Here is a 57333-nt window from a genome sequence, read left to right as displayed (position 1 = left end):
CGAGCTGGAACCGGCTCGCCGCGGCAGCTGGACGCGACCCCGGCGGACTGCGGCAGATCCTGGAGACGATCCAGTGCGAGGAATGCGGCGTCCCGATGCGGCCGATGGCGAGCTTCGGAGTCAAGCCCCTCACCTGCTCGAGATCCTGCCGACAGAAGCGATACCGCCGACGCATCCCACCGGCAGAGTTGACGAAAGTCCCCTGCCGGGTCTGCGGACGAGCGATGAGGTTCCGGCTCGGACAGCGCCGCTACATGTGCTCATCGCACTGCCGTCGAGTCGCCTTCCAGTTCCGCCAGCGAGGCGAACCACTGCCTAGGCCGCCGAACTTGCAAACTGTCGGCAAGCCCGTCCACGAGGATCCACTCGCCACCATCTGCCCGGTCTGCGAAGGACCGATGGGCAGTGCCACCAAGCGGAAAGCGTGCTCAAGAAGCTGCGGCGGCAGGATGGCTCACTGGACGCGCAATCCGCTGCCGCCGGGCCTGTCCGCCGCGTGAGTTGGCAGGGGGGTTGGTGACCGCCTCGTAACGCTCCTGCTCATCGGGGATGCTGGCCAGGATCTTGTGGATCGTGTGGGAGACGTCTGCCCGCCGGCGCTCCTTCGGCCAGCGCGATGACACCCACCGGTAACTGCGGACCGTCGTGTAAGCCAGTCCCACGTCTTCGGCGAACATCCGGATGGCCTCGCTGACCGTGAACAAGTCGTCCTTCGCGGACGGATTCGCACCCCCATACGAACGCATCTGGTGCCCTGCGCCTGGACGGTCCGCGTGTCTGCCAAGGTGACCCCTGGAATGCCCAGGAGCGTCGAGGCGACGGAAGCCGACTGCCAGCGGACTGTGAGGACGGACAGGTCCGCAGGGACTTCTGACGCCTTCGGCACTGCGGAGAGGCTGGCAGCGACCGCTTTCTCGATTTCCGCACGTGCTTCGTCCGCTGGCCGTAGATCTGCCGCGAACCGGTCCCGCGCGTACTTCACGGCCACGGTCGTCACCGAGGCGTCCCATTCCGTCATCTCTGTGCATGCGCAGTCGTCACCGGTGAGGACCGCCACCGGAACGCCGATGACGCCTGCGGTGGCGTGGGCCAGGCCGATCTCGCCCACGGGCCGGCCGTCCAGCCACATGTCTTCGATCTCGTGCCCCATGAAGCTGTGACTCAGTACGCCGAGCGCGCCGGCCCGCGAGTGGTAGCCGACGCAGATCACGGCATCGTGCTCGGGGGTGAGGCCTTCGAGCATCAGCATCTGCTTGGGCTTGCCGCGGATGAGGCGGGCCGCCGGGTGCAACGACTCGGGCAGGATGTTGCGCATCGGGCCATGCGCGTCGTTGACGGTGATCTCTGTGGCACCGGCTGCGACGGCACCGCGCACGGCGGCGTTGACGTCCTCCGCCATCATCAGCCGTCCACGCTCGTAGTCCCGGCAGCCGGGCTGGACATCCTCCGAGTCTACGAGCCCGGTGATGCCTTCCATATCCACACTGATGTAGATCCGCACTGTGCAGTCTCCTCAAGCTTGATCGCTTAGGAGATGCCCGCCGCTCATCCTCTGGCTCCTGCACCAGCTTGCGACCAACTACTTTCGGCCTGGACGATACGGCTCTTCAAGCTCCCGACCTGCACTGAAGTGCTACTCGATGTGTCATGCAAGGCTCAGATACAGCTTCTGAAGCCCTCAACCATAGCCGCCGCTCTGACCGCGGCCCGCACGGAAGGTCTTGGGTGGGCCGGGTGGCCGGAGCTCGACAGCTTCCGGCCGCCCCGGGCCTGCGGGTGTCTAGTCCACGATCACATGCATCCCTCCGGCTACTGCGAGGAAGGTCCCGATTGCTGCCGGGAGGCCCCCCGCGGTCGCGACGGCGACGGCCGCCACCGCTGCGACCGCGATGATCACTGCCCATCGAAGCGGCAGCCGCTCTGGCTGCTGCTCGGGCTCGTGCGAATTGCGAGAGTTGCGTACGCTCGGCAAAGGTGGATCTCCTTCTTGCTTGCCTGCTGAGGGGTGAGGCACCGGATGAGTGGCCCCCGGCTGATCCCCGGGGGCCATCCGCATTCCTGCGGCCAACCGCGCCTGCGTTTCTTACTGAGGCCGAGCATGCCTTCGGGTAGCCAGGGGGCGCGAGTACACTGGGAACGCGTCTTGATCCGCCAGTGACGGCTTCGACTAATTACATTGATCACTGGCGGATCAAGACGTTCAGGCCAAGAAGGGGAAGATTGTTCCATGATCTTTTTCTCCGACCTTCAGCCCCTCTCCGCGAGCGAGCGCAAGCGCTACGAAGCCCGTCGCGTGAAGCTTGAGAAGAGCGAGGCCGAGGTCGACAAGGCGTGCGCGAAGTTCGCCGAGGTCGAGACCGGAAGACAGCTGCGAGTCCGGTCCGAGTTCATGTTCCGCGCCGAGCCAGCCGAGCTCCCCGGAGATCCCTCGGACAGGCGCCTTCCAGCGCCGCAGGACCGGCCGCCAGCGACGCGCCTGCCTTCCCCTCGCGGGATCGCCCTCAGGGTCTACCTCACTGCCCTGTTCGTGGCCCAGTCACGAAATCCCGGCACCTACCCGAGCAACTCCCTGCCCGTGAACGACATCGATACCGTGAGTTGGGTCGACCTGTTCGCCACTCCGTCAGAGCTGAGCCGGAAGGGCGACAGGAACTACGTCACCGTTCGCGATAAGAAGGTGCGGCAGCTACATAGCGCCATGGACCGCCTGTCCGGAGACGCGTTCCAACTCGTTCACTTGCCCAACGGAAACAAGAGCCGGGGTAAGTACGAAGGGTTCCAGCTCCTCCATGAGCATGGCGCCCCATACGGAGGCGGCAGCAATCCCGACCGCTACATGGTGCCGGCGGAGGAGCGGACCCCGTCGCTGCCAGCAGGACTGTTCCACAACGGATGGATCCACCTGCTAGAGGACACCGAGATCAACTTCTTGCTGATGCTGGCGTGGCTCCACTTCCGGTTCGGTGCCCAGCCTGTGTTTGTCGCCAGCGACATCCGGCTCCGACAGTTTGGCCTCGGCAAGGACGCATACGAGGCACACCGGATGCTAAACCGGTTCGGCCTTGTGGATGTGGAAGAGGACCCTAACCGGGACTTCGATGGCTACCTTGTCACCGGGTACAACGAGGGGACCATGCCGAAACTCCATCGCTTCGTGCTTCGTCGCGAGGGCTTCAATGAGCAGGCCGTGCCCAAGATCCGCTCAGCAATCGACCGACGCTTGCGATGAGGGGGTCTAGCCCAGATACGGGTCAATGGGGCAAGAAGAGGCCGGGGCTACGCACTCCGCGCCTTATCCGCGTGCTGCACCCCGACACCCCGCTGAACGGCGGTCTCCTCGCCGCGAAGCTGTAGACCTCTTCCTGTAGCCGGGCGCCGCGGAGATGCCGCGCCCGGCAGGCCCAAACGCGGCATCTCCCTAATGCTCAGGTCAGCACGAGGAGAGGGACATGTGGACCAGGTGGAGGAGCTCGCGGACCAGCCCGCCGGCCAACGTGGCGGAAGCGGCGTAGAACGCTGCTTGCCCAAAACCCTGGACAAGACGGTGTCGGGCGCGTCGCCGCTTCGGGGCGGGGCGGTGCGTACGGTGGGACATGACGGTCTCCGTTCAGGGGATGAGTCGGCTGCCCCCGCACCGCCCGTTCCTGGCAGGGATACGGTGCGGGGCGCAGTTTCTGCTGGCCCCAAGCCTTATGGCTGACGTGCGCTGAATGCAGCTTCCGGGGCTCGAATCTCGATGTAAGTTCCGCGCCATGAACGGGAATCGGGCCACCACGTGGGTCGAGGGAACTTCGGCCGATCTGGTAGCCGACGCGCTCGCGCTGGGCGCCAAAGCCAGCCCCCGGATGGTGACCTCCTGGGTCGAGGACGGCATGCTCGCCAACCCCGAGCCGCGCAAGACCAGCGCGTACGGCAGCGATCCGCGGATCTTCCCGCCCGAGCAACGCGAATTGTTCACCAGACTTCTCGAGGCTCGAGAGCGCTCCCCGCTGGGGCGCATCCCGCAACGCTCCCTGATCCGCATCGTGCTGTGCCTGTGGCTGATCGACGACACGATCGTGCTCACCCCGCAGGCGCGACGAGCCTGGCGTACCCATGCGCGCGCCACCGGCCAGACGACCGCCGTCCGCCGAAGCCAGAACGTCCGCGCCATCGTTGAGCAACTTGCCCACCCCTCAGCCACCCTCAAGCAACGGCGCGCCGCCCATCTCGTCCTCGAGGAGGGCGAGCGGACCGGGCGGATCGACATCGACAGACTGACCGCGGTTCTTACGGAGTTGTACTCGCCCTGGCCAGTCCAGCCGGGCATGCCTAGGATCGAGCGAGCCCTTCCCGGCCCGTTCGGGCCGGTCTCCGTCCAGCACCACATCGCCATGTGGAAGGCGCGCCAGCAAACAATCCGCCGCCTCCGGCACGAGGAGATCGACGAAACCGAGCTCGACCGAGTGCGCGCCGTCTACAGACCGATGTGGGCCAACTATCAGGCCCGTCGGCCCGCCATGGCGACCATCGGCGACGGAGAGTTCGCGGCGTACTTCGCAGAGCCCGACACCATGGAGGGCCGCGCGATCGAGGCGGTCGATGCCTTCGTGGGAACACTCGCCGGCGAACTTGGGCTGATCGAAGCCGCGTCCTATGCCGCAGAGACGGCACGCCTCAGACTGGCGCGCTGACGGTCCCCGAGGCTGATCCACCGCATCCTCTCCGAGGAAGCCGACGGCATCGAGTGAGGCGGGATGTCCGTCGGGCTTCGAGATCAACTCATTGCCCTTTTGATCCGTATCTGGGTCACACGCCTCACGGGTTCATCCGATCGCGTCGGGAGTAGCGATCAGCCTCCGGGCCAGATGCGTCCTCGCCATCGGGGAGCGGGAGGGGGTCTTGCCCTGTCGGCTGCCGGGGAGGCGGTACGGCAGCCGGACCGCAGTTCAGAACCTCAATGCGCTGTCCCGGGCATGCGCGCGCGGCGATGCGCCGCCGCTCCTTCTCGGAGGCAACGAACACCACCAGTGCCGCGAGGCGGTTCCGGATGGCAGCGACCCGACTGGCGACGGGGCAGATGACGCCGTACAGGGTCATCCCCACGTACACCGGCACGCCCATGGCGAACTCGGCAGCGCCACCGTCTTCTACGAAGGGGTGGACGCCGGTTTCCCGACGGATGAACTCAAAGGCCGGCTTCTCCAGGCGGGCTTGCCGTTCGCGCAGCGCGTGGATGGCCGCCGCATGATCGCCTTGCGCCGCAGCCCTCTCGCTGGCCTCCCGACGCCGGTGCTCCTGGAGGAACTCCCACCGGACCCGCTCCTCGTCCAGGAGACGGCGCTTCTCCTCCTGTTCCAGACGCTTCCGGCGTTCCTCCTTCTCCAGATGGGCGGCCTCTTGCTGGGCGTATTGCGGGGGCGTCCAGACCGAAAGCCGAGCCGCAAGGGGGCTGCGTACGGGGCCCCGCCGCCGGTGCGGTACCACCCGGCCGGTGAACACCCACCGCAGGAACTCTGCGAGCGGCACTTGAGGGCCCTCTTCCCACTGCCCACCGGAGAACTTAGCCAGGCCCTCCACCACGACCAGACCGCCACCGTCGACGGCCTTCACCCGCACCGAGGGCACCTGTCCGAACCACGGCGGCCGGTACCGGTCGCTGAACCACACCGAGGACACGCCACCAGCCTGCATCCGCTCCGTACGGGTCCCGATGTCGTCCGCCGTGATGGGCGAGAGCTGTGCTTCCAGAGCCATCCGCCAGACTCCGGCTGGATCGCTCGCCAGCACATCGGCCCGCCACGCGCCCTCCGGACCACGGACCTCTAACTCCGCATGCGCTCCGGCTTCTCGGGCGGCGGCTGCCAGCTCTAGCTTCAGCAGGTGGTGCGCCAACGTCTCCCCGGCGAGCGCGCATTCCGGGGCCCCCGGGGCGTGGGCGAAGAACCGCAGGCCGCTGGGGGACCGCTTGGCGTGCATCGGGTGCCGGCACTCGTCGCACGTGATCGGCGCGGGCGGCCGGACTCTCCACACTGCCTCCCACGACCGCCCGCACCCGAGATCGGGTAAGTGCGCGAAGACCGTCCCCTACTGCGCGTGCACGGCCCGGAACGCCATCGGCCCCCCTGCTACATCGTTGAGAAGGCCAGTGTGGCGGGCGCCACTGACAATGCATCAGAGCGCGATCCAGTTGTACGGGATCACCAGCGCAGCCGGGCGCGGTGTTCGACATCTCCTCCAGTCACTCAAGCCGCGGTCGCGTGTCGGCGACGTCAACATGCGGGCTGCCGTTACCTGCCTTCCCCCGAAGCCCGGGAAGATCCTTCCTCCTTGCAAACTACGAGAGGTCAGCCGAGCCTGTCTGAGAACGCCACAGGGGCCCCGCACGGCGCGTGCGGGGCCCCTGTGTGAAGCGGAGTCGGGTGCTACTTGATCGGGTGCTCGTCGAGCCAGGCGGCCAGATCGTGAGCGGAGCCGAAGACCGCCGGCCGGTTGGACGTCATCTCGTTCACGCCCAGGTCTTCGCCGGGCTCGAGGCCTTTCTCCATCTTGTCGATCAGAGCGTAGGCGTCGGTCCAGAACTCGGGGCCCACGCTCTTCTCGCCGTTCATGGCCTTACGCAGGACCCGGGCCGAGGCCACGATGTGCTTCATCTTGTCCCAGCACGTCCCAGCCTCCTCCGTGCACTCGTCGTCCAGGTACGCGTTCGCGGCCTCGTCCTGGAAAGCCGCAGCCGCCTTACTGAAGCTGGGCGCCACGGCGGCAGGCTTGCTGTCGGCGGTCGAGGCTTTCGTGTCGCCGCCGCAGCCGCTCGTTGCCGCCATGGTCACCGTCAGGAGCGCTCCGACGGTTGCTGTCCCCCACCTGTATCTCCCCATGACGGGGGATCACCGCACGAACGCCTGACAGCATGTCGCCGGGCTTGAACCGAACTGGGCAGCCACGTCTGCCGCATCGGGCGGAAGTCACGCATTGCCGGGAGCTGATCATCAACGTCGGGGATCTCTTTCCCAACGCCGGGTACAGTCACTCGACCGCTCTGCCCCATGCCTCATTCCCACCCCCGCCAGTGGGCGAGGTTGTGCCGGGTAAGCAGGGCAGTTCGCCGTGGAGGCGGTGCGCTTCCAGGTTGCCGCTCTGGAAGCTACGCACTGGACCGTGGAGCCGACCACGATCTACGCAGACGAGCTGCGCGAGCGCCACCAGGGAGAGAACCGGTGCCAGTCGATGTACGCCGTCCCCTCCGAGGGGTGTCAGTACTGCACGCGGTGACACGGCCACTCCGACGAGCACCAGGACGACCGGACACTGTTTGTGTCCAAGGTCGGCACCGTCCTTCACTCGACTTTAGCTGGGTCTCAGTCCTTCCTGCCCGCAGCACATGGATCGATGCCATGCAGGCGTCGGCGTGCCGTCCGGGTCCAGGCCGTACGGCCACAGTTTGCTGAAGATCCCCCGATGTACGGGCAGACGGTGCTGGGTCCCGGTGCCGTGGTCGGCGGCCTTCTGGGCCAAGGCCACGGCAGCCTGGTGGTCTCCCGCTGCGTCCCGCTTTTCGGCCAGGTCGATCAGGGCCTGGATGTTGCCGTGCTGAGCGGCCTGCCGGGCCAGTTCCTCGGCGGGTTTCCGGTGTCCCGCCGCCTCCCGGATCATGGCCAGGCGGGCCAGAGCGTGGGCGTTGCCGGCGGCCTGCCGGGCCAGGGCATCGGCACCTGCCCGGTTCCCGGTCCTCTCCCGCATTCCGGCCAGGCGGACCAGGGCGTCGGAGTCGCCGTGGTCCGCCGCCTGCTGGAGAAGATCGTCGGTGCCCTTAGCGTCCCCTGTCGCCTCTCGCAGGTCAGCCAGGCGGGTCAGGGCCATGGTGTTGCCGTGCCTGGCCGCCCGCTGGAGAAGGGCTTCGGCGGACTCCGGCTCCCCGGCCTTCTCCCTCATGCTGGCCAGGCTGACCAGAGCGACGGCGGCGCCGTGCTCGGCGGCCCGTCCAGCCAGGGCTTCGGCTGCTTTCCGGTCCCCCGCCGCCTCTCGCATCATGGCCAGCTTGATCAGGGCCATGGCGCTGCCCTGGTCGGCGGCCTGTCCGGCCAGGGCTTCGGCTGTCTTCCGGTCCTTCGCCGCCTCCCGCATCATGGCCAAGCGGGTCATGGCCATGGTGCTGCCGTGCTCGGCCGCTTGCTGGTGAAGGGCCTCGGCGGCTTCGCGTTCGCCGGCTTTCTCCCGCTCCACGGCCAGGCTGACCAGCGCGTCGGTGCTGCCGTGCTCGGCAGCCTCCCGGGCCAGTTCCTCGGCGGCTTTCCGGTGTCCCGCCGCTTCCTGCATCATGGCCAGGCGTCTCAGGGCGGTGATGCTGCCGTGCTGGGCCGCCCGCTGGTAAAGGGCCTCGGCCCTCTCTCGGTCCCCGGCCTCGTCCAGCAGCCCGGCCAGGTGCTCCAGGGCGTCCGTGTCCCGGCGGTCGGCGGCCTGCTCGGACAGGGTGTCGACGGCTTCCTGGTCCCCGGCCTCCTGCCGCATCCCGGCCAGGCGGGCCAGGGCTTCGGTGCTGCCGCGATCGGCGGCGTGTTGGAGGAGTGCCGCGGCGCCCTCCCGGTCCCCGGTGCTCTTTCGCAGCAGGGCCAGTCGGACCAGGGCAGCGCTGCTGCCGTGGTCGGCGGCGCGGTGGTCGAGGTGGTGGGCGATTTGCAGGCGGTTCCGGGCTTCGGCTGCCGTGGCCAGGTTGTACAGGTCATCGGGGTGGGTGAGGAAGCTTTGCGCGGCGTGCCAGAAGGAGGCGGGCGGGCAGCAGTGGTTGCGTGTGGTGCGGCCGTGCTGTTCCAGGTAGTCGGCGAGCCGGAACACCGGTGCCGCCAGAGGCTGTTTCGATGCGGGCATGGTGCTGGAGAGGGTGGGCGGGCGGAGCAGGGGCCGGGGGATGGTGCAGCGCAGCGGGGCTTGTTTGCCGTGGACGGGTTCGGCGAGCTCGGCGTAGGCCCGTTCCGCCCAGTCGTCGGTGAGGTCGTTGTAGTCCGCCTGGCTGAGGTACTCGGGGGTGGCGGAGGTGAGGAAGGCCTGGGGAAGGTGGAGACCGACGCCGAGGCGGCGTGCGTCCATCGCCGCCTGAAGTAGTGCTCTGGCGGCCGGGCTGGCGTGCTCGTAGCGGCGCAGGAGTTCGGGGGCGCCGGCCAGGTCCTGGGTGACGCGCCCATCGGCGCGGGTACGTCTCAGTGCGTCGCCCAGCAGCGCATCGCCGCCCCTGGCAAGGGCGGCCCCGCTGGCCAGCGCCTCGGCATCGAACTCGTCAGGGACCTTCACGGTGCAGCCAGAGAGCAGTTCCCGGACCCGGCTGTGCAGGTCTACCTCACCCGGCACGGGCAGGGCCGTGTACTGCTTGAGGTAGTCGGGCCAAAGCGTGCCCAGCACGAGAACGGGCCCACGTTCCGGGCTGACCAGCAGATCGTGCACGTCCGCCGCGATCCGCTCACCAACTGTTTGGTCGCCGAGGTAGTGCTGGGCCTCGTTCAGCCACACAACTGTGCGCGGCCCGACCCGGGCCAGCTTCTCCAGCGCGGCCTCGGCCCGGGTCGGGGCGAAGGGATGCCACAACCGCCACCCCTCGGCCGCCAGCGGCTGGACGGCTTCCCAGCACGCCCGTGTCTTCCCCGTCGACGAGGTGCCCACCAGCACCACGATCCGGCTGAAGCCGCCCGCGGCAACACGCACCGCATCGGCCAGCACCTCGTCATGCGGCCGGGGCACGTATCCGGGCAGCACCCGCCGCCCGGGCGACCCGGAGCCGGGCCCGGCCGGGTGGACCTCCAGGGCATGGGGCTCCCACTCACCGATCGGCCTGCCCGGGGCCGACCTGCCCGCTGCGGCCGCGTCCAACTTCCCGGCCGCGACCCGCTGCAACGCCAGCAGCTCCTGCACCGGCAGCTTCAGTTCGCGGGCCAGCGCCACCACCGTCTCCGGCGACGGCCCAGGCATTCGGAGCGAGAACGCATTCGACACGGAGGTACGCCCCAGCCCGGTGCGCTGGACGAGCTGTGTCTTGTTCAGCCTGCCCTGGGCCAAGCCGTCAGCCAGTCTCCTGCGTAGTTCCCGCAGAGCCGAGTCCGGAGTGTGACCGCTCTGTTCGTCGTGCACGTGCTCGCCCCCGGGGCCGTGGTGTGTTCGCCGGTGTTCATCTTCGTCCGGGCGAACCACGGCGCACACCGTTTCCGCGACCTTCGAGCACGTCAACACCCCACCATGTACAGGGAGTCCGTCGTGTCCGTCGTTCTGCTGACCACCGCACTCGTCATCGTCGTCGCGTTGCTCGCCGCGGCCGGCGCGGGCAAGCTCGCCCGCATGGACGGTGCCACCTACCCCGCCGCCTTCACTCGCGCCGCCATCACCTTCGCCGCGGTCCTCACCCTCGCCGCCTCCGTGACCGCAGCACTCGCCGCCCTGCTCACGTAATTACCGGTACTCGCGTCTGGCCTGAATAGTGCAGGAGCCCCTCAATGCGGCACCGTCCCCGAAGGAGGCTCGGGACGGTCAAGAATCCAAGGTTCGTCCCCTAAGGACTTTCCCGTAAATGATCTACGACAGCCAATCGGGTACGGAGCAATGACTCACCTAGCCAGGACAGGGTTGTTGAGGCGGGCGATGCCGAGCACGGCGTGGTGAACGCCCTTTTAGAGACCTTCTTCGAACGGGTGCCCGGCCGTATACGCGCGGATCACATACGCGTCACGCGGGAGCTATCGACCGGCTCGTAAGAGCGGATTTCTCCTTCGGAGACTTCGATGATGAGCGAACTGGTCACGCGTACATCGTCTACGGGGTGCCAGCCCATCTCGACGCCGCCATCCACTGTGAGTTCATAGGTAGAGACGTTTAGGTCGGCACGGAACGCAACGGTCGCCTCCAGCGTGGCGTTTCGAGGGTCATCGCCGGCTTCCTCGCCCGTCCTCGCGTACTCCATGCGGATGTCCGACACATCGAGCACCTCATACACCTGGCGCAGGGTGACGTCATTCAGTTCGGGCTGGTGTTGGTGGCTGCCGGCCAGCAGGAGCGCCTCATCGGCCTCGAAGCCGCCGAGATCCATCTCCGGTTCGGCCCAGTCGTGATGAGTCCCGTTTGAGTCGCCCACCAGCGAGGAGAAGTAGTGGGTGATCCTGCGCTCCAGTACCTGCGGGCTCTGCACCAGCCTGAACAGCGCCTGGTTGAAGTCCTTCCAGTTCATCATCTGGGGAGGAGCCACTCGGAGAGCCTTGCAGGCGACCTGTACATCGCCGTCCTGGCTGAGCAGGGCGACTTCGTCGAACGAGCCACCAGCCTTTACTAGGACGTCCCGCAGCCAGGCGGAGTCGGAACCCCCGGTCTTGACTCCCTGCTTTTTCCGGCCGGGCCCAGTCTGCATGATCTGGTCCCTCAGCCCAGCGCGTGCCGCGTCTCCGCTTAGCTCCACGATCGTGACGCCCGGCACGGCTTTCAGCTCCCTGAGAAAGTCCTCGGCGACACCCTGACCGTCCGAAGGGAGTACTGGGGGCTGCACCTTGATGCCTGCCGCAGACATCAACTTCACTGCGGACTTCGCTGCGACGCGGAATGTTTCGACCTCGCGGACGAGGTGCTCCGCCCACTCCAGGGCCACGAGCTCCGGAACCCATGTCTCGACTCCTGCGTCTCCTGCCAGGGCCGCGATCCGCCGCACCTTCCCTAGATGAGGGAGTCCTTTGCCGAGCGCGTTAGCGTCGAAGATGATCGCGCGGAGAGGATCCGGCAGAGCGGGTGAAGTGTCCATGCGCACATCCTGACAAGGCGACGGCTTGCGCAGCAGGGGTTTTGAGAATCGCCCCGAGCGGCACCTACCAAAGAGCCGTCCCGTAACCCCATGAGGCTGAGGGGCATGCTCCGTCAGGGTCGGCGCCGATGGCACCGGCCGAGCGAAGCGAACGCCCGAAGTCTCCGGACATCGCTGGACCTACGTGCCTAACGTGCCAGAAGCCTGATCCACGCTCTGACATGGGAGATTAGGTTGACAACCCTAGATAACGACGACGGAGGGTTGTCATTACATGCGGCGCGGGCACACGTTCGCAGGACGACCGGCCCAACACCGTCCCATCGATGCCCAACCCTCGCTACACTCCCCGCCGCCAGGCCGTTGACCAGGAAAAATACAGAAGTCCGGCTGGAGTATTAAAGGAGCTCTTACAGGTCGATGCCGTACAGCGGGTTCGTCTCGTCCCACATCCCGGCCTGCTCGAAGTACCCGGCCAGGGACTTCGAGCCGTCGCCCCAGCCGCCGTGGCGTCCGGTCTCGATGAGGTCTTTGCCGGCCTGTTTGGCGGCGGTGCCGAAGCCGCGGCGCAGGCTGTGTCCGCTCCAGCGGGGTGGGAGGTCGGGCAGCAGTTCGGTGGAGGCGGTCAGGCCCGCGCGGGCGGCGGCCCGGCGGAGGCCCTTTGAGCAGACTGAGGACGGTGGTGTGCGCGCACCCGATGGCACGGCCCAGTTTCGGCGATCCCGGCTTGCCTGCTTCCTCGTAGAGCTTGTGCAGTCACGTCAGGTAGTCGAGCACTGGTCCAGCCGGCCAGTGGCTCGGGATGTCGATCGCCAACCTGTCCTCAAAATCGTCTTGTAGCGCGCTGTGCAACCTTGGGGCACAGCGTAGGGACTTGGAAGTCTGGTCCCTCGCTACTGGGATGCTCAACTGAGCTTCAAAGCACAGGAGGTGAGGAGCATGAAGCTGGGGGAACGAGTGGTGGCGGACCGTCCGGTACGCCATCAAGGAGGAGCGCCGGACGGCCCGACCAATCAGCATCCTTGTGGTAGTGGGCGCCATCGCGTTGGCACTGGTCATGATCGGCAGCGGTGTCGGTGTCACCGGGACGATCGGTTGAGGCAGAGCACGGTGGGGCGGGCACGATCTCAGTATCCAGTAGCAGGACAGCACATCGCGGGCCCCGGTCGAGACGGCCGGGGCCTTTGCAATGCCTGGGGCCGCCGGCACTCTGCTACTGCCGCGAGTTTCCGATTCTTTAGCCTCAATCTTGCGCCGGGCTACCAGCCTCCGGGAATGTCCCTTGCTCGACATCGAAGACGGCCAGTAGACGAGAAGGTTGGACGTGCAGGCCGCCAGCAAGGTTGATCAAGGTTGGATTGCGCTGGCCGTGCTCGATATAGACCACTCCGCGGAAGCTCAGGCCGCTATGGGCTGCCAGCTCCTCCAAGGTCATGCCGCGATCCTCGCGAATGCGCCGGAGGTGCATTCCGAACGCGTGGAGCACAGGGTCGGGCAGAGACGGAGACACGCCACCGACTTGATCACTCGCGCCTCTTTGGCCACCATGAACAGTTGTGCATAATTCTTCCAGTAACGCGTGGAGACAGCTCAGTAGGCTGCAGTCCGTGGCAGTAGTCCGGCCGTGCCGAACGGCTTGGAGGTAACGACGTGCCCGCTCAGCGCAGGTATCCGCCCGAGGTCATGGAACGTGCGGTGCGCATGGTGCTCGACATCCGCGTACAGGACCCGGACCGTGTTGGCGTGGTCGGTACTGTCGGCGACCTCATGAAGATTCACCCTGAGGTACTGCGGCATTGGGTCAAGAAGGCCGAGGCGAGTCGTCGCGAGCCCACGGCCGAGGTTCCAGGGGACGATCGGCTGCGCGAGATGGAGCGTGAAATCCGGGACCTGCGCCGTGCCAATGCAGTTCTTAGGGCTGCCACGCTGATGTTCGCCTCAGAGCTTGAGCTTGCCCAGACCCGCTGATGATTCCAGGCTTCCCCGGTCGGGTCGGGCTGTCCTACCGCCGGGCCGAAGGGATCTTCGGGGATAAAGCGCCTCGACCACGGTGGTGCGTATCCCGCGCCCGCTTGCCGTTTCCGTGGCGGTGTTCACCGACCCGGGTCACAGAGCGCCCGAACGGCGGCGTCGAGCGGGTTTTCAGGCCTGCTGTCGGCGTACGCCCGAACTTGCCCAGGCATGTACACGGTTACGTACCTAGCCTCGGCGGGTGACGCGCGGGCTGCGGCCGAGCCTGGCTCACGTTCCGGCCACGCGGGGCTACGGCTTCTACTTCGCTGCGGCCCGTCAAGGACCCGTTACGGCTGGACCGGCTACCTCGGCACCCACCCCGGCCCGCTCTACAGAACCCGTGACCAGGTGCCGGCGGACCTGGCGGCGCGCTGAGTCGGCCGGTCACCGCCGCACCTTGGCGCACCGTCACGGGCGACTCCTGACCGCCGTCAACGGCCGGGGGACTACCTGGGCACCTTGTAGGCGACGTGGTCCATGCACGCAGGTTTCTGCTGTTCAAGATCATGGGAAACCGCTCCGCTTCCCGAGCCGTCGCTGTCCGGCTTCGTTCACCGTCTCCCAGGATCTGGGGGAGTCCTCAGGCTCGTGGAAGGATGCACAGGGAGCAGTAGGTGATCCAGGGGCGGAGAGTTGGCGCGGGTGGGTGTCGAAGAGCGCGACGAGGCGGACGTGTTTACGTACGGTGCTGCGGTGCCGGCCGTAGGACAGCTGGTTACCGTACGCAACCGTCATTGGGTGGCCACGGCGGTGGAGCGCTCCTCGATTGCAGTCGAGCAGCCAGGCAGTCCACTACTTGCCGAAGCCCAGCACCTGGTCTCTCTGGTGTCCGTGGACGGTGACGCTGGCGACGAGGAGCTTCGCGTCCTGTGGGAGCTGGAGCCCGGTGCCACAGCTCGTGAGCAGCATGCCCTGCCCTCTCCGGCTGCAGGGTTCGACGATCCGGCGAAGTTGGACGCCTTTCTGGACGCGGTGCGCTGGGGTGCGGTGGCGACGGCGGATAAGACGCTGCTGCAGGCGCCCTTCCGTTCTGGGGTCAAGCCGGAGGACTACCAGCTCGACCCAGTGGTGCGGGCACTGCAGATGCCGCGTACGAACCTGCTGATCGCGGACGACGTCGGCCTCGGCAAGACCATCGAAGCCGGTCTGGTGATGCAAGAGCTGAAGCTGCGGCACCGGGCCCGGACGATGCTGATCGTGTGCCCTGCGTCACTGACGCTGCAATGGCGCGATGAGATGCGGGATAAGTTCGGTCTCACCTTCAAGATCGTGGACGCGGAGCTGCTGAAGGAGCTGCGACGGTCACGCGGCCTGTACGCGAACCCGTGGAAGCACTATCCGCGCTTGATCGTCTCGATCGACTGGCTCAAGCGCGAGCGGCCGCTGGCGCTTCTGCGCTCGATCCTGCCGCCTGTGCCTCAGTACCCGCGGACCTTCGATCTGCTTGTGGTCGACGAGGTGCACACCTGCGCGCCCTCGGGCTCGGGGAGGTACGTGGTCGACTCTCAGCGCACAAACGCGATCAAGACTCTGGCCCCGCACACCGAGCACCGGCTGTTCCTCTCGGCCACCCCGCACAACGGCTACCTGTCCTCCTTCACCGCACTGCTGGCACTGCTCGACAGCCACCGCTTTGCTCGTACGCTCGAGCCCTCGGAGGAGGCCAAGGCTCAGGTGATGGTGCGCAGGCTGAAGCGGGACCTGCCGCCGAACTGGGACGGCAGCCCGCGTTTCCCGGAGCGCGACCTCGACCATCCCCTGGAGGTCGCCTACGACGCCGGCACCCGCGATGCCTACGCGAAGCTCGATCAGTACGCGCAGTCCCGTCGAGAGGCGATCAACGGGCAGCTGACGCTGGCAGGCAAAGCTCCGAGCCGCGCCGCGGACTTCGTCGTCACGCTCCTCAAGCGCCGCTTCCTGTCCAGCCCGAAGGCCTTCGCCAACACGGTGGAGGCCCATCTGCAGACAATGCTGGCTCGGGAGCGGCAGGACCAGCCCGAGCGGGATGGTAACTCCGGCGCGCATACGACGTTGGAGAAGATCCTGGTCAAGATGATCGAGCAGCTGGACGAGACGGCGGAGGACGACACCGCCTTCGAGGAGGCCGCGCGGGAGGCCCTCACCACCGCCCGCCGGTTCGTCCCGCCGCTGTCCCCTGCCGAGAAGACTCTCTTGGGGGAGCTGCGCGACTGGGGGCTGCGCAACTCGGACAAAGCCGACGGCAAGTTCACCGCGTTCCTCGGCTGGCTACGCAAGAACGTGCAGCGGAAGGAGACGGGTGCCGACGGTGTGAACGGCCGCTGGGACGGCGAGCGGGTCATCGTGTTCACCGAGTACCGCGACACGCAGCGCTGGCTGTACGAACGGCTGATCAGCGCCGGGATCCCCCGAGAGGCCATAGCTCAGCTCTACGGCGGTCAGGACCTTGACGAACGCGAGCGCGTCAAGAACGTCTTCCAGGACGACCTGGATGTCGACCCGGTGCGCATCCTGCTCGCTACCGACTCTGCGAGCGAGGGCATCAACCTGCAAAACCACTGCCATCGCGTACTGCACTGGGAAATCCCGTGGAACCCCAACCGCCTCGAGCAGCGCAACGGCCGAGTGGACCGGCACGGACAGACCGCCGCACAGGTCGAGATCGTGCACTTCGTCCCCCAGGGTTGGGATCGGCAGCGCGAGGAGGACACTGGATTCGCCGAAGGCACCCTGGAGGACGCGATGGCGTTCCTTGGCGTCGCGGTCCGCAAGGTCGAACAGATCCGCATCGACCTCGGCAGCGCCGGAGACGTGATCGCCAGCCAGGTCGAGCAGAAGATGCTCGGCAGGCGCTCCAGCTGGCAGACCACCGACCGGGAGATCCAGCGCCGAGTCGGCAAGGCCGTACTGAAGATTGAACGGAATTTGGCGCACGACCTGCAGCAGGCCCAGGACCAGCTCACCCGGACCCGCACCGAGCTGAACTTGGGCCCGCAGACGATCGAGCGGGTGGTGCGCACCGCGCTGCGGCTGGCCCACAACAAGGACTTGATCGACATTCCGTCGCCAAAGAAGGTTGCTGCGCGCTGCTTCAGGCTTCCGGAACTCAAGGGAGATTGGGCGCAAGCCCGCAACAACGGCCTGCGGCACCCGGTCAGCGGCAAGGAGCGCCCGGTAACCTTCGACCAGGACTACGCTGGCCGCGCCGACGTGGTGCTGCTGCACCTGAACCATCCCCTGGTCGATCTCTGTCTGCGCCTACTGCGCGCCGAACTGTGGTCCCAGGGCGAGCACGGTGACCACCTGACCCGGGTCACCGCCCGCGTCGTCCCCAGTGACCTGCTGCGCAGCCCGGCGGTGATCGCACACGGCCGTGTCGTGATCACCGGAAACCGCGGCGTGCGCCTGCACGAGCAGATCGCTCTGGCCGGTGGACTGATCGAGCATGGCAAGCTGGCTGTGGAGAAGGACTCCGACGTCCTGGAGCGCTGGCTCGCCGCCGCGTCGCAGGACGCACCGCCGCCCGAGCTCCGCGACCGGATCGCCGAACTGTGGGGCGCGCTGGAGGCACCGCTCGGCAAGGCACTGGCGGTCGAGTCCAACAAGATCGTACGCAAGCAGCGCAAGGTGCTGGCCAAGCGCTGCGAGGAGGACGTCAAGGCGATGCAGACGGTGCTGACCGAACTGGAACGCAACATCCGCGAATCCCTGGACTCCAGCCCGCAGTGGAAGCAGATCTCTCTACTTACCGCCGATCCGGAGCGCGAGCAACTCGAGAAGGACCATACGGAGCTGGAGGCACGCCTCGCAGCCATCCCCGCACAGCGCGACTCGGAGGCCGCTGCCTTGCGCCACCGCTACGCCGACCCGGTCGCCCGCCGCTTCCCCGCCGCGGTCACCTTCCTTGTCCCTGCCTCCTTGACCGTAAGTGCTACCGCACACCAGGCAGGCCGCTGATGCCAGCACGCACCCGCACCCCGAAACCCAAGCAGCAGTCCCCGATCGAGCAGCACGGCGAGTGGCTCAATCTACTGCGCGCGGACGGCCCCTTCATCAGCGCGAAGACCCTCGCCGAGGCGTTCCCGCAGGGCCTCGGCGTCGTCGAAACTGCGCTCCGGGCCCGCCTCCGGCAGGCGTGGGCCGAGCTCCAGGCCGCGCCGGAAACCCTGTGCTCCGCCTGGCAGAACCTCGTCCTGGAGGAACTTCTCGACTACCGCGGGCAAGCTCTGCGCCAGGGCTCGATGCTGCCACGCGAACTCACTGAAGGCTCCGGCACCGCCCCTGACGCACTGCTGATGGGCCCAGCCGACCCGACCAGCGCCCTGCCCGGCGCAGCCGAACGCGCCCTGATCTACCGCCGTCCCTGGGGCGAATCCCTCACCCGCGCCCGAAAGAGCCTGCCGTCACTGGTTGAGCAGGCTGCCGAACTGTGCCGACGGCGCGCCGTCCCCCTTGCGCTGCTCACCAACGGGCGCCTATGGGCCCTGGTCCATGCACGACCCTCGACGCCGACGTCCTTCGCCGTCTTCGACGCCGACCTCTGGTCCGAAGAGCCATTGCTGCTTCGCGCCTTCGTCTCGCTGATGGGAGCCCGCTGCGCCGCGATTGCTCCGAAGGACCGCGACGGCAAGGACACAGACTCCCTGGGCGCCCTGTTCACTCGCACCGCCCAGGACACCACCGCCGTCACGAAGACTCTCGGCCAGCAGGTCCGTGCGGCCGTGGAACTCCTCGTCGCCGAGCTCTCCCGCCGCGACCGCGAGGCCGGCGGCGGGGTGCTGGCGGACGTCGCCCCCGGCACCGTCTACCGTGCCGCCCTGACAGTCATGATGCGCGTCGTCTTCCTCCTCTACGCAGAGGAGCAGGCGCTGCTGCCCGCCGACGACGAGCTGTACGCGGAGTCCTACTCGGTCACCAAGCTCTACGAGCGCCTCAACCAGGACGACGCCACCATCGCGGACCGCGAATGGGCAGCCTGGCCCACCCTGCTCGCCACCTTCCGGGCCATCCACGGCGGCGCCCGCCACCCGGACATGTGGATCCCTGCGTACGGCGGATCACTGTTCGACCCGAGCAGGTTCCCTTGGCTGGAGCGACTGAAGGTCAGCGACCGCGTCGTCTTCGCCATTCTCGAAGCGCTGATCATGCTCAAGCGCGCCACCATGACCGGCAAGAGCGCGCCACCGGAACGCCTCTCCTACAAAGGTCTCGACGTCGAACAGATCGGCCACGTCTACGAAGGCCTCCTCGAACACTCTGCCGTCCGCCTCGACGAGACGCACCTCGGCCTCAAGGGCAGGTCCGGCAGCACCGCCAAGCTCGCCGACCTCGAAACCTGGCACGCCACCGGACGCCTCCAAGCCGAGGTAACCAAGCTCGCCGGGCTGACAGACAAGCAGTTCACCACCGCACTGGCCACCGAGCCAACCGGGGAAGAGATCGGCCAGCTCGACGCGGCCTGCGACAACGACCCCGAACTCGCCACCCGCGTCCGGCCGTTCTTCGGCCTGCTGCGCCTCGACCTGCGCCACGAGCCGGTCGTTCACCCCATCGGTACGGTCATCGTCACCCAGGTCGGCGACCGACGCGACTCCGGCACGCACTACACACCGCGCGCTCTCGCCGAAGAGATCGTGCTCCACACCCTCGACCCGCTCTGCTTCGCACCCGGCTCCCCGGATGGCATCCCGCGCCCCGCCGACGGCACCCAGCCGGCCGAGTGGCGAGTACGGCCGACCTCGGAACTCCTGGCGCTCAAGATCCTCGACCCCGCGATGGGCTCCGGAGCGTTCCTGGTCTCGGCATGCCGGTACCTGTCCGAACGCGTCGTCGAAGCATGGGGCCGCGATGGAGTGCCGGAGACGGTCGTCGCGCGCCTGGGCCAACAACTTGAGGACCGTGACGCTCTACTCCTCGAAGCCCGCCGCATGGTCGCCGACCGCTGCCTGTACGGCGTCGACAAAGACGAGATGGCGGTGGAACTCGCCAAGCTCTCACTGTGGCTGGTCACCCTCGCCAAGGGCCGACCCTTCAACTTCGTCGATCACGCACTGCGCTGTGGTGACTCCCTCATCGGCTGCCTTACGGTGGATCAGATCGAGGCCTTCCACCTCATGCCCAGCGAGGGCCGGATGAAAGTCCGTCTTACCGACGAGATCGACAAGGTCATCGGCCCGCTGCTGTCACGGGCCGCGGAATTGCGCCGGGACATCGAGGAGCACGAGGTCTTCGACATTCGTGATGCGCGGGAGAAGGCAAAGAAGCTCGCTGAGGCCGAGTCGTTGACGGAACGATTGCGGCTTGTTTCGGACGCCGTGGTAGCAGCGAAGCTGTCCACTGCGACAACCAAGTCCGAAGACGCCTATGACGATCGTCTCGCCTCTATTGCCGACCTTGTCGAGCGGGCACTGCTGGATGACAGTGACGCGGCGGCCGAGGCTCGTGCCATCATTGACAGCTGGCTGCGTGGCCCCAGCGACGGGCCACGCAGGGCGCCCCTGCGTCCGTTGCATTGGCCGCTGGAATTCCCCGAGATCTTTGCTAACCCAATTAGAGGCGACCATCATTTTGATGCCGTCGTCGGGAATCCCCCCTTTTCCGGTGGGGTGCAGACCAGCGCCCGCATCGGGAAGGATTGTCTGCACTATAACGTGCAAGTAATTGCAAAGGGTCATGGATCGGGCGGTCGGGCTGACCTCTGCACGTATTTCCTCTTGCGTAACCTTGACCTCGCACGGTCTCGGCGAACCGGCATCATTGCAACCAATAGCATTGCGCAGACTGACTCTCGTGAAGTCGGCCTTGATCGAGTTGTTTCACAAGGCTGGAAGATCTGGCGTGCCGTTAAGTCAATGGAATGGCCAGGTCAGGCCGGCGTATACGTCTCGCTAGTGTGGGTTGGCATGGCTGGGGATAGAGAGAAATTCATCCTCGAAGGTCGACCCGTGCGCGAAATTTCGCAAAGCCTTACTGTCCCGTCGCGCACCGTTGGCGCGCCGAGAAAGCTTGCTGCGTCGACCGGGCAATACTCAGTGGGATGTCAGGTAACCGGGGACGGCCTCGTTCTTGACGATCCCGACGAAGTTCAGAGTCTGATTGCACTGGACCAGCGAAATGCAAGTGTAATCTTGCCGCTGCTGAATGCCGATGAGGTCAACAATCAACCGACTCTTGGAGCCGCTAAATCGGTGATAGATTTTGGGTTGATGAGTCTCCAGGAGGCGCAAAGTTTCCCCTCCCTCCTTGCGCGTATCGAGGCATGTGGCCGCCCTAATCGAGAGGCATGGTGGAGGTTCCATCGACCGCGGCCCGAGATGCGCCGAGTCATCTCGAAACATGATCAGGTCCTAGTTATTGGGCTGCATAGCAAATACGGCCTACCGGCCATCGTCCCAAATGGCCAGGTTTTTTCGCATGCTCTGTGTGTCTTTTATACTTCAGACTGCGCTGCAATGCTCGCGCTCTTGACCAGCACCTGGCATTTCAACTGGTGGACCGTCAAGGGTGAGTCGACGCTGGAGACGCGGCTTCGCTACACCCCCTCCGATGGATTCGACACTTTTCCCCAGCCGAAGCTTACTCAGCGAATCCGTGCCGTAGGTGAGGAGTTGGACACCTACCGTCGTCATGTCCAGCTGTCGCGGACGCCGCAGCTCGGCATGACCGATCTCTACAACGAGGTCCATAAACAGGCTAACCACGACACCGACATCCAGCGGCTGCGGGAGCTCCACGTCGAGATCGACGAGGCCGTGGCCGAGTCCTACCTCGCGCACCCTTTCGCTGCACGGTTCGGTTGGACGCCGCTAGCGCTGAACCATGGCTTCCACGAGACTGTCCACGGCCTGCGTTGGACTGTCGATCCCGACGTTCAGACCGAGATGAACGACCGTCTACTCGAACTTAACCATGCCCTCTACGAGGACGAGGTTCGCCACGGCCTCCACAGTAAGAAGGGTTCGGCTAAACCTAGGAAGACCGCGGCCCGCAAGCCACCCCCCGCTTCCGAGGACGTGCTCTGGTAGCGGAGGCCGCCTGCTACTTGGCAGTGATCTGTCTGTCTTGTCAGCGTCGCGTCTTATCGTAGTGATCCATGAGCGACATGTTGCCGGCCTCGCCGTCGAACGGTTCGATCCTGGCTGTCCCGCCCCCTGGTGCGGTGCGGGACGAACTGGCCGAGTTGGTGGTGCGGGACCTGCTCGGGCCGGTGGGCGGCGAGATGGAGGAGGTCGCGGACGCTCCGACGGATTGGTATGTGCTCGGGCGGCTTGCGCCGAACGGCACCACGATCTTTCCGGAGGAGCTGGACGCCCCGCTCGGCGACAGCAGGCTGGCTGGCGCGGACGATGGGGCACCGGACGCGGATGCGCCGAACGTGCCGAGCCTGAGCCCGTCTTCGATCGGGTTCACCGCGCGGGTACGCGGTGACGCGGACCGCTTGGAGGTGACCGGGGAATGGGCACGCTATGTCCGCGCGCGCTCGACGGATCCGAGCGTCGAGAAGCTGATCTGGCGGCGTGAGCCGCACGTCGGCAGCGTCCCGGTCAAGCTGGTCGAGGGTGTCGTGGAGCCGCTCGTTCTCGACAGCGAGGACGAGAAGATGGTGTTGCGTGGACGGGTACGTCGCTTCGAGGACGACTGGCTGGTCACACTGTTCCTGGTCAACACGACTGAGACCGATTCCAACTCCCCGCTGCACTGGGCCTTCCAGGCCGAACTCTCGGCGACTGGGGCTGAGGCCGCGGCGGTGTTCCTTCCCCGGCACGAGCCCGGCTCCGGCGGCGACAGCGCCGACCGGGCCGAGCAGCGACGTCTGGCGATGGCGTACCGGTTCAGTCCGGAATTCGCGGTGGGGCACGCCACCGGCGTACACGCGACGGCAAGTGACTCCGATCCAATGACGGCGGTCGCGATTCGAACGAAGGCTGCACCGCACTATGACATCGAGCAGACCGACGCCCCGTCAGCACACAGTGACCCGGACTTGCCGGAGTTGGCTGACCTGCTGGTCGACATGAAGGTGCTGGCCACGTGCGAAAGGCAAGAGCTGCGCGCGGGGCTGATGCCGCTGGCGGCCGGCTACCGGGCATGGATCGGGCGGTCCGAAGCTCGAGTCGGGCAGGAGGGTCAGCACCTTGACGAGTACCGGACCCAGGCGGGTGAGGCGCTGAGGGATGCGAAACGGGCAGCGGACCGTATCGAAGCGGGGATCGAGCTGGTGCTCGGGAACGACGACGCCTTGACCGCGTTTCGGTTCGCCAACAGCACGATGCACCTGCAGCGCATCCACACCCGGGTCGCCGCGGCTCGGCGCCGTGACCCGTCCCGTGATGTCGAGGGAGTGTTCCTCGAGGAGGACCAGCCGGCCCACCGGTCTTGGCGCCCGTTCCAGCTCGCGTTCCTGCTGCTGAATCTGCCTGCCTTGACGGATCCGGCGCACCCGGAGCGTGCCACGGGGGCTGAGGCGGTGGCGGATCTCCTGTGGTTCCCCACCGGTGGTGGCAAGACCGAGGCGTACCTCGGCTTGACTGCCTACACTCTGGCCATCCGCAGGCTTCGACCTGATCTCGGCGGTCTCGACGCGTGCCACGGGGTAGCGGTCCTCATGCGCTACACACTTCGGCTGCTGACGATCCAGCAGTTCCAGCGCGCCACCGCGTTGATCTGCGCTTGCGAGGTCCTGCGCCGGGCGGACGAGACGCGGTGGGGCACGGAACCATTCCGGATTGGGTTGTGGGTCGGCGGAAAGGTCTCTCCGAACACGACCGACCATGCGGATAAATGGGTCAAGGACGTACGGAAGGCCAGTGGGCGGCCCAATCGGGATTCGGGCTCGCCCTACCAGCTCACCAGCTGCCCGTGGTGCGGCACGAAGATCGAGAAGGGACGCGACGTCGAGGTCGACATGACTCTTCGCCGCACCTACCTGCGCTGTCCGGAGCTGTTCTCCTGCCCGTTCGGCGGCTGGGACCCGAATGGGGAGGGCCTGCCGGTCGTCGTGGTCGACGAGGAAATCTACCGGGTCCTACCGAGCCTGGTCATTGCGACCGTCGACAAGTTCGCGCAGCTGGCCTGGAACGGGCGCACCCAGGCCTTGTTCGGGCGGGCGTCACGACACTGCTCACGCCACGGGTATGTCACGGCGCAGATCGCGGATGAGAGCTGGGAGACCGGCAGTCACATCGCGGAGGGCCGCTACCGGTCTGCGGCGCTCACCACAGCCGCACAGGTACGTCCGCCGGATCTCATCGTCCAGGACGAGTTGCACCTGATTTCGGGCCCCCTGGGATCACTGACCGGCCTGTACGAGGCCGCCGTGGACCGATTGGCCACCTGGGAGTACGTACCGGGCAAGACGGTGCGGCCCAAGGTGATCGCCTCGACAGCCACAGTCCGCCGCGCGGAGCGGCAGATCCACGCCCTGTTCGACCGGCGCACCGAGGTCTTCCCGCCGCAGGGCCTGGAGATCGGCGACAGCTTCTTCGCCCGTCAGCGGCCTGCCGACTCGCATCCAGGACGCCGCTACATCGGGATCTGCGCGCAGGGGGTGCGCACAAAGTCCACGATGATTCGCGTGTACGTCGCCGTGCTCGCCGCCGCTCAGACCGTGCACAAGAGGTACGGAAGCAACCCGGTGACCGACCCGTACATGACGCTGGTCGGCTACTTCAACAGCCTGCGTGACCTCGGCGGTATGCGTCTCTCCGTGGAGGACGACGTCTCCACCCGACTGGAACGCGTCAACGAGCGTGGTTTGTCCCGGCGTTACGACTTGAGACTCGAGGAACTCACCTCACGGCTGACCTCGGAGAAAATCAAGGACATCCTCGATCAACTGGAGTACACCTTCCCCAAGGCGAACAAGCTAACGCCCATCGACGTGCTCCTGGCCACCAGCATGATCGCCGTCGGCGTCGATGTCTCCCGCCTCGGCGTCATGGTCGTGGCCAACCAACCCAAGTCCACCGCCGAGTACATCCAGGCGACCAGCCGCGTCGGCCGTGCCACCCCGGGCCTCGTGTTCACCGTGTTCAACTGGGCCCGCCCACGCGACCTGTCCCACTACGAGACCTTCGAGCACTTCCACTCCACCGTGTACCGGCACGTTGAGGCCCTCTCGGTAACTCCGTTCGCCGAGCGCGCCATAGACCGCGGCCTGGCCGGTGTCCTGGTGGCGCTGGCCCGCAACCTGGACGCCAGCGATAACGGCAACCTCGGCGCGCAGACCTTCGACACGCACAGCAGCAAGGCCGACCACATCGTCCGCTACCTCGAACGCCGCGCGGGCGAGATCTCCACCGATCGCACCGTCGCGGCTCGGGTACGCGAAGAACTCGACAGCCTCCTGGACCTGTGGGCGCGCGAGCAGCGCCGCCCGGCGACCCGGCTTGCCTTCGACGCCAAAGGCAAGGCCGACGACATCGTGGGACTGCTCCGCAGCCCGGACGCTGGCCCCTGGGGTCCCACAACCTGTCCGACCTCGTTGCGCGAGGTCGAGCCGGGTATCCGTCTGGTCCTGCGAGCTGCACCGGGCAGCATCGACGACCATGAGAAACACCCCTTCCTCCCACGTACAACCCCGGACATTGATGGCGCCAGGCAGCAAGGGGACCTCTCATGACCAGCACCACGAGCGTTTCACGACCGGCGGACGAGCTGCGAGTCGGGGAGCTGCGGCCCAGCCAGCTGCTGCACACCTACGGAGTCGGCGCGGTCGCGGACCTGCCGAACCTCTCGGTGATGATCCTCGGACTCGACGAGTGGGCGTTGGAGCAGGCCGCGATCGTTCCCGAGGAACGGCTACTCGCGGCGGTGCGCAGCAAGCTCGGCAACCAGGTCCAAAACCTCCGGATGCCGCCGTACACGCCGGAGGACCCGAACGACTTCAGCGGCGCCTGGTCGCGGATCGGCGTTCCAGTCGCGGTGTTCCCGGGTTGGCTGCGGTGCACCGACAATCGCTGCAACCGGCTCGCACCGGCTGACTCCGGGCTCTTCCATCTGCTGCCGAACAGCTTCGCGCCCGACCAGACCCGCTACGTCCACTCCTGCCGCGAGAGCGGGCGCAGGAGGCCTACCGCAGTACCGGCCAGGTTCGTCTCAGCCTGCCCAGCTGGGCATCTCGACGACTTCCCGTGGATGTACTTCGTCCACCGCGGCGCGCCGCACGGGCCGGACCACACGCTGAAGCTGGTCGAGCGCGGCACCACCGGTGAGGCGGCGAACATCTTCGTCGAATGCTCTTGCGAGGTGAAGGCCCGTTCCATGGCCGAGGCCATTGGTACCCGCAGCGAGCTCGTCCTGCCGGCCTGCCGGGGCCGGCACCCGCACCTGGGGACCTTCGAGCCCTGTACCGAGCAGACCCGGACCATGGCGCTGGGCGCCACGAACGGCTGGTTCGCGATGCAGCTGCGGGTCTTTTCCCTGCCGCACGCTGAGAACCCGGTTGACAGCGCGGTCGTCGAACACTGGGCCGGACTGCAGGTGGTGGCGAGCCTGCCACGCGAGACCGCCCGCCTGGTCCTGCCTACGCAGGTGATGTGGCCACAACTTGAGCGCTTCGGCGCGGACGAGGTATTGAACGCGATCGCCCGCCACCGTGACGGAATGCAGTCCGGCGCCGTCGAGGACGTGGACGCACTGGACATTGCCGGCCCGGAATGGCTCGCCTTCATCGGCCGTCCCCAGAACCATCCTAATTTCAGCGTCAGCAACGAGCCCGTACCGCCCACCCACCGCAATTGGCTTAACCAGGTGCGGCTCGTCAAGCGGCTCCGAGAGGTATCAGCCCTGTACGGGTTCAGCCGGATCGACGCACCGGAATGGGGATCCGCGACCAGCGGCGGACCGGTACAGGAGGAGAACCGCGCACCGCTGACCAGCTCTGCGCCGAGCTGGGTGCCGTGTGCGGAGACCCGCGGCGAGGGGATATTCCTTCGCTTCGACGAACAACGGGTCGCCACCTGGGAACAGAACCCGGACGTCATCCGACGCGCTGGCATCCTGAGAGCCGCACATCGGAAGTGGTGCGCCCAGCGCCGGACCGCCGCGGAGTGGCCGGGCATCCGCTACCTGCTGCTCCACACCTTCGCCCACGTCCTGATCCGCGAGTTCGCCCTGGAGTGCGGCTACGGCGCCTCCGGCATCGGCGAACGTATCTACGCACGCTCCGGCGACGACCCGATGGCTGGGATCCTGCTCTACACCGCGGCCCCCGACAGCGAGGGCACCCTCGGAGGCCTGGTCACCCTCGGCGGGCAGCACCGGCTCGGCGCTCTGATCGACCAAGCGCTCGAGGCCGCGCGGCTATGCGGCTCGGACCCCCTGTGCGCCGACCACAACCCGGTCGCCCACGGCCGCCTGCACGGCGCAGCCTGCCACGCCTGCCTGTTCGCCGCGGAAACATCCTGCGAACGAGGCAACCACTTCCTGGACCGCGAACTGCTCGTCGAGACGTTCAGTGGCCGGCCAGGCGGATTTTTCACGCCATGACCGGCCACAAGGTCGGCCAAGCCGCGATCCCCCTTCCCGAAGTGATCTCTGAGCTCGTCGCAAGCCTCCCCGAGACCCATCTCGCAGCCTGGACCAGGGCATTGCGCACCATCAAAGCTCCCGACGATCAGACAGAGTCCCGTCTGATCGCCGCGCATCCCGGCGCGGGACTCGGGCCGCGCGCCGCTCTGCTGCTGTCCGCCTGGAGATCTGCCGATCCGCAACTGCCGGGTCCCGCCCTGGCCCTAGCCCTCGAAGCTGCCATCTGCCGCTACGAGCAGGACCTCGCCTCCCACCATGTCGACATCGTCGTCTCCGGCCCGCTGAGCGGTACCGTGCCGCTCAGGCTCACCACATCCGCGGCAGTCGAGGTCATACGGTCGGCGACCCGCACGCTCCTGCTTACCAGCTACGCCGCATTCGGCATACAGGAGATCGTCGAGGAGATCACAGAGGCCGCAGATCGTGGCGTCAGCGTGAACCTGGTCCTGGAGACCGCGCGCTCCGCCGGCGGCAGGCTGCATGGAGAGACCGACGGGCGTATCGCATTCCACGCATTGCGCTTCCACCCGGACGTGCACTTATGGCAATGGGCGAACGCCGAGCGGCGCGGCTCTAGCGGCCGACGCGGCAGCATGCACGCCAAGGTCATCGCCGCTGACCGAAGCACCGTCCTGCTCGGCAGCGCGAACCTCACCGACAACGCGTACAACGACAACTTGGAGGTCGGTGCCGTCATCCGCGACCCGATCGCCGTCGGTAAGCTCGTCGATCACTTCACCACCCTGATGCACTCAGAAAGCAGCTTGCTGGTCCGATTGCCGTGGGTACCCTCCCAAGGAAACGGAGTTGACGAGAGCGACGGACGTACCTGAACCACGGTCGAGGTGCCCTACGGCTCATGCGCCCACCTCTGCTCGGTCCGGGCCTGGCGCTGGTGGAAGGAGACCGCCGGGCTGACCCCCGAGGCAGTCCGGCCTTTGGGGGAACATCGCTCGCCTGCCGCCCGCAGAAGGGGTGAATTACTGACGGCTTCCGGGCTTCCTCGGCGACCACCTCGAGCTTTTCCGCGTGGTCATGACTGGCTAGAGCCTGTAGTAGCTGTCTCCGTTCGGGAGGAGCTCGTGTTTCCGCATTGGATCCCAGGCTCGCCGGAAGACCGTGGCGAGGTAGCGGTGTGCGACGAGCGCTTCGCCGGCTCGGCGTGATGGGTCGAAGGCCTGGGCGTGGCGTTGCTGGGCGAGTTGGGTGGCGGGGATCAGGGCTGATTTCCGGAGGTTACGTTTCTGGTCGTGGACGTAGATGGGAGCAAGCGGCGGGCGTTTGGCGTTCATGTTCGCCCAGTGGCTGATGGGATCGTTGTCGTGGTCTTTGTAGCTGTAGTTGGGGTGTCGTAACCGCTGGGCGATCTCGGCATCGAAGAGGCGGCGGTTCCAGGTCGTTTTCTGTGCTTGCCGTCTCCAGTAAGGCGACGCGAAGAGCGAGGCCAGCGCAACGGCTTCGGGATAGACCACGGCGCAGAGACGTGCGACGGAGAAGGCCGATTCGGCTGTGTCGGGCGGGATGAGGATGCTGGCCCGGCGGACCCAGTCGTGCCGGGCCTCGCCGTTCTTGTTCTCCGGAAGTGACCAGAGCTGGCCGCAGATGAGTATGGCGGTGAGGACGGCGTCGTATGTGACGGCCCAACCGTGACGCCGCAGGATGCGTAGGTGTCGGCGCTGTGCCTGGACGATTTCGGGGAGGGCGTCGAGGGACGTGGTGTGTCCGTCGACGTCGGACGGGCAGAGCCATAACCGGTGTCGGGTGCATACGTAGCGGTGGTGCGGCAAGATCCTGATGACTTCGCCGCCGGGGTGTTTGGCGTCACAGTGGCGGCAGCCGCGTTGTGGCTGGTGGCGGAACATGGCCCAGTCGGGCTGCGGGGTGCGCAGTTCGGGTAGGGCTCCGGCGAGGGCGTGGACGGTCCGGCCGGTGACGGCGGCGAGGCGTTCGGGGATGACGACGCGGCGCATGCCTCCGGAGGCTTCACGTTCGGTGACGTACCGCCAGAGGGCATTGACACTGAGGCCGTGTAGCCGGGCCAGCCGGCCAATGTAGGAGGCGGCGATCTCGTGCTGTGCGGGCGGGACAGGGTCGGGCAAGCGGGGGAGGAGCATCAGGCGACGCGCCTCCGGCATGAGCGGGGTTTCTCCGGGGCTGTGAGGGCCTTGGAGCGTTCGGCGGCGTAGTCGCGGGCGAACTCCATGGCGAGCGTCTTCGGGGTGGTGGCCGGCGGGACGGTGACATAGATGACCGGGAGCCGGGAGCGGTCGCGTGGGTGGCGTTTGCGGACGGCGATCTCGTGGGCCCGTCCGAGTTGGGAGAGGGCGGTGGTCTTCCCGGTGCCAGAGGCGCCGCTGATGTTGATGCTCCGGCGGGCGGAGATCTGCTGGCGGTTGAGCTGGACCAGCAGTCGTGAGGTGGTGATGACCTTCTGGATGGTCGGAGTGTTCACCAGTGGCAGGACGGCATGGTAGTTCCGGCGGAGTCCGTCGTCGCGCAGTTTCCCCTTTGGTGACAGGGCCGCCCGCTGCACTGCGGTTAGCAGTGTGGGCGGGGACGACTCATGCTCGACGAAGCGGCGCCATCCCTCCTTCATGGTCAGCGGGCTGTCCGGCGGCAGCTCCTGTTCCGTGGCCTGCTGCGGGACGAAGGAGGTGCGGGAGGGCCTGGGCATAGCCACCTTTCGGCCTCTGCAGGGGCGTCGAAGACACCAAGCGGAATCACCTCGGCCGGTTCGGTGCGGTGGTCGGGCGGTGCTGGTTCGGGGGCCGTTCTCGGTGCGGGTGGCCGATGGGAGGCGGCGCCGGCTCTCTGATCATTTCGGAGCGTCTCACCCGACGATGTCAGAGAGGGGCTCGTGCTCGCTCCAGAAGTGCACGGTCCTGTAGGTCGTACTCGGGCCGCGGTGGCGTGCCCGGGGCGGCGCCGGGCGGCAGCCCGGTATCGACTTCCACGATGTGGCGAGACGGTTCCGCTGGCGAGCGGAACTCTGCGACTGCACCGCTCAGGTCGACATCGGTCCAACTTCGCTGTCACAGACCGTGCCGTGACCCATCTTCGATGACGCGAAGAGTCATCACTCCAAGTTCGGTGGCAAGCGGCCCATCTTCCCTGTCGCAGGTCAACCAAGAGTGTTCCGGAGGGTCTTGCCTACGAACAGTACCGATATATCGTTGAAGCATCGCGACAGATCAACGATGGAATGGAGTGATTGCGATGCGTTCCCATGGATTCGAACGTGGACACGGTGGACACGGCTCTCGCGGGCGGGGTGGTTTCGAGGGCCGACGCGGCGCCTTCGGTCCCTTCGGGCCGGGGGGACCCGGCGGTGGTCCTGGCGGCTTCGGCTTCGGCGGACCCGGCTTCGGCCCGGGCCCCTGGGGGCCACGAGGGCGCGGCGGACCGAGGGGCAGGGCACGGCGAGGTGACGTACGGGCATCGATCCTGGCCCTGCTGAAGGACCGGCCCATGCACGGTTACGAGATGATCCAGGAGATCGCCGAGCGCAGCGGCGGGGCGTGGAAGCCCAGCCCCGGCTCGGTGTACCCCACCCTCCAACTGCTGGAGGACGAGGGCCTGATCACCAGCGCGAGCGAGGGCGGCAAGAAGCTCTTCTCGCTCACCGAGTCCGGCCGCGCCGCGGCCGACGAGGGCCCGGACGCGCCCTGGGAGGAAGCCTCCCGCGGCATCGACTTCGAGGCGCTCGGTGAGATCCGCCAGGCCGGCTTCGGCCTGATGGAGGCCTTCGGCCAGGTCTGGAAGACCGGCAACAAGGAGCAGCGCGAGAAGGCGCTGACGGTCATCAACGAAGCCCGCAAGAAGCTGTATCTGATTCTCGCCGACGAGGACTGACCGTTCTTACGGCGACGAAGGCGCCCCGCGGAGCACTCCGCGGGGCGCCTTCCCGTGTCCGGCGGTCAGGACACCAGCCCGGCGAGCTTGCGCAGCGACTCGTTCAACGCGGCGGTCCCCGAGTCCTTCAGCCTGCCCGCCATCAAAGTGACCGCGGCGCCCGTGAACTCGCCGTCGATGCGGACCTTCGTGGCCTCGCCCTCGGGCGTCAGCGTGTAGCGCGTCGCCACGTTCACGGCCATCGGACCCTTGCCCTTGATGGCGAAGACCCGGGCCGGTTCCAGTTCCGAGATGGTCCACTCGACCTCGGCCGGGAACCCCATCAGCTTCATGTTCTCCTGGAAGGTTCCGCCGACTTCGAGCGCCGCCGGGCCGCCCTGCGGGAAGCTGGTGTGGGTGGCGTTCCACTCGCCGTACGCGGGCCAGTCCATCAGCTGCGCCCACACCTTCTCGGCCGGCGCCTCGATCCGTGCCTCCGCGTTGATTTCGGGCATGCGACCACCTCTTCAAGTCGGGCTGTGGTGTCGCGGAACGTAGCCGCAGGACCCGGAACATTCAATACTGATGAACCGTCAGAAAATGTGGGCGTTTCCCGGTGCGCCCCCGGGCGGTCAGTCGACCCGGCGGATCACCGCGGCGTCGAAGAGATCCCAGGCGCGCGGGAAGGCGCTCTCGTCATGGCAGTGCCAGGCGTCCCAGAACAGGTCGGCGGGCAGCGCGTCCTCCGGGGCGTCCACCCGGTACACGTACTGCTTGCCATCCACGGCCGGCAGGGACACCAGCCAGCACCTGCTTTCCACGCACTTCCTGGACGTGCGACGGGGCGCTGTGGTTGCACGCCAGGCGCGTGACAAGGCGGCGCGCGCCCCCACGGGCAGAACGGCCAGATCTCATCCGTAAGGAGGAGATTCGAGCCCGCCGGGTCCACTCACTGTGGGACGCGAAAATGCTCCCCCTCGGGGATGACCGGAGGCGAGGAGGTTGATGGGGTAGGGGGTGTGCAACCCCGTATCCCCCGGCAGTCGGTCGGCGAACAGGCCGTCGGCCCCCGCGTGGACAACGATGCCAGACTCAGTACCGAACTGGCAGCGGTGGTCTCCGGTGCCCGCCGCCGGGCGGTGCGCGACGGGGACCGGCAGATCGACACGGCCCATCTGCTGCACTCGCTCCTGGAGCAGGACCCCGAGGTGCGGGCCGTCTTCGACGACGGGCCCGAGATCGCCCGGCTGCTCGGCTACCTGGTGCAGCGCAGCATCGGCTACGGCCTGCGCTGGCAGGGCTCCGTCGAGGACTCCGGCGCCGTCCCCGTGGTCGCGGAGGCCGAGGGCTTCTCGCCGCTGGCCGCGGGCGCGATGGACCACGCCTGCGAACGCGCGGCCGCCCGCGGCGCCGAACCGGCCCGCGGCATCGACCTCCTCGCGGCGATCGTCGTCGACCCGCAGGCACGGGCCGTCGAGGTCCTCGACCGGGCCGGCCTCGAAACGGACGCCGTGCTGACGCGTATCGAGATCCGGCTGGCGCGGTCCGGATGGTCCAGCCGCTGAGACAGGTGTCATCGGGGGTGACGCTCATGTCGTCGCCTGTCATCATGTGGCCGTGCATACGTCTGAGAGCAGCCGGGGCAGCCGCGGCAGAAGTGCCGGACTCGGTCTGGCCCTCGGGTCCGCGGTCGCCTTCGGAGGATCCGGGGTCGCGGCGAAACCCCTGATCGAGGCGGGACTCGACCCGCTCCACGTGGTGTGGCTGCGGGTCGCGGGCGCCGCACTGGTGATGCTGCCGGTCGCCGTGCGCCACCGCGCGCTGCTGCGCCGGCGCCCGGGGCTGCTCGCCGGGTTCGGACTGCTGGCCGTGGCCGGTGTGCAGGCCTGCTACTTCGCCGCGATCTCCCGCATACCCGTCGGGGTCGCGCTGCTCGTCGAGTACCTCGCGCCCGCGCTGGTCCTGGGCTGGGTGCGTTTCGTGCAGCGGCGGCCGGTGACCCGTGCCGCCGCGCTTGGCGTGGTCCTCGCCGCCGGAGGGCTCGCCTGTGTGGTCGAGGTCTGGTCGGGGCTGAGCTTCGACGCCGTCGGCCTGCTGCTCGCACTCGGCGCCGCCTGCTGCCAGGTCGGCTACTTCGTCCTGTCCGACCAGGGCAGCGATGCCGGCGACGACGCGCCCGACCCGCTCGGCGTCATCGCGTACGGCCTGCTGATCGGCGCCGTCGTGCTGACCGCCGTGGCCCGCCCCTGGACCATGCGCTGGTCCGTGCTGACCGGCACCGCGCACATGGACGGCACCCCGGTCGCCGCCCTGCTCCTGCTGGCCTGGATCGTCCTGATTGCCACCGTCCTCGCGTACGTCACCGGTGTGCTCTCGGTGCGCCGGCTCTCCCCGCAGGTCGCCGGCGTCGTGGCCTGCCTCGAAGCGGTCGTCGCCACCGTCCTGGCCTGGGTGCTGCTGGGCGAGCACCTGTCGGCGCCGCAGATCGCCGGCGGTGCGGTCGTCCTCGTGGGCGCGTTCATCGCCCAGTCCTCGGCCCCTGCCAAGGGATCCCCCCAGCCGGTGGCGAGCGGCGGCCCGGAAAGGGAGTTGTCGTCCCGCGAAAGCGCCGCCTAGGGTGCTGATCATGCCTTCGAACGCACTCGTTCTTCCGCCTCCGGCCGCCTGAGGCGGGCCCTCCGGAAACCACGCCCGGCCCGGTGCCGGGCCAAACGGTGCTGCCCGCAGAAGAAGTCCACGGCCCGGCCGATGCCGGGTCCCTTCCGAAACTTCTGCGGAGACCTTCGTGTCGTCGAATGCTGCTTTCGGCCTGCCCGTCGGGCGAGGCCTGTTCTATCTGATCGTCGCCGGTGCCGCCTGGGGCACCGCGGGCGCCGCCGCCTCCCTGGTCTACCGGGCCGGCGACATGGGCTACGCCGCGCTCTCCTTCTGGCGCTGCGCGGCCGGCCTCGTCCTGCTGCTCGCCGCCCGCCTGCTGCGTCCGCGCGGGCGGGCCGCTGTACGCGAACCGCTCCGTCGCAGGGCGCTTCGGGCCGGTGTCTCGGGTGTCGGGCTCGCCGTGTTCCAGACCGCCTACTTCGCGGCCGTGTCCGCCACCGGCCTCGCCGTCGCCACCGTCGTCACGCTCGGCACCGGCCCCGTGCTCATCGCGCTGGGCGCCCGGCTGACGATGGGGGAGCGGCTGGGCCGCGGCGGCCTGATCGCCGTCGCCGGGGCCCTGGCCGGGCTGGGAGTACTCGTCCTCGGCGGCGGCGGAGCGACCGTACGCCTGTCGGGTGTGCTGCTCGCCCTGCTGTCCGCGGCCGGGTACAGCGTGCTGACCCTGCTCACGCGCTGGTGGGGCAGGGACGGTGAGGTCGACGCCTCCAGTACGTCGGTGGGGGCGTTCGCGGTCACCAGCCTGTGCCTGCTGCCGTTCGCACTGGCCGAGGGACTGTTCCCGCACACCGACCACACTGCCCTGACCCTGTGGCTGCTGGCCTACATCGCGGCCGTCCCCACGGCCCTCGCCTACGGTCTCTACTTCGCGGGCGCGGCTGTCGTCCGGTCCGCCACGGTGTCAGTGATCATGCTGCTGGAGCCGGTGGGCGCGACGGCCCTCGCGATCCTCCTGTTCGGCGAGCGGCTCACCACGGCGACCCTCGTGGGCACCCTGCTGATGCTGGGCTCGGTCGCCGGTCTGGCGCTGTCGGAGACAGGGGGCACGCCCACGGAGGCGGAGGACCCGCTACTCGTGTGAAAGCCGGGGTGCGGCCCATCCCCGAGGGCTCACCGCTGCGCCGGCCACGCCCCTCGCCGGCGCAGCTGGTGCTCCCGGGCCGCCGCGTCCCGCGCGCCGCCCCGTGCCGCGAGGCCCGCCACCGCCCGGTCCTGCACCTCCTGCGGCTTGTGGCCGGCGTACTTGAACTTCGCCCGGACGCCGACCACTTCGAGCCGCAGCGCGCGGATGCCCGCGAGGAACCTGCCGAACGGTGCCTCGTCCGCCGCCACCGGCGCCGAGCCGCCCTCCGGCTGGAAGTGGCCGACCTGGCGGTTGAGGAGTGCGGCCTTCTCGGCCGGGTCGTCCACGACGTGCGCCCGGCAACGAAGTTGGACGGCCGCGTAGAAACTCGTCGGAACGCCGTGCTCCGACGGGGCGTCCGGCGGGGCCAGCCAGGGCCCGGGGACGTACACGTAGTCGTCGACCACGCTCAGCACGACGTCCGGGTCCGCCTCCAGCGCCGGCCACAGGGGGTTGGGGCGGGCGAGGTGGGTGACGGCCTCGCCGCGCTCGGCGTCGTACGCGAAGTGCAGCGGCTGGACGTGCGGCGGCTCTCCCGGCAGACCGTTGACGGCGAGCTGCCCGAAGTCGTGCGCGCCGAGCCACTGCTGCCACTCGGCGTCGTCATGAGCCGCGTCCCACGGGTGGATCATCATCACGGCACCGCCAGGTAGTCAGGAAGGGCGGTGCCGGGCGCCAGGTCCCCGTCCGGCACGGGTGCTTCGTACCCCTTCCGCAGCGGGACGACGCCGGCCCAGTGCGGCAGGGCCAGGTCCTCGGGCTCGTCGTTCACACCGCCCGTGCGGAGCTTGGCGGAGACCTCGTTCAGGTCGAGGCGGATCACGGCGGTGGCGGCGAGCTCCTTCTTGTTCGCGGGCCGGGAGTCGGCCGCCCGGCCCGGTACGACGTGGTCGACCAGCGCGTCCAGCGCCGTCCGCTTCTCCTCGGGGTCCGTCACGTCGTGCGCGACGCCGTGCACCACCACGGACCGGTAGTTGATCGAGTGGTGGAAGGCCGAGCGGGCCAGGATCAGCGCGTCCACATGTGTGACGGTCAGGCACACGGCCAGCCCGGGGTCAGCCTTGCCGGTCATCCGCAGCGGGCGCGAGCCCGTCGAACCGTGCACATAGAGCCGGTCGCCGACCCGCCCGTAGAGCGTGGGCAGCACCACCGGCGCCCCGTCCCGCACGAAGCCCAGATGGCAGACGTAGCCCTCGTCGAGTATCGCGTGCACCAGCTCCTTGTCGTACCTCGCCCGGTCCGCGGAGCGGGTGGGGACGGTGCGATCGGTCGGCGGGTAGACGGCGGGCTGCGACGTCGGCTGCTGCTGGGTCCCCTGCATTGCGATCTCCATTGCACTAGTGCATAATCGTCTTTGTGCTAGAAGGATATCGGATCGAAGGGCGACGCGCAGCGGAGATTGCGTCGAGCGTCGAGCGTGCGGTGGGGTCCGGCGCGCTGGAGCCGGGGCAACTGCTGCCTCCCATGCGTGAGTTGGCGGTCGAGCTGGGCGTGAATGCCAACACGGTCGCGTCCGCGTACCGGATCCTGCGGGAGCGCGGGGTCATCGAGACGCACGGGCGGCGCGGCAGCAGGGTGCGGTCCAAGCCGGCCACCACGGGGCGCGACTACGTCCGGATGGATGTGCCCGCGGGCGTGCGGGACGTGGCGAACGGCAACCCCGACCCGGCGCTGCTGCCCTCGCTGGCGAAGGTGTTCGCGGCGGCGGGCGAGCAGGGCGACCGGGAGCCCGTGCTGTACGGGGACGCCCTGGTCGAACCGGAGCTGGAGCGCATCGCGCGTGCGGACCTTGACGCCGACGGGGTGCCGGACGGACCGCTGACGGTCGCGTCCGGCTCACTGGACGCCATCGAGCGCGTGCTCGCGGCGCACCTCAAACCGGGGGACACCGTCGCCGTGGAGGACCCCGGCTGGGGCAGCCTGCTCGACCTCGTCCCGGCACTCGGCCTGCGCACGGCCCCGGTGGGCGTCGACGACGAGGGCCCGCTCCCCGACGACGTACGACAGGCCCTGACGGCCGGCGCCCGCGCCCTGATCGTCACGGACCGCGCCCAGAACCCGACCGGCGCCGCGGTGACCGCCACGCGCGCGCGTGCCCTGCGCGCCGTGCTCCGCGACCACCCGGAGATCCTCCTCGTCGAGGACGACCACGGCCACGGCATCGTCGACCTCCCGCTGCACCCCCTCGCCGGCATCACCCGGCACTGGGCCTTCGTGCGCTCGGTCGCCAAGGCGTACGGCCCCGATCTGCGCCTGGCCGTCCTCACCGGCGACGCGACCACGGTCGACCGGGTGAGCGGGCGGCACCGCCTCGGCCCCGGCTGGGTCAGCCACCTCATCCAGCGGGCGGTGGTACGGCTGTGGGCCGACGAAGCGCTGGACACCCGCGCGGTCGCGGCGGCCTACCGCACTCGCCGCGACCTCCTGATCGACGCCCTCGCGCAACGCGGCGTCGAGGCCCACGGCCGCACCGGCCTGAACGTCTGGATCCCCGTCCCCGACGAAACCACGGCGGTGGCCGCACTCCTCCACGCCGGCTGGGCGGTCGCCCCCGGCGCCCGCTTCCGCATGAGCGCCCCACCGGGCATCCGCGTCACGGTCGCGACCCTGGCGCCGGAGGAGATCGACCTCCTGGCGGACGCAGTCGCAAGGGCCTTGGGCCCATCACCGACCCGAAGCTATGTGTGAGGGGGAGGGCAACCCCCCTTCAGGGGCGCGAGGCTGTATCAATGTGCGGCTCCGCCGCGTGAGCGCGACCGGCCACCGACAACCCGCACACGCTCAGCCTCCTCAACCCCCAACCCCTTGGGCGCACTTGAACGAGCCCGCACTTGCGTAAGCGCCGCCCCCGCCAGAACAATCACCGCCCCCACCGGGGTGGACCACCGCAGCGACTCCCCGAGAACGGCAACGCCCGCTGCCGTGGCGATCACCGGAATGAAGTACGTGACCATCTGGGCCGTGGTCGGCCCGACCTCGGCGACCAGTCCGTACTGGATGAGAATCGCAAGCCCCGTACCCAGCACACCCAACGCGGCGACGGCAAGGGTAGGCGCCACCGGAAACCGCGCCGGAAACGAGGTGAACAACGGCGTCACAACGCCGAGTTGCACCGCGGCCAGCAGCAACTGCGCCCCCGTCATGGACAGATGGGAGTGGCCGGCCCCGGCCAGCGTACGGCGGACGTAGATCCAGCCGACGGGATAGCTCAGCGAGGCCAGCAGCGCCATCGCCGTGCCGGTGGCGTCCAGCCCGTGGAAGCCCTGCCACGCACCGAGGACCGTCAGCACGCCCAGGAAGCCGAGGCCGAGCCCCGCCACCCGCACGCGGGTCGGGCGGTCCTCGGAGAGCGCGACCAGGGAGAGCGCCATGCCCCACAGCGGTGAGGTCGCGTTGCAGATGCCGGCCAGGGTGGACGGGATGGTCAGCTCCGAGTAGGCGAACAGGGAGAACGGCAGCGCGTTGAGCAGGAACGCGGCGACCGCCAGATGTCCCCAGGTGCGCGCCCCGCGCGGCAGGCGCTCCCGCTTCACCGCCATGGCCCCCGCGAGCACCGCCGTGCCGAACACCAGCCGTCCGAGCGTGACCTGGAAGGGGGCGTACCCCTCGGTGCCCACCTTGATGAGCAGAAAGCTGAATCCCCAGATCAACGAGAGGGCGCCGAAGCGAAGACGCCAGTCGAGGGCGGGGCGGGTGCGGGGTGCGGTGATGCTCATGGGCGTAACGATGGTGGACTATACCTCGTAGCACAATCGAGAATTCGCGTGCGATACCTCGTAGCATTGCTTACATGTTGAATCTGGAGCGGCTGCGCACCCTCGACGCCCTCGCCCGGCATGGCTCCGTCAGCGGTGCCGCCGACGGGCTGCATGTCACGACGTCCGCCGTCTCCCAGCAGCTGGCCAAACTGGAGCGGGAGGTCGGCCAGCAGCTGCTGGCCAAGAACGGCCGGGGCGTGCGGCTCACGGACGCGGGCCGGCTGCTCGCCGAGCATGCGGCCCGCATCCTGTCGCAGGTCGAGCTCGCCCAGTCCGACCTGGAGGCACACCGCGGGGAGGTGGTGGGGGAGCTGCGGCTGGCGGCGTTCCCGACCGCGGCGCGCGGCTTGTTCCCGGCCGCGCTGTCCCAGCTGCGCAAGGCGCATCCCGGGCTGCGCGTCACCTCGCGGGAGACGGAGCCCGAGCCCGCCGTCCTCGCCGTGATGCGCGGCGACTTCGACCTCGCCGTCGTCCTGGACTGGTACAACAGACCACTGCCCATGCCCGACGGGCTGGTCAAGGCCGTCATCCTCGACGACACCGCGGACATCGCGATGCCTGTCGATCACCGTTACGCGGAGCGCACCGAGGTGGACCTGGAGGACTTCGCCGACGACGAGTGGATCACCTGGGGTGAGAACGAGTTCTGCCACGAGTGGCTGATCCACACCCTGCGCTCCAAGGGCATCGAGCCGCGCGTCGCCCACCGCGCCGAGGAACACCCCACGCAACTCGCCCTGGTCGGTGCGGGGTTGGGGGTGTGCGTGGCACCGAGACTGGGGCGCGGCCCGCTCCCGGAGGGAGTGCGGGCCGTCCCCGTACGGCAGTCGGTGCGGCGACAGATCTACGCCGTCTGGCGTGCGGACGCCGACCGCCGCCCGTCGATCCGGGCGGCGGTGGAGGCGCTTCAGGACGCCGGGCGCGAGGTGGGCTAGGCGGGGCCCAGCTTGCGGAAGTCCCAGGAGACGATCTTCTCCGGGGTCAGCCGCACCCAGGCGTGCCGGCCGTCGTGCGGCATCTCCTCCAGGTTGAAGTTCTTGCGGGCGAACAGGGTCTCCGGGACGTCGAGTTCGGCACACAGTTCCCCGATGCGGGGGAACTCGCCCACGAACTCCACGGATCCGGACAGCTCGACGCCGCGCAGCTCGTCGTACTCCTCGCCCGTGTCGACCACGACGGCCACCCGCGGATCGCGCCGCAGGTCGGTCCAGCGCTTGCTGCGCACGACGGAGTACAGCCACATCGAGGTGCCGTCCCAGGCGAACCACAGCGTGCTGACGTGCGGCGCTCCACCCGCGGACACCGTGGCGACCCGGCAGGTGCGCTGGGTGACGAGGAACTCGTCCAGCTCACCGGGCGTCATCATGATCTTCCGGCCCCGACGCTGAGTGACGGTCATGCGGCCCCCTCTTCTCTCACGTCGTGTCAGAGGAACTCCAGTGATCCTCTGACATCACGTCAGAAAAGGACGGTCTGAAAAGGATGGGACGTCTTCCGCCCGTACGCAATGGCCGTTACGCTCGCCCGCTCCGGACCGTGGCCTACGAGGGGGAACCGTGCCGTCGTACGAACAGCTCAGCGAACTCCTCGACCCGGCGACCACCGTGCTGCTGACCGTCGAGTGCCAGCAGGGGGTGGTCGGCCCGGACAGCGCGCTGCCCGAACTCGCCCGCGAGGCACGCTCCTCGGGGGCCCTCGCCAACGTCGCACGGCTGGTGGCGGCCGCGCACGAGAGCGGGATCCAGGTCGTCCACGCCATCGCCGAGCGCCGCCCAGACGGCCGCGGCGCGAGCCGCAACGCCCGCCTCTTCCGGGCCGCCGAACGCCTCCCCGTGCAGCAGTTGTCCGGCACGGCGGCGGTGCGCGTCGCCGCCCCGATCGAGGTCACCGAGGCGGACTTCGTCGTACGACGGCTGCACGGACTGTCCCCGGTCCAGGGCACCGGCGTCGACGCGCTGCTGCGCAACCTGGGCTGCCGCACGCTGGTCGTGACCGGTGTGTCGGCCAACGTGGCGATCCCGAACGCCGTCTTCGACGCCGTGAACCGCGGCTACACCGCCCTCGTACCGTCCGACGCCATCGCGGGAGTGCCCTCCGACTACACCCCCGCGATGATCCGCCACACCCTCGCACTGGTCGCCACGATCGCGACCACCGACGAGGTGCTGGGCTGCCTCAAGCGGCCCCGGCGTACCCGCGTCACGCCAGCGTGATCGAGTCCCCGCTCACGGTGATCTTCTCGGCGGGCAGGGGCTGGGTCGCGGGGCCCTTCTTCACGCTGCCGTCGGTCACGGAGAACTCGCTCTTGTGGCACGGGCAGATGATCACGCCATTGGATATCTCGGACACCGCGCAGCCCTGGTGCGTGCACTTCGACGAGAACGCCTTGTAGGTGCCCGCCGTCGGCTGGGTGACCACCACGCCCTGGTCCTTGAAGATCTTGCCGCCGCCCGCCGGGATGTCGGCCGTCTTGGCCAGCGCGGTGCCGCCGCCGGAGCCGGACGAGGCGCTGGAGCCGCCGCTCGCGTTGGCGCCTGCCTGGGTGTTCGAGGACGAGGAGTCGGAGGACCCGTTGTCCGATCCGCACGCGGTCAGCGCGACGGCGAGCCCCGTCGCGCCCACCGCCGCCACGACAGTACGGCGGCCGGGTGCCGGAACGGGCTGGAGCGGTTCGCTGGTCATGCTGACGTTCCCTTCCATGCAGGCTTCGAAGATCTGTCCAGGGGTACGGTCGCCGGGCAACGGTTGTTCAGACGATGTCGAGAGCTTGACGGGTTCGGGATCAGGGGGAGGTAAGCCAGAGCTGTCGTTTCGCTGTCGGCCAGTAACCTGGGGCGATGCTCAAGGAAGTGATTGCGACCCGCTACATCACGCCCCTGCGGGAGGGCGGATCGCTGCCCGCGCTCGTCGAGGCCGACGACTTCGGGGCCTACGTCCTGAAGTTCACCGGCGCGGGACAGGGCCGCAAGACACTGGTCGCCGAGGTCGTCTGCGGCGAACTCGCCCGCCGGCTCGGCCTGCGGGTGCCCCGGCTCGTGACGGTCGACCTGGACCCGGTGCTGGGGCTCGGCGAGCCGGAGCAGCAGGTGCAGGATCTGCTGCGGTCCAGCGGCGGCACCAACCTCGGGATGGACTTCCTCTCCGGCGCCCTCGGCTTCGACCCGCTCGCCTTCACGGTGAGCCCCGAGGAGGCCGGCCGGATCGTCTGGTTCGACGCCCTGGTGAACAACGTCGACCGCTCCTGGCGCAACCCCAACCTGCTGATGTGGCACGGCGATCTGTGGCTCATCGACCACGGCGCCACCATGATCTGGCACCACAACTGGCCCGGCGCAGAGGCTTCGGCGGGCCGTTCCTACGACGCCTCGGACCACGCCCTCGCCCGCTTCGCCCCCGATCTCGCGGGCGCCGCCGTTGAGTTGGCGCCCCGCGTCACCGAGGAGCTCCTCACCGAGGTCACCGCCGAGATCCCGGACGCCTGGCTGACCGGTGAACCCGGCTTCGACAGCCCGGACGACCTCCGGCGGGCCTATGCGCGGCCGCTGCTGGCCCGGGCCGCCGTCGTCCACGAGCGCGTCACCGGAATCGAGGAGGGCAAGTGAGCGAGCGCCACATCCACATGGCCGGCTCGGTGGTCGAGCGGCACATCATCCGCGGCGGCCAGGGCGGCGACCGGGACGTTTTCGAGTACGCCCTGCTGCGCGTCGTACCGCGGGTGGAGCGCGGCGAGTGCATCAACGCAGGCGTGCTCGTCTACTGCCGTGCCAAGGCCTACGTCGGCGCCCGCACCCACCTCGACGAGGCGCGGCTGCTGGCTCTCGACCCGGCGGCGGACGTGGCCGGCATCCGGGCCGCCCTCGGTGCCGTCGAGCGCGTGTGCGGCGGTGGGGACGCGGCCGGGCAGGCCGCGGGCGACGACGCCGGACGGCGCTTCAGATGGCTGATTGCGCCGCGTTCCACGGTCCTTCAGCCCGGGCCGGTGCACACTGGGCTCACCGCCGATCCGGCGGCCGAGACGGAGCGCCTGCTCGAGCTGCTGGTGAGGTAATGGATCACACCCGCGCCGCGTGCCGTTGACACCGAGTGCCAGGCCTTCTAGCGTCACGTCTGCCGAAGGTACTAAGCGGTCGCTCACCGAGCGGGCGTACTGACGACGGACGTACTTTCAAGCGGGCGTACTTTCTCGAGGGCGAGGAGAAGCAGCAATGTCCACCACTGAGCAGCGGGTCGCTGTGGTCACCGGCGGAGCGCGCGGCATCGGCGCCGCCACCGCCGTACGACTGGCCGCCGAGGGCCGCGCGGTCGCCGTGATCGACCTCGACGAGGCCGCCTGCAAGGACACCGTGGAGAAGATCACCGCGGCGGGCGGCAAGGCCCTCGCGGTCGGCGCGGACGTCTCCGACGAGGCCCAGGTCGAGGCCGCGATCGCGCGGGTCGTCGAGGAGCTGGGCGCGCCGACGATCCTGGTCAACAACGCGGGCGTGCTGCGCGACAACCTGCTGTTCAAGATGAGCGTCTCGGACTGGGACACCGTCATGAACGTCCATCTGCGCGGTGCCTTCCTGATGTCGAAGGCCGTCCAGAAGCACATGGTCGACGCGGGCTTCGGCCGGATCGTCAACCTGTCCTCGTCCTCGGCGCTCGGCAACCGCGGCCAGGTGAACTACTCCGCGGCCAAGGCCGGTCTGCAGGGCTTCACCAAGACCCTCGCCAAGGAGCTCGGCAAGTTCGGCATCACCGCCAACGCCGTCGCCCCCGGCTTCATCGCCACCGACATGACCGCCGCCACCGCCGCGCGCGTGGGCATGGGCTTCGAGGACTTCAAGGCCGCTGCCGCCACCCAGATCCCGGTGGCGCGGGTCGGCGAGCCGGACGACATCGCCAACGCCATCGCCTTCTTCACGGGCGAGGCGGCCGGGTTCGTCTCCGGCCAGGTGCTGTACGTCGCCGGCGGACCGCTCGACTAGGAGAACACGGACCATGACTGAACTGCCCGCCCTCTCCGGCAAGGTCGCCCTCGTCACCGGCGCCAGCCGCGGCATCGGCTACGGCGTCGCCGAGGCGCTCGTCGCCCGCGGTGACCGCGTCGCCATCACCGGCCGCAACGAGGACGCCCTCAAGGAGGCCGTCGACAGGCTCGGCGCCGAGCGCGTCATCGGCATCGCCGGCAAGGCGCACGACCTGGAGCACCAGGCCGAGGCCGTCGAGCGCACCATGGAGGCCTTCGGCCGCGTCGACCACCTGGTCAACAACGCCGGGACCAACCCGGTGTTCGGCCCGATCGCCGACCTCGACCTGGACGTGGCCCGCAAGGTCTTCGAGACCAACGTGATCTCCGCGCTCGGCTTCGCGCAGAAGACCTGGCACGCCTGGCAGAAGGACAACGGCGGCAGCATCGTCAACATCGCCTCCGTCGCCGGCCTCGCGCCCTCGCCCTTCATCGCCGCGTACGGCGTCAGCAAGGCCGCGCTGATCAACCTGACCCAGCAGCTGGCGCACGAGTTCGCGCCCAAGGTGCGGGTCAACGCGATCGCCCCGGCCGTCGTGAAGACCCAGTTCGCCAAGGCCCTGTACGAGGGCCGGGAGGCGGAGGCGGCCGCCGCCTACCCGCTGGCCCGGCTCGGCGTGCCCTCCGACATCGGCGGCGCCGCCGCGTTCCTCACCTCCGAGCAGTCCGCCTGGGTCACCGGCCAGACGCTCGTGGTCGACGGCGGCATCTTCCTCAACGCCGGCGTCGCCTGACGCAAGCGGTTGCAATCGTAACGATCGGGTGCACAAGGGCGCCGTTTCCTTGACGGAAACGGCGCCCTTGTCGTCGTTCAGGAGGGGGACGGCGGAATGACAACGTCGTCAGAAAGAAGCTGATCAAGGCCCCTGTACCGACCGGGTTCAACCCTCGTGACACTGCGGTATGGTCTGCCGACCCTTGGTACGGCAGATCGAGGAGCGAGCGCGTGTTCAACCGGAACCGAGGCCTGCGGCAGGCGGCGGCCATTGCGTCCATATCGTCGCTGGTGGCCGGATGTGGAGTCCTCTCGGCGGGCTCCTCCGACGGCAAGGGCCCCATCGTCGTCGGCACGACCAGCGCGCCCAGCACACTGGATCCCGCCGCCTCCTGGGACCAGTCCTGGGAACTGTTCCGCAACATTTACCAGACGCTGCTCAGCTACCCCACGGGAGCGACCACCCCGCAGCCGGACGCGGCGGACAGCTGCCGCTTCTCCGACAGCTCGAACACGACGTACACATGCGAGCTGCGCACGGGCCTGAAGTTCTCCAACGGGCACCCGCTCGACGCCAAGGCCGTCAAGTACTCCATCGACCGCATCCTGAAGATCAACGTCAACGGCGGGCCCGCCGGCCTGCTGGGCAGCCTCGCCCGGGTGCAGGCACTGGGCGACCGGGAGATCGTCTTCCACCTCAACAAGCCCGACGCCACCTTCCCGTTCGTGCTCGCCACCCCCGCCATGTCGATCGTCGACCCCGCGGAGTACCCCGAGAGATCCCTGCGCAAGGGCGACAGCATCGACGGCTCCGGGCCGTACACACTCCAGTCGTACGAGGACGGCAAGAAGGCCGAGCTCGTCAAGAACGACACCTACAAGGGCTACGCCGAGCGGAAGAACGACGCGGTGACCATCCGCTACTTCCAGGACTCGTCCGCCATGGTCACCGCGCTGAAGGACAAGCAGGTCGACGTCGCCTTCCGCGGCCTCAACGCGAACGACATCGTCGACCTCCAGCGCCATGACGCGAGCGGGAGCCTCCAGCTCATCGAGGGCGCCGGCATCGAGATCAACTACCTGGTGTTCAACCCGAAGGACCCCTGGGCGGCGAAGGCCCCGGTCCGCAAGGCGATCGCCCAGCTCATCGACCGCGGCGCGATCGCACACAAGGTCTACAAGGACACCGTCGAGCCGCTCTACTCCATGGTCCCCAAGGGCCTGACCGGGCACACCACCGACTTCTTCGACGACTTCGGCAACCCCAGCACCTCCAAGGCCCGCAAGATCCTCGCCGACGCCGGCATCACCCAGCGCGTCCCGCTCACCCTCTGGTACACCACCGACCGCTACGGCTCCTCCACCAAGCTGGAGTTCGCGGAGATCAAGCAGCAGCTGGAGGACTCCGGCCTGTTCACGATCACCCTGAAGAGCCGCCCCTGGAAGACGTACGTGAAGGGCTACCAGAACGGCGAGTACCCGGTGTTCGGGCGCGGCTGGTTCCCCGACTTCCCGGACCCGGACAACTTCATCGCGCCGTTCGTCGGCAACCAGAACGCGCTCGGCACGCCCTATCCGGCGCCCGAGATCACCGGGAAGCTGCTGCCCCGCTCCCGCGGCGAGAGCGACCGCGCCAATGTGGTCTCCGACTTCGAGCAGGCCCAGCAGATCCTGGTGAACGACGCACGGCTGCTGCCGCTGTGGCAGGGCAAGCAGTACGTGGCCGCGAGCGAGGACATCTCCGGCGCGGAGCAGGCGCTGGACCCGTCGACGATCATGCTGATGGGGGAGCTGTCCCGCAAGACCAGCTGGTAGACGGTGCACTTCGGGGAGCGCGGGGCCATTGTCAGTGGTCGCCTGTAGGTTCTGATCCTGGAAGCGACCGCACCCGGTTTACCGCACATCGTAAGGAAGTTGACGTGACCGACATCGCCATGCTGCCCGAGTCCTGGCGCGGGGTCCTGGGCGACGAACTGCAGCAGCCCTATTTCAAGGAGCTCACGGAGTTCGTCGAGGAGGAGCGGGCGAAGGGTCCCGTGTACCCGCCGCGCGAGGAGGTCTTCGCCGCGCTGGACGCCACACCGTACGACCAGGTGAAGGTCCTGATCCTCGGCCAGGACCCGTACCACGGCGAGGGACAGGGCCACGGCCTGTGCTTCTCGGTCCGTCCGGGCGTCAGGACCCCGCCGTCACTGCGCAACATCTACAAGGAGATGAAAGAGGAGCTCGGTCTGCCGGTGCCGGACAACGGCTATCTGATGCCGTGGGCCCAGCAGGGCGTGCTGCTGCTCAACGCGGTGCTCACGGTGCGCGGCGGCGAGGCCAACTCGCACAAGGGCCGCGGCTGGGAGAGGTTCACCGACGCCGTGATCCGCGCGGTGGCCGACCGGCCCGACCCGGCGGTCTTCGTGCTGTGGGGCAACTACGCGCAGAAGAAGCTCCCGCTGATCGACGAGACCCGGCACGTGGTGGTCAAGGGCGCCCACCCCTCCCCGCTGTCGGCGAAGAAGTTCTTCGGCTCGCGTCCGTTCACGCAGATCAACGAGGCCGTGGCCCTCCAGGGTCACCAGCCGATCGACTGGACCATCCCGAACCTGGGCTGATGACCCCGCCGGGCCGGTTCCGCGCCGAATCGGCCCGGTGCCGCCTGACCGGGATTGACGCCGGAGGCGGTTAGCGTCGGACGGGACAGCCGACCAGCCGACGAGTGTGTGCGGAGGACACGGTGGCCAACGGGCAGGAGCAGGCGGCGCCGGACGCCGTGATGACGCGGATCGGGCAGGTCGTCATGCTGCATCACGCGGGCGACCGTGAGGAGGCCCGGCACCGCTTCCTCCAGCTGTGGGCGGAGATCGGCGAGCACGGCGACGCGCTGCACCGCTGCACGCTGGCCCACTACATGGCCGACACCCAGGACGATCCCGCGGACGAACTGGCATGGGACCTGCGAGCCTTGACCGCGGCCGAGGAACTCACGGACGACCGCCTCGCCGAACACGAGGGAACCCTGGCGGTGCGCGCGCTCTACCCCTCGCTGCATCTGAACCTGGCGGCCGACTATGTGAAGCTCGACCGCGGCGGCGCCGCCCGCACCCATCTGCGCCATGCCCGCAGCGCGGCCGAGGCGCTGGCGGACGACCGCTACGGGGAAGGGGTGCGGGCGGCGATCGGGCGGCTGGAACTGCGGCTGGGGGAGAGGGGCCCGGACGGCGGCGGCCGGTGGGGGCCGCCACGGCAGCGGCCGTAACGGCAGTCGGCCGCCGCCTCAGCTTCCGTAGGCCTGCTTGCAGATGACCGCCTCCGGGCTGTCGGCCCGCCAGCCCCCGTACGTCCGGCCGAGGGCGCACACGTCCGTGTGCTTCGGGGCCGGCTCGGGCATGTCGGGGAGTTCGACGCGCGGCCTCCCATGGTGCCCGGGCTCCGGGTGCGCCGGCCGGGGACGGGGCCGTGGGTGCGGGTGAGGCGCCGCCGGCTGTGCGGCCGGCGGTCCCTGCCGCCCGGGTGGCTTGCGCTCCGGCCGCCCGGACGGGGCGGTCCCCTCCAGCGCCTCACGGACCGGCGCCTGCACGATCTGCGTAGACCCCTGGTCGTCCGGGTACGGCGCAGACGGCGGGGACGGTGCCGGCGGCGGGCCGGACGCGGGCGGGCGCTCGATCGTCACACAGCCGGCGAGGGCCGAGACGGCCACGGTGACCAGGAGCGTTGCGGTGGTCGTCGTTCGATGCACCCGCGCAACGATGTCGGGTCGGGCGGCCGCGGGGGCAGTGTATGAGCGAAGGATGCCCCGCGCGGGTGATCTCCCGCCCCGTACGGGGGCCGGGGAGGCGCTCCGGGTGACGTCAGTCGCCCGTGGCACCGTCGAGGCGTTCGCGGAGCAGGTCGGCGTGGCCGTTGTGGCGGGCGTACTCCTCGATCATGTGGGTGTGGATCCAGCGCAGGTTGAAGCTCTCGCCGGTGCGCCGGTGCCTGCCCTTGGAGGTGTCGTCCAGGGCGAAGCGGGCCGCGTTGCGCCGTGCGGCCTCGATCTCGGCCTGCCAGGTGGCGTACGCCTCCGCCCAGGTGTCGGCCTCGGTGAGATGGAACTCGCCGTCCGGGTCCTCGTCGCTGTAGTAGATCGGGCCCGCGTCCTCGTCCGCGAGGACCCGGCGGTACCAGGACCGCTCCACCTCGGCCATGTGCCGCACCAGCCCCATCAGGGACAGGGCGGACGGCTCCACGGAGGCGGTCCTGAGCTGTTCGTCGGTCAGTCCCTCGCACTTCCAGGCCAGGGTCTGGCGGTGATAGTCCAGCCAGCCGTCCAGCATGGTGCGTTCATCGGCGGTGGTCGCGGGTTCACGGCGCTCGGTCGTCATGACTGCATCCTTTCCCAGCGGAACCCGCCCGGCCAGGAATTTTCAGCCGCCCGACTTCGCGCCCGGCTTCCCGCCCAGCATCCCGTCCAGCAGCTCCTGCAGCCCCGCCCGCACCTCCTTCAGGCTCGGCACCTCCGCGCTGAACGACCCCGCCACGCAGGAGAACATCAGCCCGTCCGCCCAGGCCACCAGTGACAGCGAGTGCCGTGCCGGGTCGGTCGAGCCCATCGCGGTGACCATGCCGCTGAGCTGCTCGCGGAAGAGGGCGCCGGCCGCGTCGAAGTACGTGCGCAGCTCGGGGCGGCGGGTCGCCTCCAGGGCCAGTTCGTAGCGAGCGAGGGTCAGTTCGCGGTTGCGGGTCAGGGCGCGGTGCGTCGCCAGCGCGAGCGCGTCGACGACCGAGGCGGACCCGGCCGCGGGGTCCGGCATCTCGTGCGGCGCCAGTACCCGCGCCTCGCGCTCGGCCAGCCTTCGCACCGCCAGCTCCAGAAGCGCCTGCCGGGTCCGCGCGAGATTCGACGTGGAGCCCTGCGGGAGCCCGGCCGCCTCGTCCACCGACCGGTGCGTGAGCCCGCGCATCCCACGCTCCGCGAGGAGGGCGAGGGCGGCGTCGGCGACGAGGTCGCCACGGGCGCCCGAGGCGGTTGCGGCAGCGGGGGTGGAGGTCGGCATGGAGCTCAATCTATCGGCTGCACTACGGATGTAGTGCGCGTGTAGTACGGTTGGGGAGATGTGAGACTACAGATGTAGTGAACCTGGTGCGGTGAGCCGGGCGAATCGGCCAGCTGGGGGTCAGTGCCATGTCACACACCATCGGACGGGTCCTCGTGATCGGCGGCGGCATAGGCGGCCTCACCGCCGCCGTGGCCCTGCACCGACGCGGACACCAAGTGACCGTGCTGGAGCGGGCCGCCTCCCTGGAACCGGTCGGCGCCGCCATCTCGATCGCCCCCAACGCCCTGCGCGCCCTGGACGTCATCGGGCTCGGCGACGAGATCCGCGACCTCGCCGCCTGGCAGGGCGACGGGGGACTGCGCACCCCGGGCGGACGCTGGCTCTCCCGCTCCAGTGCCGAGGCGTCCGCCGAGCGCTTCGGCGGCCCGCTCGTCCTGCTCCACCGGGCCACCCTTGTCGCCAGTCTTGCCGCCGGGCTCCCGCAGGGCGCGGTCCGCACCGCCGCCGACGCGACCCTCGTCGACCCCGGCGACGCCGACCGGCCGGCCCGTGTGCGCACGCCCGACGGCGAGTGGGAGGCCGACCTCGTCGTGGCGGCGGACGGCATCCACTCCGCCGTACGCCGTGAGCTGTTCCCGGAGCACCCCGGGCCCGTCTACTCCGGCTTCACCACGTGGCGGATCGTCATCCCGCTGCCCGGCGTCGGGTTCGCCCCGCACGAGACCTGGGGGAGAGGCAGCCTCTGGGGCACGCAACCCCTCAAGGACGGCCGGGTCTACGCCTATGCCGCCGCCGCAGTCCCGGCCGGCGGACGGGCACCGGACGACGAGAGGGCCGAACTGCTGCGCCGCTTCGGCGACTGGCACGAGCCGGTCCCCGCCGTCCTCGCGGCCGCCCGCCCCGAGGGCGTCCTGCGCCACGACGTCCACCACCTCGCCGAGCCGCTGCCCGCGCTCCACCGCGGCCGGGTCGCCCTGGTCGGCGACGCCGCGCACGCCATGCCGCCCATGCTCGGACAGGGCGGCAACCAGGCCATCGAGGACGCGATCGTGCTCGCTCACCGCCACGACGACCTCGCTGCCTACACGGCCGAACGACTGCCGCGGACGACCGCCGTCGCACGCCAGTCCGTCAAAGCCGCCCGCCTCAACCTGATGAGCGGCCGCACCGCGACAGCCGTGCGCAACACCGCGATCGCCGCACTGTCCAAGGCGGTACCCGCGCTCCTCCTGCGCGGCTTCGACTCCGTCGCAGGCTGGCGGCCCCCGCAGCAGCCGTATGCTTCCGGCAACACCCCGGCAGGCAACCGCTAGAGGAGACCACCCCGTGAAGGTCGGCTGCATCGGACTCGGTGACATCGCGCAGAAGGCCTACCTTCCGGTGCTCTCCCGCCTCCCCGGGATCGAACTGCACCTGCAGACGCGTACGCCCGCGACGCTCGACCGGGTCGGCGACAGCCTCCACCTCCCGGTGGACCACCGGCACGCCACCCTGGACGCGTTGCTCACCCAGGACCTCGACGCCGCCTTCGTGCACGCGCCCACCATCACGCACCCGGAGATCGCGGCCCGGCTGCTGGACGCGGGCGTGCCGACCTACGTCGACAAGCCCCTCGCCTACGAACTCGCCGAGTCCGAACGGCTGGTGGCGCTCGCCGAGGAGCACGACGTCTCCCTTGCGGTCGGCTTCAACCGGCGTTTCGCACCCGGGTACACGCAGTGCGCCGAGCACCCGCGCGAGCTGATCCTCATGCAGAAGAACCGCATCGGTCTGCCGGAGGAGCCGCGTCCGATGATCCTCGACGACTTCATCCACGTCGTGGACACGCTGCGCTTCCTGGTGCCGGGTCCGGTCGACGACGTGACGGTACGCGCGCGCGTGCAGGGCGGTCTGCTGCACCATGTGGTGCTGCAGCTGGCCGGGGACGGGTTCACCGCGCTGGGGGTGATGAACCGGCTCAGCGGTTCGGCGGAGGAGATCCTCGAGGTGTCCGGACAGGACACCAAGCGGCAGGTCCTCAACCTCGCCGAGGTGATCGACCACAAGGGCCAGCCGACCGTGCGGCGGCGCGGCGACTGGGTGCCGGTGGCCCGGCAGCGCGGCATCGAACAGGCGGTGCTGGCCTTCCTCGACGCCGTACGGGCGGGGAAGGTGCTCAGCGCCCGGGACGCACTGGCGACTCACGAACTGTGCGAGCGGGTGGTACGTGCGGTTGAGGACCGGGCCGCCTGAGCCGGACCGCCCGTACGCCTTCGGACGCGCACCAGGCGGCGAGGATCAGCAGGGCGGCGTGCACCGGCCAGTCGCCGTAGCGGACGTACGGGGTGGTGCCGTGGGCCAGGGGAATGTCATAGGTCGCCGCCGCGCTGGAGCTCGTCCCCATCCAGGACCCCAGCCGCTGCCCGCTCGCCCCGTACACGGCCGACACGCCCGTCAGCGTCGCGTGCACCATCGGCCGCCCGGTCTCCGCGGCACGCAGCGCGGCCAGGGAGGTGTGCTGCTCGGGCGCCCAGCTCTGCTGGAACGTCGATGTCGCCGACTGCGCTATCAGCACCTCGGCGCCGTCCTGCGCGAGATGGCGGCTCATGTCGGGGAACGCCGACTCGAAGCAGACCATCGGGCCGACGCGCAGCCCGTGCCCGACGTTCATCAGGACCTGCTCCGAACCGCGCCTGCGGTCCTCGCCGGCCGCCTTGCCGACGGAGGTCGCCCAGCCCAGCACCGAACGGAAGGGGATGTACTCGCCGAAGGGCACGAGCCGCATCTTGTCGTAGCGGTCGCCGGTCAGCCCGTCCGGGCCGACGAGCACCGAGCTCTTGTAGATGCCGGGTTTGTCGGAGCGGCGCGCATCCACGTTGACCAGGAGGTCGGACCCCGTCTCGCGGGACAGGGCCGCGATGCGTTTCGCCAGGTCGGGGCGTTGGCCGAGGTCGAATCCGACGCTGCTCTCCCCCCACACGATCAGGTCCGGGTGCTGCCCGGCGAGCTGTCGGGTGAGCTGTTCCTCGCGGTCGAAGCGCTTGTCGGGTCCGTCGATGACGCCCGGCTGCACGACGGCGATCCGCACGCGGCCGTCGACGTGAGGACGCGGTGACCACACCCAGGCCGCCGAGGTCGCGGCGACCGTCGCGACCAGGCCCGCCACGGCCGGAACCCAGACCGCGGTGCCATGTGACCCACCACTGGCCCACGACACCAGCCCGGCGACGGCGACATTGACGGCCACCAGCAGGAAGCTGAGCAGCCACACCCCGCCGACCGAGGCGAGCCGCAGCGCGGGTTCCACCTGCCACTGACTGGAGCCGAGCATGCCCCAGGGGCCGCCCAGCCCCTGCCAGGAACGAACGAGCTCGACCATGAGCCAGGCCGACGGCAGCACGAAGAGCGCGGCCAGGCCGCGTCCCGGCCCGGACCCCGCGCCCAGGAGGCGCCGCACCAGCCAGCCCCACGGCGCCCACAGCGCCCCCAGCAGGGCGGCGATGAGGAAGATGAACACGTTCAGGCTCGGCAGCAGCCAGTGGTGCACGGCCACCATGTAGCCGAACCCGCCGCACCAGCCGTCGTAGGCCGCCCGTTTCCCGGTGGGCGCGGAGCGGACCAGCAGGATCCAGGGGACGAGGGCGACGCAGGCGAACCACCACAGCGACGGGGCGGGGAACGCGAACACGGGCAGGGCGCCCGCCAGAGCGGCGATCGCCGAGCGCCGCCACGGGGAGGCGAGCCATGGACCAAAGGTCTTCATACGGCACCTCCCTACCCGGCGGTGGCTCCAGTGTGCGTCCTTTCGGTGATCGTGGACAGAGGGCCCCGGATCACTCGGCCGCCGGCGCCACACGCGGCTCGGGAAGGCGCCGCCACTTCTCCTCCACGACGACCTCGCGCAGCCGCCAGCCCTCGTACGTCCGCAGCAATCCGAAGGCGTACCGGCCGCCGCACACGAAGTCGGGAGCGGCGGCCCCTCCTCCGTCCGCCGCGAACCGCATCGGATTGACGTAGTCGGCGCGCACGCGCGCGGTGTCGCCGATGTCCTGCTCCAGCATTCCGAACCGCACCCGCCGGTTGACGATCAGATGCTGCCGCATCGGAAACAGCAGCATGCTCTCGGCAAGCCACGCGGCGACCTGTCCGGCACCCCCCTCGATGCCGCCGGCCGAGCGGTAGTCCGCGCGCCCGTCGGGCGTGAACAACCCCCGGTACGCCTGCCAGTCACCGTCGTCCACGGCCGCCGCGTAGTCGGTGACGACTTCGTCGACGGCCAGCCGGTCCATCACGGTCGCGAGCTCCACGCGCTGCGTCATCGGCTCAGTGTTGGGCATGGGACGTGCCGGGCCAAGGGGGTGTGCGGCGACGACACAACTTCGTTGTCAGCGCCGTCCAACTTCCTTGCCGGCGCCCGCCGTTCGACGTCCGGCGCGTCCGCATGCCGACCGCTCATTCCTATACTGACCGAATGATCACCATTCCGATCGGCGCGCTCGAAGTGGCCATGGTCCAGTCCGGCGCCCGGGCCGCGGACACGTTACGGGACACCGCCGAGTTCGCCCGGCGCGTCGAAGACCTCGGCTACCTGCGGCTCTGGTACGCCGAGCACCACCACTCCCCGGCCATCGGAGCGTTCCCGCCCGTCGTGCTGACCGCGCACGCGGCCGCGCTGACGTCGTCCATACGCCTGGGGTCCGGGGGCGTGCTGGCCCCGAACCACGCCCCGCTCATGCTGGCGGAGCAGTTCGGCACACTGGCCGCGCTGCACTCCGGCCGGATCGACCTGGGTATCGGCCGCGGCCCGGGCACCTTCGACGAGCCGACGGCGCGGGCCCTGCGGCGCGGGGCCGGGCCGGCGACGGACGACGAGTACCGGGACGACGTGGCGGCGACCCTGCGTTTCCTGGTGGACGAGGTCGCGCTCGGGCCGCTTCCGGAGCCGTGGCTGCTTGCGTCGAGCACGGCCGGTGCGGCGCTCGCCGCGGAACTCGGACTGCCGATCGCCTTCGCCCACCACATTCGCCCGGACAACACCCTCGCCGCACTCGGTCACTACCGGGAGCGTTTCTCCCCGTCCCGCTGGTGCGAGCGCCCCCGGGTGCTGGTCTGTGTGGAGACGGTGTGCGCCGAGACGCAGCAGGAGGCGGCCCGGCTGGCGGGCCCGATGGACGTCGTCAAGGCCGGCCTGCTCAAGGGCCGAAGCGACATCCCCTTCCCCACTCCCGAAGAGGCGGCCGCCCACTCGTTCACCGCGGAGGAGGAGCGGGCACTGACGAGCTTCCGCGACCAACAGGCCCACGGCTCACCGGACATCGTCGCGAAGCAGTTGGCGGACCTGGTGGAGGTGACCCGCGCGGACGAACTCATGCTGGTCACACCGGTCTACGCGCCGGCCGAGCGCCTGCGTTCGTACGAACTCGTCAGGCAGCACGCCGCCCCGGCCGTGTGAGGCCCGGCGGAGGGCGCCCTCTTCAGGCCGCCTCGATGACGTCGCTCTGGATCGCCGCCGCCCACTCGACCACCAACAGCTCGTACTCCGCGCGCTCCTGGGCCGACAGGGAGCCGCCCGCGCGCATCCACAGCGCACGGATCTGCTCGTTGACCTCGGCGGCGGAACGCACGGAACCAGGGATTGAGGAATGGGGGGACATGCGCACAAGCCTAGGGGCAAGCACTGACACTGCGCTACCGGACGGCTACCCATGCCGTATGTCATTGGTCACGGATTTTCGCGGCGCCGCCCGGAGCTGCAACTTCCGTAGCGCGGCGGAGCGTTGAGGTCCGCGCTCCCGCCGGAGGGCCGGGCCCTGGTCAGCCCGCCGACTCCGCCGCGTGCGGGCTCAGGGCGCCCGCGCCGACCAGGGCGATGATGACGATGCCCAGCGCGATGCGGTACCAGACGAAGGGCATGAAGCTCCTGGTCGAGATGAACTTCATGAACCAGGCGATGACGGCGTACCCGGACGCGAAGGCGATCACCGTCGCGAACAGCGTCGGGCCCCAGGAGACATGGCCGCTCTCCAGCGCGTCCTTGGTCTCGAACAGGCCGGAGGCCAGCACCGCGGGAATGGCGAGGAGGAAGGAGTAGCGGGCCGCGGCCTCGCGTTTGTAGCCCATGAACAGGCCGCCGCTGATGGTGGCTCCGGAGCGGGAGACGCCCGGGATGAGTGCTGCCGACTGGCACAGGCCGTAGACGAGGCCGTCCTTGACGCCCAGGTTCTCAAGCGTCTTGCGCTGCTTGGGCGCCCGGTGGCGGCCGCCCGTCTCGTCGCGCGCCGCGAGCCGGTCGGCGATGCCGATCACCACACCGACGACGATCAGCATCGTCGCGGTGATCCGCAGATCGCGGAACGGCCCCTCGATCTGGTCCTTGAACAGCAGCCCGAGCACGCCGATCGGGATCGAGCCGACGATCACCAGCCAGCCCGTCTGCGCGTCGTGGTCGCGGCGCATCTCCTTGTTCACCAGCGAGCGCGACCAGGCCGAGACGATCCGCCCGATGTCCCTGCGGAAGTAGATCAGCACGGCGGACTCCGTGCCGATCTGCGTGATCGCCGTGAAGGCCGCACCGGGGTCCTTCCAGCCGGAGAAGGCGGCGGTCAGCCGCAGATGCGCGCTGGAGGAGACGGGCAGGAACTCGGTCAGCCCCTGGACTAGTCCGAGGACGAGGGATTCAAACCAAGACATGGAGATACGGCGTCCAAGTGCTGATCGTGGCAGGCGCGACGGGGCGTCACGCCGGCGGGCGTCGTGATCACGGGTGTGCAGGGCAGCCTAACCTCCGGCGCCGTCAGGCCCCGCACAGGGGGTTTCGGGGGCAGCGGGCGGCGTTGGCTTCCGGGTGGTTGACCGGGTGCGGGGGCGGAGCTTACGTTTCTGGGAGGAGAAAGCGCTTGCTGACGCTGCTCCTCCTCGTAGCTTGTCGTTTCCCGGAGGAGTGCTGATCAGGTCCATGTCCACGTCCGAGACCCATCCCGGGACGTCCCAGGCCCCCGTCGCCCCGCTCGCCGGCCGGCGCATCCGGGCCGCCGTCATCGGCACCGGCGCCATCGGGCGGGGCTCGCACCTGCCCGCCCTGGCCAGGCTCGCCGAGGAGGGCGAGACGGAGGTCGTCGCCGCCGTCGACATCGATGCCACCGCGGTCGAGGAGTTCTGCCGGGCGACCGGGATCCCGCACGCCTACACCGACCTGGAGCAGATGCTGCGCGAGCAGCGCCCCGACCTGGTGAGCATCTGCACCCCGCCGACGCTGCACCGCGAGCAGACCATCGCCGCCCTGCGCGCCGGAGCGTGGGTGTGGTGCGAGAAGCCGCCGGTGCCGACGCTCGCCGACTACGACGCGGTGGAGGCCGAGGAGGGCAAGGACGGCGGCCCGTATGCCTCGATCGTCTTCCAGCACCGCTTCGGCTCGGGTTCCCGGCACGTACGGCGGCTGCTCGCCGCGCAGGCCATGGGCCGGCCGCTCGTCGCACACTGCCAGACCACGTGGTACCGCGACACCGCCTACTACGCGGTGCCCTGGCGCGGCCGCTGGGCGACCGAGGGCGGCGGCCCCGCCATGGGCCACGGCATCCACCAGATGGACCTCCTGCTGGACCTGCTCGGCCCGTGGCGCGAGGTGCGAGCGATGGCGGGGCGCTTGGTGCACGACGTGGAGACCGAGGACGTCTCCACCGCCCTGATCCGCTTCGAGAACGGCGCGATGGCGACGGTCGTCAACAGCGTCCTGAGCCCCGACGAGGTCAGCCGCATCCGCATCGACTGCGAGCGCGCCACGGTCGAGCTCACCCACCTCTACGGTCACTCCAACGCGAACTGGCGCATCACCCCGGCCCCCGGCGTGTCCGGCGAGGAGGCCGCCGCCTGGCAGGACTTCGGCGCGGACGTACCCAGCTCGCACCTGGAGCAGCTGCGGGAGCTGGTCGCGAGCATGCGCGCGGGGGAGCGCCCGCGCAGCAGCGGCGCC

General features: G+C 69.0%; 50 protein-coding genes and 1 pseudogene (1 of these 51 running past the window's edge). 27 read left to right on the top strand and 24 right to left on the bottom strand.

The window, feature by feature from the left end; translation table 11 throughout:
- Positions 1-428: 428 nt before the first annotated feature.
- Together ACFY1U_RS47185 and ACFY1U_RS47180 are read right to left on the bottom strand one after the other, a co-directional pair.
- A complete protein-coding gene (locus ACFY1U_RS47185; protein ID WP_390700265.1) occupies positions 429-677 on the bottom strand; it encodes a DUF6192 family protein in 249 nt (82 codons plus the stop codon).
- 71 nt (positions 678-748) lie between these two features.
- Positions 749-1501, bottom strand: a pseudogene (locus ACFY1U_RS47180) (M55 family metallopeptidase); the annotation flags it as partial.
- A 726-nt stretch (positions 1502-2227) separates the two neighbouring features.
- Here ACFY1U_RS47180 and ACFY1U_RS47175 point away from each other — a divergent pair.
- Together ACFY1U_RS47175 and ACFY1U_RS47170 are read left to right on the top strand one after the other, a co-directional pair.
- Positions 2228-3229 (top strand): hypothetical protein, encoded by a 1002-nt coding sequence (locus tag ACFY1U_RS47175; RefSeq protein ID WP_390700264.1) that lies wholly within the window; start codon positions 2228-2230, stop codon positions 3227-3229.
- Positions 3230-3752: 523 nt separating this feature from the next.
- Positions 3753-4673, top strand: a complete 921-nt coding sequence (locus ACFY1U_RS47170; RefSeq protein ID WP_390700263.1) for a hypothetical protein — start codon at positions 3753-3755, stop codon at positions 4671-4673.
- A 124-nt stretch (positions 4674-4797) separates the two neighbouring features.
- Here the strand turns inward: ACFY1U_RS47170 and ACFY1U_RS47165 are convergent, their stop codons facing one another.
- The 3 genes from ACFY1U_RS47165 to ACFY1U_RS47155 all read right to left on the bottom strand — a co-directional run bounded on the left by ACFY1U_RS47165 (position 4798) and on the right by ACFY1U_RS47155 (position 10023).
- Complete coding sequence (locus ACFY1U_RS47165; protein ID WP_390700262.1) at positions 4798-5736, bottom strand: RNA methyltransferase; 939 nt, start codon at positions 5734-5736, stop codon at positions 4798-4800.
- 668 nt (positions 5737-6404) lie between these two features.
- A complete protein-coding gene (locus tag ACFY1U_RS47160; protein WP_390700261.1) occupies positions 6405-6803 on the bottom strand; it encodes a hypothetical protein in 399 nt (132 codons plus the stop codon).
- A 523-nt stretch (positions 6804-7326) separates the two neighbouring features.
- Entirely contained in the window at positions 7327-10023 is a 2697-nt protein-coding gene (locus ACFY1U_RS47155) for a hypothetical protein (RefSeq protein ID WP_390700260.1), read from the bottom strand.
- 195 nt (positions 10024-10218) lie between these two features.
- On the opposite strand from ACFY1U_RS47155, the gene ACFY1U_RS47150 reads away from it, so the two are divergent.
- On the top strand, positions 10219-10410 hold the full coding sequence (locus ACFY1U_RS47150; RefSeq protein WP_380871452.1) for a hypothetical protein: 192 nt from the start codon (positions 10219-10221) through the stop codon (positions 10408-10410).
- Positions 10411-10672: 262 nt separating this feature from the next.
- On the opposite strand, the gene ACFY1U_RS47145 is transcribed toward ACFY1U_RS47150, so the two are convergent.
- The 3 genes from ACFY1U_RS47145 to ACFY1U_RS47135 form a co-directional block, all read right to left on the bottom strand.
- Entirely contained in the window at positions 10673-11743 is a 1071-nt protein-coding gene (locus ACFY1U_RS47145; RefSeq protein WP_390700259.1) for a hypothetical protein, read from the bottom strand.
- Between the two features lie 410 nt (positions 11744-12153).
- Positions 12154-12447 carry a hypothetical protein gene (locus ACFY1U_RS47140; protein WP_390700258.1) on the bottom strand — a complete coding sequence of 98 codons (294 nt, stop codon included), beginning with the start codon at positions 12445-12447 and terminating at the stop codon, positions 12154-12156.
- Between the two features lie 539 nt (positions 12448-12986).
- Positions 12987-13211 carry a helix-turn-helix domain-containing protein gene (locus ACFY1U_RS47135; RefSeq protein WP_390700300.1) on the bottom strand — a complete coding sequence of 75 codons (225 nt, stop codon included), beginning with the start codon at positions 13209-13211 and terminating at the stop codon, positions 12987-12989.
- 182 nt (positions 13212-13393) lie between these two features.
- On the opposite strand from ACFY1U_RS47135, the gene ACFY1U_RS47130 reads away from it, so the two are divergent.
- The 6 genes from ACFY1U_RS47130 to drmC all read left to right on the top strand — a co-directional run bounded on the left by ACFY1U_RS47130 (position 13394) and on the right by drmC (position 28098).
- Entirely contained in the window at positions 13394-13711 is a 318-nt protein-coding gene (locus ACFY1U_RS47130) for a transposase (protein WP_390700257.1), read from the top strand.
- 687 nt (positions 13712-14398) lie between these two features.
- Positions 14399-17692, top strand: a complete 3294-nt coding sequence (drmD, locus tag ACFY1U_RS47125) for a DISARM system SNF2-like helicase DrmD (RefSeq protein WP_390700256.1) — start codon at positions 14399-14401, stop codon at positions 17690-17692.
- The gene (locus ACFY1U_RS47120; RefSeq protein ID WP_390700255.1) at positions 17692-21759 is read left to right on the top strand and encodes a DNA methyltransferase; all 4068 of its coding nucleotides are present in this window, start codon (positions 17692-17694) and stop codon (positions 21757-21759) included. Before drmD ends, ACFY1U_RS47120 begins: the two co-directional genes overlap by 1 nt.
- Positions 21760-21827: 68 nt before the next feature.
- The gene (gene drmA, locus ACFY1U_RS47115) at positions 21828-25355 is read left to right on the top strand and encodes a DISARM system helicase DrmA (protein WP_390700254.1); all 3528 of its coding nucleotides are present in this window, start codon (positions 21828-21830) and stop codon (positions 25353-25355) included.
- The gene (gene drmB, locus ACFY1U_RS47110; protein ID WP_390700253.1) at positions 25352-27223 is read left to right on the top strand and encodes a DrmB family protein; all 1872 of its coding nucleotides are present in this window, start codon (positions 25352-25354) and stop codon (positions 27221-27223) included. Before drmA ends, drmB begins: the two co-directional genes overlap by 4 nt.
- Positions 27220-28098, top strand: coding sequence for a DISARM system phospholipase D-like protein DrmC (drmC, locus tag ACFY1U_RS47105; protein WP_390700252.1), 879 nt, complete (start codon positions 27220-27222; stop codon positions 28096-28098). The genes drmB and drmC overlap by 4 nt, the downstream gene beginning before the upstream one ends.
- Before the next feature lie 210 nt (positions 28099-28308).
- Here drmC and ACFY1U_RS47100 read toward each other — a convergent pair whose 3' ends face one another.
- Positions 28309-29364, bottom strand: a complete 1056-nt coding sequence (locus ACFY1U_RS47100; RefSeq protein ID WP_390700251.1) for a hypothetical protein — start codon at positions 29362-29364, stop codon at positions 28309-28311.
- 14 nt (positions 29365-29378) lie between these two features.
- Positions 29379-29939, bottom strand: a complete 561-nt coding sequence (locus ACFY1U_RS47095) for an AAA family ATPase (RefSeq protein WP_390700250.1) — start codon at positions 29937-29939, stop codon at positions 29379-29381.
- A 542-nt stretch (positions 29940-30481) separates the two neighbouring features.
- Here ACFY1U_RS47095 and ACFY1U_RS47090 point away from each other — a divergent pair.
- On the top strand, positions 30482-31117 hold the full coding sequence (locus ACFY1U_RS47090; protein ID WP_390700249.1) for a PadR family transcriptional regulator: 636 nt from the start codon (positions 30482-30484) through the stop codon (positions 31115-31117).
- Positions 31118-31182: 65 nt separating this feature from the next.
- On the opposite strand, the gene ACFY1U_RS47085 is transcribed toward ACFY1U_RS47090, so the two are convergent.
- Positions 31183-31611, bottom strand: a complete 429-nt coding sequence (locus tag ACFY1U_RS47085; RefSeq protein ID WP_115913988.1) for an SRPBCC family protein — start codon at positions 31609-31611, stop codon at positions 31183-31185.
- Between the two features lie 117 nt (positions 31612-31728).
- Positions 31729-31896, bottom strand: a complete 168-nt coding sequence (locus ACFY1U_RS47080) for a hypothetical protein (RefSeq protein WP_390700248.1) — start codon at positions 31894-31896, stop codon at positions 31729-31731.
- Positions 31897-32115: 219 nt separating this feature from the next.
- Between ACFY1U_RS47080 and ACFY1U_RS47075 the strand changes: the two genes are divergently transcribed.
- From ACFY1U_RS47075 to ACFY1U_RS47065, 3 genes are all read left to right on the top strand, one after another.
- Positions 32116-32661, top strand: coding sequence for a Clp protease N-terminal domain-containing protein (locus tag ACFY1U_RS47075; RefSeq protein WP_390700247.1), 546 nt, complete (start codon positions 32116-32118; stop codon positions 32659-32661).
- A 46-nt stretch (positions 32662-32707) separates the two neighbouring features.
- Entirely contained in the window at positions 32708-33712 is a 1005-nt protein-coding gene (locus tag ACFY1U_RS47070) for a DMT family transporter (RefSeq protein ID WP_390700246.1), read from the top strand.
- 169 nt (positions 33713-33881) lie between these two features.
- The gene (locus tag ACFY1U_RS47065; protein ID WP_390700245.1) at positions 33882-34835 is read left to right on the top strand and encodes a DMT family transporter; all 954 of its coding nucleotides are present in this window, start codon (positions 33882-33884) and stop codon (positions 34833-34835) included.
- A 29-nt stretch (positions 34836-34864) separates the two neighbouring features.
- Here the strand turns inward: ACFY1U_RS47065 and ACFY1U_RS47060 are convergent, their stop codons facing one another.
- Positions 34865-35512 carry an FMN-binding negative transcriptional regulator gene (locus ACFY1U_RS47060; RefSeq protein ID WP_390700244.1) on the bottom strand — a complete coding sequence of 216 codons (648 nt, stop codon included), beginning with the start codon at positions 35510-35512 and terminating at the stop codon, positions 34865-34867.
- Positions 35512-36198, bottom strand: coding sequence for a pyridoxamine 5'-phosphate oxidase family protein (locus ACFY1U_RS47055; protein WP_390700299.1), 687 nt, complete (start codon positions 36196-36198; stop codon positions 35512-35514). Before ACFY1U_RS47055 ends, ACFY1U_RS47060 begins: the two co-directional genes overlap by 1 nt.
- Before the next feature lie 35 nt (positions 36199-36233).
- Between ACFY1U_RS47055 and ACFY1U_RS47050 the strand changes: the two genes are divergently transcribed.
- Positions 36234-37565 (top strand): aminotransferase class I/II-fold pyridoxal phosphate-dependent enzyme, encoded by a 1332-nt coding sequence (locus ACFY1U_RS47050; protein ID WP_390700243.1) that lies wholly within the window; start codon positions 36234-36236, stop codon positions 37563-37565.
- Between the two features lie 38 nt (positions 37566-37603).
- Here the strand turns inward: ACFY1U_RS47050 and ACFY1U_RS47045 are convergent, their stop codons facing one another.
- Positions 37604-38593 carry a DMT family transporter gene (locus ACFY1U_RS47045; protein WP_390700242.1) on the bottom strand — a complete coding sequence of 330 codons (990 nt, stop codon included), beginning with the start codon at positions 38591-38593 and terminating at the stop codon, positions 37604-37606.
- A gap of 74 nt (positions 38594-38667) precedes the next feature.
- On the opposite strand from ACFY1U_RS47045, the gene ACFY1U_RS47040 reads away from it, so the two are divergent.
- Entirely contained in the window at positions 38668-39570 is a 903-nt protein-coding gene (locus ACFY1U_RS47040; RefSeq protein WP_390700241.1) for a LysR family transcriptional regulator, read from the top strand.
- Here the strand turns inward: ACFY1U_RS47040 and ACFY1U_RS47035 are convergent.
- A complete protein-coding gene (locus ACFY1U_RS47035; RefSeq protein WP_390700240.1) occupies positions 39567-40034 on the bottom strand; it encodes a pyridoxamine 5'-phosphate oxidase family protein in 468 nt (155 codons plus the stop codon). The two genes, ACFY1U_RS47040 and ACFY1U_RS47035, sit on opposite strands and share 4 nt — an antisense overlap.
- A 157-nt stretch (positions 40035-40191) precedes the next feature.
- Between ACFY1U_RS47035 and ACFY1U_RS47030 the strand changes: the two genes are divergently transcribed.
- A complete protein-coding gene (locus tag ACFY1U_RS47030) occupies positions 40192-40848 on the top strand; it encodes a cysteine hydrolase (RefSeq protein ID WP_390700239.1) in 657 nt (218 codons plus the stop codon).
- Here ACFY1U_RS47030 and ACFY1U_RS47025 read toward each other — a convergent pair.
- The gene (locus ACFY1U_RS47025; RefSeq protein ID WP_390700238.1) at positions 40835-41317 is read right to left on the bottom strand and encodes a Rieske (2Fe-2S) protein; all 483 of its coding nucleotides are present in this window, start codon (positions 41315-41317) and stop codon (positions 40835-40837) included. The genes ACFY1U_RS47030 and ACFY1U_RS47025 overlap by 14 nt on opposite strands.
- Before the next feature lie 155 nt (positions 41318-41472).
- Between ACFY1U_RS47025 and ACFY1U_RS47020 the strand changes: the two genes are divergently transcribed.
- The 7 genes from ACFY1U_RS47020 (at position 41473) to ACFY1U_RS46990 (ending at position 47605) form a co-directional block, all read left to right on the top strand.
- Positions 41473-42237 (top strand): HipA family kinase, encoded by a 765-nt coding sequence (locus ACFY1U_RS47020; protein ID WP_390700237.1) that lies wholly within the window; start codon positions 41473-41475, stop codon positions 42235-42237.
- Complete coding sequence (locus ACFY1U_RS47015) at positions 42234-42683, top strand: DUF3037 domain-containing protein (RefSeq protein ID WP_390700236.1); 450 nt, start codon at positions 42234-42236, stop codon at positions 42681-42683. The genes ACFY1U_RS47020 and ACFY1U_RS47015 overlap by 4 nt, the downstream gene beginning before the upstream one ends.
- Positions 42684-42840: 157 nt before the next feature.
- A complete protein-coding gene (gene fabG, locus ACFY1U_RS47010) occupies positions 42841-43602 on the top strand; it encodes a 3-oxoacyl-ACP reductase FabG (protein WP_344399191.1) in 762 nt (253 codons plus the stop codon).
- Between the two features lie 13 nt (positions 43603-43615).
- The gene (locus ACFY1U_RS47005; RefSeq protein ID WP_390700235.1) at positions 43616-44377 is read left to right on the top strand and encodes an SDR family oxidoreductase; all 762 of its coding nucleotides are present in this window, start codon (positions 43616-43618) and stop codon (positions 44375-44377) included.
- A 212-nt stretch (positions 44378-44589) separates the two neighbouring features.
- Positions 44590-46173, top strand: a complete 1584-nt coding sequence (locus ACFY1U_RS47000; protein WP_390700234.1) for an ABC transporter substrate-binding protein — start codon at positions 44590-44592, stop codon at positions 46171-46173.
- A gap of 104 nt (positions 46174-46277) precedes the next feature.
- Entirely contained in the window at positions 46278-46961 is a 684-nt protein-coding gene (ung, locus tag ACFY1U_RS46995; RefSeq protein WP_390700233.1) for a uracil-DNA glycosylase, read from the top strand.
- A gap of 122 nt (positions 46962-47083) precedes the next feature.
- Positions 47084-47605: a hypothetical protein gene (locus ACFY1U_RS46990; protein ID WP_390700232.1), complete on the top strand. Its 522-nt coding sequence runs from the start codon at positions 47084-47086 to the stop codon at positions 47603-47605.
- 18 nt (positions 47606-47623) lie between these two features.
- On the opposite strand, the gene ACFY1U_RS46985 is transcribed toward ACFY1U_RS46990, so the two are convergent.
- From ACFY1U_RS46985 to ACFY1U_RS46975, 3 genes are all read right to left on the bottom strand, one after another.
- Complete coding sequence (locus ACFY1U_RS46985) at positions 47624-48085, bottom strand: hypothetical protein (protein ID WP_390700231.1); 462 nt, start codon at positions 48083-48085, stop codon at positions 47624-47626.
- Positions 48086-48197: 112 nt separating this feature from the next.
- Positions 48198-48710 (bottom strand): DinB family protein, encoded by a 513-nt coding sequence (locus tag ACFY1U_RS46980; protein ID WP_390700230.1) that lies wholly within the window; start codon positions 48708-48710, stop codon positions 48198-48200.
- A 42-nt stretch (positions 48711-48752) separates the two neighbouring features.
- Positions 48753-49382, bottom strand: coding sequence for a TetR/AcrR family transcriptional regulator (locus tag ACFY1U_RS46975; protein ID WP_390700229.1), 630 nt, complete (start codon positions 49380-49382; stop codon positions 48753-48755).
- A 128-nt stretch (positions 49383-49510) separates the two neighbouring features.
- Here ACFY1U_RS46975 and ACFY1U_RS46970 point away from each other — a divergent pair, with 128 nt between their 5' ends.
- Positions 49511-50698 carry an FAD-dependent oxidoreductase gene (locus tag ACFY1U_RS46970; protein ID WP_390700228.1) on the top strand — a complete coding sequence of 396 codons (1188 nt, stop codon included), beginning with the start codon at positions 49511-49513 and terminating at the stop codon, positions 50696-50698.
- Between the two features lie 13 nt (positions 50699-50711).
- Entirely contained in the window at positions 50712-51617 is a 906-nt protein-coding gene (locus ACFY1U_RS46965) for a Gfo/Idh/MocA family protein (protein WP_390700227.1), read from the top strand.
- On the opposite strand, the gene lnt is transcribed toward ACFY1U_RS46965, so the two are convergent.
- Both lnt and ACFY1U_RS46955 read right to left on the bottom strand, forming a co-directional pair.
- Positions 51541-53127, bottom strand: coding sequence for an apolipoprotein N-acyltransferase (lnt, locus tag ACFY1U_RS46960; protein WP_390700226.1), 1587 nt, complete (start codon positions 53125-53127; stop codon positions 51541-51543). The genes ACFY1U_RS46965 and lnt overlap by 77 nt on opposite strands.
- Positions 53128-53197: 70 nt before the next feature.
- Entirely contained in the window at positions 53198-53683 is a 486-nt protein-coding gene (locus ACFY1U_RS46955) for a nuclear transport factor 2 family protein (protein WP_390700225.1), read from the bottom strand.
- 152 nt (positions 53684-53835) lie between these two features.
- On the opposite strand from ACFY1U_RS46955, the gene ACFY1U_RS46950 reads away from it, so the two are divergent.
- Positions 53836-54816, top strand: a complete 981-nt coding sequence (locus ACFY1U_RS46950) for an LLM class flavin-dependent oxidoreductase (RefSeq protein WP_390700224.1) — start codon at positions 53836-53838, stop codon at positions 54814-54816.
- A 22-nt stretch (positions 54817-54838) separates the two neighbouring features.
- Here the strand turns inward: ACFY1U_RS46950 and ACFY1U_RS46945 are convergent, their stop codons facing one another.
- Entirely contained in the window at positions 54839-55018 is a 180-nt protein-coding gene (locus ACFY1U_RS46945; RefSeq protein WP_390700223.1) for a hypothetical protein, read from the bottom strand.
- Positions 55019-55178: 160 nt separating this feature from the next.
- Entirely contained in the window at positions 55179-56054 is an 876-nt protein-coding gene (locus ACFY1U_RS46940) for an undecaprenyl-diphosphate phosphatase (protein WP_390700222.1), read from the bottom strand.
- A gap of 265 nt (positions 56055-56319) precedes the next feature.
- Between ACFY1U_RS46940 and ACFY1U_RS46935 the strand changes: the two genes are divergently transcribed.
- Positions 56320-57333, top strand: partial view of a Gfo/Idh/MocA family protein gene (locus ACFY1U_RS46935; protein ID WP_390700221.1) — the 5' portion only. 174 nt of this gene lie beyond the right edge of the window; 1014 of the gene's 1188 nt are visible here — the first part of the coding sequence; its start codon is at positions 56320-56322; the stop codon falls past the right edge of the window.

The organism is Streptomyces sp. NPDC001351 (genome assembly GCF_042896045.1).
Taxonomy (GTDB): Bacteria; Actinomycetota; Actinomycetes; order Streptomycetales; family Streptomycetaceae; genus Streptomyces.
Note: the sequence above shows the minus strand (reverse complement) of the source record. Positions and strands in the feature narration are given on the sequence as shown.

Coding starts and splice junctions, on each gene's coding strand:
- ACFY1U_RS47090 (WP_390700249.1), top strand. CDS start 30,482: ATGCGTTCCCATGGATTCGAACGTGGACACGGTGGACACGGCTCTCGC.
- ACFY1U_RS46950 (WP_390700224.1), top strand. CDS start 53,836: ATGATCACCATTCCGATCGGCGCGCTCGAAGTGGCCATGGTCCAGTCC.
- ACFY1U_RS46940 (WP_390700222.1), bottom strand. CDS start 56,054: ATGTCTTGGTTTGAATCCCTCGTCCTCGGACTAGTCCAGGGGCTGACC.
- ACFY1U_RS47055 (WP_390700299.1), bottom strand. CDS start 36,198: ATGCAGGGGACCCAGCAGCAGCCGACGTCGCAGCCCGCCGTCTACCCG.
- ACFY1U_RS47060 (WP_390700244.1), bottom strand. CDS start 35,512: ATGATGATCCACCCGTGGGACGCGGCTCATGACGACGCCGAGTGGCAG.
- ACFY1U_RS47135 (WP_390700300.1), bottom strand. CDS start 13,211: ATGCACCTCCGGCGCATTCGCGAGGATCGCGGCATGACCTTGGAGGAG.
- ACFY1U_RS47185 (WP_390700265.1), bottom strand. CDS start 677: ATGTTCGCCGAAGACGTGGGACTGGCTTACACGACGGTCCGCAGTTAC.
- drmC (WP_390700252.1), top strand. CDS start 27,220: ATGACCGGCCACAAGGTCGGCCAAGCCGCGATCCCCCTTCCCGAAGTG.
- ACFY1U_RS47095 (WP_390700250.1), bottom strand. CDS start 29,939: ATGCCCAGGCCCTCCCGCACCTCCTTCGTCCCGCAGCAGGCCACGGAA.
- ACFY1U_RS47175 (WP_390700264.1), top strand. CDS start 2,228: ATGATCTTTTTCTCCGACCTTCAGCCCCTCTCCGCGAGCGAGCGCAAG.
- ACFY1U_RS46975 (WP_390700229.1), bottom strand. CDS start 49,382: ATGCCGACCTCCACCCCCGCTGCCGCAACCGCCTCGGGCGCCCGTGGC.
- ACFY1U_RS47005 (WP_390700235.1), top strand. CDS start 43,616: ATGACTGAACTGCCCGCCCTCTCCGGCAAGGTCGCCCTCGTCACCGGC.
- ACFY1U_RS46955 (WP_390700225.1), bottom strand. CDS start 53,683: ATGACGCAGCGCGTGGAGCTCGCGACCGTGATGGACCGGCTGGCCGTC.
- ACFY1U_RS47120 (WP_390700255.1), top strand. CDS start 17,692: ATGCCAGCACGCACCCGCACCCCGAAACCCAAGCAGCAGTCCCCGATC.
- ACFY1U_RS47165 (WP_390700262.1), bottom strand. CDS start 5,736: ATGGCTCTGGAAGCACAGCTCTCGCCCATCACGGCGGACGACATCGGG.
- ACFY1U_RS47035 (WP_390700240.1), bottom strand. CDS start 40,034: ATGACCGTCACTCAGCGTCGGGGCCGGAAGATCATGATGACGCCCGGT.
- ACFY1U_RS47160 (WP_390700261.1), bottom strand. CDS start 6,803: ATGGCGGCAACGAGCGGCTGCGGCGGCGACACGAAAGCCTCGACCGCC.
- ACFY1U_RS46945 (WP_390700223.1), bottom strand. CDS start 55,018: ATGTCCCCCCATTCCTCAATCCCTGGTTCCGTGCGTTCCGCCGCCGAG.
- ACFY1U_RS47040 (WP_390700241.1), top strand. CDS start 38,668: ATGTTGAATCTGGAGCGGCTGCGCACCCTCGACGCCCTCGCCCGGCAT.
- lnt (WP_390700226.1), bottom strand. CDS start 53,127: ATGAAGACCTTTGGTCCATGGCTCGCCTCCCCGTGGCGGCGCTCGGCG.
- ACFY1U_RS47045 (WP_390700242.1), bottom strand. CDS start 38,593: ATGAGCATCACCGCACCCCGCACCCGCCCCGCCCTCGACTGGCGTCTT.
- ACFY1U_RS47020 (WP_390700237.1), top strand. CDS start 41,473: ATGCTCAAGGAAGTGATTGCGACCCGCTACATCACGCCCCTGCGGGAG.
- drmA (WP_390700254.1), top strand. CDS start 21,828: ATGAGCGACATGTTGCCGGCCTCGCCGTCGAACGGTTCGATCCTGGCT.
- ACFY1U_RS46980 (WP_390700230.1), bottom strand. CDS start 48,710: ATGACGACCGAGCGCCGTGAACCCGCGACCACCGCCGATGAACGCACC.
- ACFY1U_RS47085 (WP_115913988.1), bottom strand. CDS start 31,611: ATGCCCGAAATCAACGCGGAGGCACGGATCGAGGCGCCGGCCGAGAAG.
- ACFY1U_RS46970 (WP_390700228.1), top strand. CDS start 49,511: ATGTCACACACCATCGGACGGGTCCTCGTGATCGGCGGCGGCATAGGC.
- fabG (WP_344399191.1), top strand. CDS start 42,841: ATGTCCACCACTGAGCAGCGGGTCGCTGTGGTCACCGGCGGAGCGCGC.
- ACFY1U_RS47170 (WP_390700263.1), top strand. CDS start 3,753: ATGAACGGGAATCGGGCCACCACGTGGGTCGAGGGAACTTCGGCCGAT.
- ACFY1U_RS47145 (WP_390700259.1), bottom strand. CDS start 11,743: ATGGACACTTCACCCGCTCTGCCGGATCCTCTCCGCGCGATCATCTTC.
- drmB (WP_390700253.1), top strand. CDS start 25,352: ATGACCAGCACCACGAGCGTTTCACGACCGGCGGACGAGCTGCGAGTC.
- ACFY1U_RS47025 (WP_390700238.1), bottom strand. CDS start 41,317: ATGACCAGCGAACCGCTCCAGCCCGTTCCGGCACCCGGCCGCCGTACT.